The organism is Streptomyces sp. NPDC098781 (assembly GCF_044759995.1).
GTDB lineage: Bacteria > Actinomycetota > Actinomycetes > Streptomycetales > Streptomycetaceae > Streptomyces.
The window spans coordinates 1278885-1334692 of sequence record NZ_JBIWAK010000001.1 but is presented as its reverse complement, the minus strand read 5'-3'; the positions used below and the strand labels follow the sequence as shown (position 1 = coordinate 1334692).

The 55808-nt window shown below is 70.7% G+C and carries 54 protein-coding genes (2 of these 54 cut by a window edge); 26 read left to right on the top strand and 28 right to left on the bottom strand.

Annotated features, from left to right (window positions below):
• On the bottom strand, positions 1 to 570 hold the 5' portion of the coding sequence (locus tag ACIQWG_RS05780; RefSeq protein ID WP_404090631.1) for an SDR family oxidoreductase. 222 nt of this gene lie to the left of the window's left edge; 570 of the gene's 792 nt are visible here — the first part of the coding sequence; it begins with the start codon at positions 568 to 570; its stop codon lies off the left edge, out of view.
• A gap of 285 nt (positions 571 to 855) precedes the next feature.
• Here ACIQWG_RS05780 and ACIQWG_RS05775 point away from each other — a divergent pair, with 285 nt between their 5' ends.
• Entirely contained in the window at positions 856 to 1695 is an 840-nt protein-coding gene (locus tag ACIQWG_RS05775) for an alpha/beta fold hydrolase (protein WP_404090628.1), read from the top strand.
• 4 nt (positions 1696 to 1699) lie between these two features.
• Here the strand turns inward: ACIQWG_RS05775 and ACIQWG_RS05770 are convergent, their stop codons facing one another.
• The gene (locus ACIQWG_RS05770) at positions 1700 to 2065 is read right to left on the bottom strand and encodes a darcynin family protein (protein ID WP_404090625.1); all 366 of its coding nucleotides are present in this window, start codon (positions 2063 to 2065) and stop codon (positions 1700 to 1702) included.
• Positions 2055 to 2975, bottom strand: a complete 921-nt coding sequence (locus tag ACIQWG_RS05765) for an NAD(P)H-binding protein (protein ID WP_404090623.1) — start codon at positions 2973 to 2975, stop codon at positions 2055 to 2057. Before ACIQWG_RS05765 ends, ACIQWG_RS05770 begins: the two co-directional genes overlap by 11 nt.
• Positions 2976 to 3084: 109 nt before the next feature.
• On the opposite strand from ACIQWG_RS05765, the gene ACIQWG_RS05760 reads away from it, so the two are divergent.
• Positions 3085 to 4062, top strand: a complete 978-nt coding sequence (locus ACIQWG_RS05760) for a LysR family transcriptional regulator (protein ID WP_404090620.1) — start codon at positions 3085 to 3087, stop codon at positions 4060 to 4062.
• Here the strand turns inward: ACIQWG_RS05760 and ACIQWG_RS05755 are convergent.
• From ACIQWG_RS05755 to ACIQWG_RS05735, 5 genes are all read right to left on the bottom strand, one after another.
• A complete protein-coding gene (locus ACIQWG_RS05755) occupies positions 4047 to 4451 on the bottom strand; it encodes a nuclear transport factor 2 family protein (protein WP_404090617.1) in 405 nt (134 codons plus the stop codon). The genes ACIQWG_RS05760 and ACIQWG_RS05755 overlap by 16 nt on opposite strands.
• A gap of 87 nt (positions 4452 to 4538) precedes the next feature.
• Complete coding sequence (locus ACIQWG_RS05750) at positions 4539 to 4982, bottom strand: VOC family protein (protein ID WP_404090614.1); 444 nt, start codon at positions 4980 to 4982, stop codon at positions 4539 to 4541.
• Between the two features lie 87 nt (positions 4983 to 5069).
• Entirely contained in the window at positions 5070 to 6554 is a 1485-nt protein-coding gene (locus ACIQWG_RS05745; protein WP_404090611.1) for a glycoside hydrolase family 43 protein, read from the bottom strand.
• Positions 6555 to 6715: 161 nt separating this feature from the next.
• A complete protein-coding gene (locus tag ACIQWG_RS05740; protein WP_404090826.1) occupies positions 6716 to 7699 on the bottom strand; it encodes a FecCD family ABC transporter permease in 984 nt (327 codons plus the stop codon).
• A gap of 62 nt (positions 7700 to 7761) precedes the next feature.
• Entirely contained in the window at positions 7762 to 8826 is a 1065-nt protein-coding gene (locus ACIQWG_RS05735) for a FecCD family ABC transporter permease (RefSeq protein WP_404090610.1), read from the bottom strand.
• Positions 8827 to 8905: 79 nt separating this feature from the next.
• Here ACIQWG_RS05735 and fes (ACIQWG_RS05730) point away from each other — a divergent pair, with 79 nt between their 5' ends.
• The 8 genes from fes (ACIQWG_RS05730) to ACIQWG_RS05695 are packed head-to-tail and all read left to right on the top strand — an operon-like array spanning position 8906 to position 19671.
• Entirely contained in the window at positions 8906 to 10228 is a 1323-nt protein-coding gene (fes, locus tag ACIQWG_RS05730; protein WP_404090607.1) for an enterochelin esterase, read from the top strand.
• A 50-nt stretch (positions 10229 to 10278) separates the two neighbouring features.
• Positions 10279 to 11253: an ABC transporter substrate-binding protein gene (locus tag ACIQWG_RS05725; RefSeq protein WP_404090604.1), complete on the top strand. Its 975-nt coding sequence runs from the start codon at positions 10279 to 10281 to the stop codon at positions 11251 to 11253.
• Positions 11250 to 12032: a 2,3-dihydro-2,3-dihydroxybenzoate dehydrogenase gene (locus ACIQWG_RS05720; RefSeq protein ID WP_404090601.1), complete on the top strand. Its 783-nt coding sequence runs from the start codon at positions 11250 to 11252 to the stop codon at positions 12030 to 12032. Before ACIQWG_RS05725 ends, ACIQWG_RS05720 begins: the two co-directional genes overlap by 4 nt.
• 55 nt (positions 12033 to 12087) lie before the next feature.
• Positions 12088 to 13281 (top strand): isochorismate synthase, encoded by a 1194-nt coding sequence (locus ACIQWG_RS05715; protein WP_404090598.1) that lies wholly within the window; start codon positions 12088 to 12090, stop codon positions 13279 to 13281.
• Entirely contained in the window at positions 13278 to 14906 is a 1629-nt protein-coding gene (locus ACIQWG_RS05710) for a (2,3-dihydroxybenzoyl)adenylate synthase (protein ID WP_404090595.1), read from the top strand. The genes ACIQWG_RS05715 and ACIQWG_RS05710 overlap by 4 nt, the downstream gene beginning before the upstream one ends.
• 24 nt (positions 14907 to 14930) lie before the next feature.
• Positions 14931 to 15563 (top strand): isochorismatase family protein, encoded by a 633-nt coding sequence (locus tag ACIQWG_RS05705; RefSeq protein ID WP_404090592.1) that lies wholly within the window; start codon positions 14931 to 14933, stop codon positions 15561 to 15563.
• A 2-nt stretch (positions 15564 to 15565) separates the two neighbouring features.
• The gene (locus ACIQWG_RS05700) at positions 15566 to 15793 is read left to right on the top strand and encodes a phosphopantetheine-binding protein (protein ID WP_404090589.1); all 228 of its coding nucleotides are present in this window, start codon (positions 15566 to 15568) and stop codon (positions 15791 to 15793) included.
• On the top strand, positions 15790 to 19671 hold the full coding sequence (locus ACIQWG_RS05695; RefSeq protein WP_404090586.1) for an amino acid adenylation domain-containing protein: 3882 nt from the start codon (positions 15790 to 15792) through the stop codon (positions 19669 to 19671). The genes ACIQWG_RS05700 and ACIQWG_RS05695 overlap by 4 nt, the downstream gene beginning before the upstream one ends.
• 73 nt (positions 19672 to 19744) lie before the next feature.
• On the opposite strand, the gene fes (ACIQWG_RS05690) is transcribed toward ACIQWG_RS05695, so the two are convergent.
• On the bottom strand, positions 19745 to 21001 hold the full coding sequence (gene fes, locus ACIQWG_RS05690) for an enterochelin esterase (protein WP_404090583.1): 1257 nt from the start codon (positions 20999 to 21001) through the stop codon (positions 19745 to 19747).
• A gap of 119 nt (positions 21002 to 21120) precedes the next feature.
• A complete protein-coding gene (locus tag ACIQWG_RS05685; protein ID WP_404090580.1) occupies positions 21121 to 21798 on the bottom strand; it encodes an LPXTG cell wall anchor domain-containing protein in 678 nt (225 codons plus the stop codon).
• A 40-nt stretch (positions 21799 to 21838) separates the two neighbouring features.
• On the opposite strand from ACIQWG_RS05685, the gene ACIQWG_RS05680 reads away from it, so the two are divergent.
• Positions 21839 to 22168, top strand: a complete 330-nt coding sequence (locus ACIQWG_RS05680; protein WP_404090578.1) for a hypothetical protein — start codon at positions 21839 to 21841, stop codon at positions 22166 to 22168.
• A gap of 140 nt (positions 22169 to 22308) precedes the next feature.
• Here the strand turns inward: ACIQWG_RS05680 and ACIQWG_RS05675 are convergent, their stop codons facing one another.
• From ACIQWG_RS05675 to ACIQWG_RS05665, 3 genes are all read right to left on the bottom strand, one after another.
• Positions 22309 to 23454, bottom strand: a complete 1146-nt coding sequence (locus ACIQWG_RS05675) for a PQQ-dependent sugar dehydrogenase (RefSeq protein ID WP_404090575.1) — start codon at positions 23452 to 23454, stop codon at positions 22309 to 22311.
• A gap of 208 nt (positions 23455 to 23662) precedes the next feature.
• Positions 23663 to 24223, bottom strand: a complete 561-nt coding sequence (locus tag ACIQWG_RS05670) for a YceI family protein (RefSeq protein WP_404090572.1) — start codon at positions 24221 to 24223, stop codon at positions 23663 to 23665.
• 72 nt (positions 24224 to 24295) lie between these two features.
• The gene (locus ACIQWG_RS05665) at positions 24296 to 24796 is read right to left on the bottom strand and encodes a hypothetical protein (RefSeq protein WP_404090569.1); all 501 of its coding nucleotides are present in this window, start codon (positions 24794 to 24796) and stop codon (positions 24296 to 24298) included.
• A 192-nt stretch (positions 24797 to 24988) separates the two neighbouring features.
• On the opposite strand from ACIQWG_RS05665, the gene ACIQWG_RS05660 reads away from it, so the two are divergent.
• Complete coding sequence (locus tag ACIQWG_RS05660; RefSeq protein WP_404090566.1) at positions 24989 to 25441, top strand: VOC family protein; 453 nt, start codon at positions 24989 to 24991, stop codon at positions 25439 to 25441.
• A 65-nt stretch (positions 25442 to 25506) separates the two neighbouring features.
• On the opposite strand, the gene ACIQWG_RS05655 is transcribed toward ACIQWG_RS05660, so the two are convergent.
• On the bottom strand, positions 25507 to 26085 hold the full coding sequence (locus ACIQWG_RS05655; RefSeq protein WP_404090564.1) for a TetR/AcrR family transcriptional regulator: 579 nt from the start codon (positions 26083 to 26085) through the stop codon (positions 25507 to 25509).
• A gap of 121 nt (positions 26086 to 26206) precedes the next feature.
• Here ACIQWG_RS05655 and ACIQWG_RS05650 point away from each other — a divergent pair, with 121 nt between their 5' ends.
• From ACIQWG_RS05650 to ACIQWG_RS05640, 3 genes are read left to right on the top strand one after another with little or no spacing between them, the layout of a single operon-like run.
• Positions 26207 to 26587, top strand: coding sequence for an ArsR/SmtB family transcription factor (locus ACIQWG_RS05650; protein ID WP_404090561.1), 381 nt, complete (start codon positions 26207 to 26209; stop codon positions 26585 to 26587).
• A complete protein-coding gene (locus tag ACIQWG_RS05645) occupies positions 26571 to 27092 on the top strand; it encodes an SRPBCC family protein (protein WP_404090558.1) in 522 nt (173 codons plus the stop codon). The genes ACIQWG_RS05650 and ACIQWG_RS05645 overlap by 17 nt, the downstream gene beginning before the upstream one ends.
• Complete coding sequence (locus ACIQWG_RS05640; RefSeq protein WP_404090556.1) at positions 27092 to 27757, top strand: dihydrofolate reductase family protein; 666 nt, start codon at positions 27092 to 27094, stop codon at positions 27755 to 27757. Before ACIQWG_RS05645 ends, ACIQWG_RS05640 begins: the two co-directional genes overlap by 1 nt.
• A gap of 18 nt (positions 27758 to 27775) precedes the next feature.
• On the opposite strand, the gene ACIQWG_RS05635 is transcribed toward ACIQWG_RS05640, so the two are convergent.
• The 3 genes from ACIQWG_RS05635 to ACIQWG_RS05625 form a co-directional block, all read right to left on the bottom strand.
• Entirely contained in the window at positions 27776 to 28360 is a 585-nt protein-coding gene (locus ACIQWG_RS05635; protein ID WP_404090553.1) for a hypothetical protein, read from the bottom strand.
• Between the two features lie 62 nt (positions 28361 to 28422).
• On the bottom strand, positions 28423 to 29553 hold the full coding sequence (locus ACIQWG_RS05630; RefSeq protein ID WP_404090550.1) for a winged helix DNA-binding domain-containing protein: 1131 nt from the start codon (positions 29551 to 29553) through the stop codon (positions 28423 to 28425).
• Between the two features lie 107 nt (positions 29554 to 29660).
• Positions 29661 to 30083, bottom strand: coding sequence for a VOC family protein (locus tag ACIQWG_RS05625; protein ID WP_404090547.1), 423 nt, complete (start codon positions 30081 to 30083; stop codon positions 29661 to 29663).
• A gap of 152 nt (positions 30084 to 30235) precedes the next feature.
• Between ACIQWG_RS05625 and ACIQWG_RS05620 the strand changes: the two genes are divergently transcribed.
• Entirely contained in the window at positions 30236 to 31231 is a 996-nt protein-coding gene (locus ACIQWG_RS05620) for a helix-turn-helix transcriptional regulator (RefSeq protein WP_404090544.1), read from the top strand.
• 82 nt (positions 31232 to 31313) lie between these two features.
• Here the strand turns inward: ACIQWG_RS05620 and ACIQWG_RS05615 are convergent, their stop codons facing one another.
• On the bottom strand, positions 31314 to 31949 hold the full coding sequence (locus ACIQWG_RS05615; RefSeq protein WP_404090542.1) for a hypothetical protein: 636 nt from the start codon (positions 31947 to 31949) through the stop codon (positions 31314 to 31316).
• Between the two features lie 237 nt (positions 31950 to 32186).
• Positions 32187 to 32780 (bottom strand): TetR/AcrR family transcriptional regulator, encoded by a 594-nt coding sequence (locus ACIQWG_RS05610; RefSeq protein WP_404090539.1) that lies wholly within the window; start codon positions 32778 to 32780, stop codon positions 32187 to 32189.
• Between the two features lie 111 nt (positions 32781 to 32891).
• Between ACIQWG_RS05610 and ACIQWG_RS05605 the strand changes: the two genes are divergently transcribed.
• Complete coding sequence (locus ACIQWG_RS05605; protein WP_404090536.1) at positions 32892 to 33905, top strand: NADP-dependent oxidoreductase; 1014 nt, start codon at positions 32892 to 32894, stop codon at positions 33903 to 33905.
• 52 nt (positions 33906 to 33957) lie between these two features.
• On the opposite strand, the gene ACIQWG_RS05600 is transcribed toward ACIQWG_RS05605, so the two are convergent.
• From ACIQWG_RS05600 to ACIQWG_RS05590, 3 genes are all read right to left on the bottom strand, one after another.
• A complete protein-coding gene (locus ACIQWG_RS05600) occupies positions 33958 to 34791 on the bottom strand; it encodes a class I SAM-dependent methyltransferase (protein ID WP_404090533.1) in 834 nt (277 codons plus the stop codon).
• An 808-nt stretch (positions 34792 to 35599) separates the two neighbouring features.
• The gene (locus tag ACIQWG_RS05595) at positions 35600 to 35998 is read right to left on the bottom strand and encodes a YybH family protein (protein ID WP_404090530.1); all 399 of its coding nucleotides are present in this window, start codon (positions 35996 to 35998) and stop codon (positions 35600 to 35602) included.
• A 35-nt stretch (positions 35999 to 36033) separates the two neighbouring features.
• The gene (locus tag ACIQWG_RS05590) at positions 36034 to 36411 is read right to left on the bottom strand and encodes a MerR family transcriptional regulator (protein WP_404090527.1); all 378 of its coding nucleotides are present in this window, start codon (positions 36409 to 36411) and stop codon (positions 36034 to 36036) included.
• A 127-nt stretch (positions 36412 to 36538) separates the two neighbouring features.
• On the opposite strand from ACIQWG_RS05590, the gene ACIQWG_RS05585 reads away from it, so the two are divergent.
• Together ACIQWG_RS05585 and ACIQWG_RS05580 are read left to right on the top strand one after the other, a co-directional pair.
• Positions 36539 to 37612: an alkene reductase gene (locus ACIQWG_RS05585; RefSeq protein ID WP_404090524.1), complete on the top strand. Its 1074-nt coding sequence runs from the start codon at positions 36539 to 36541 to the stop codon at positions 37610 to 37612.
• Between the two features lie 242 nt (positions 37613 to 37854).
• The gene (locus tag ACIQWG_RS05580) at positions 37855 to 38928 is read left to right on the top strand and encodes an NAD(+)/NADH kinase (RefSeq protein WP_404090521.1); all 1074 of its coding nucleotides are present in this window, start codon (positions 37855 to 37857) and stop codon (positions 38926 to 38928) included.
• Between the two features lie 104 nt (positions 38929 to 39032).
• Here the strand turns inward: ACIQWG_RS05580 and ACIQWG_RS05575 are convergent, their stop codons facing one another.
• Positions 39033 to 39557 (bottom strand): MepB family protein, encoded by a 525-nt coding sequence (locus tag ACIQWG_RS05575; RefSeq protein WP_404090518.1) that lies wholly within the window; start codon positions 39555 to 39557, stop codon positions 39033 to 39035.
• Between the two features lie 58 nt (positions 39558 to 39615).
• Entirely contained in the window at positions 39616 to 42207 is a 2592-nt protein-coding gene (rph, locus tag ACIQWG_RS05570) for a rifamycin-inactivating phosphotransferase (RefSeq protein ID WP_404090515.1), read from the bottom strand.
• Positions 42208 to 42456: 249 nt separating this feature from the next.
• Between rph and ACIQWG_RS05565 the strand changes: the two genes are divergently transcribed.
• Positions 42457 to 43203 (top strand): phosphotransferase family protein, encoded by a 747-nt coding sequence (locus ACIQWG_RS05565; protein ID WP_404090512.1) that lies wholly within the window; start codon positions 42457 to 42459, stop codon positions 43201 to 43203.
• Between the two features lie 67 nt (positions 43204 to 43270).
• Here ACIQWG_RS05565 and ACIQWG_RS05560 read toward each other — a convergent pair whose 3' ends face one another.
• Positions 43271 to 43507, bottom strand: coding sequence for a hypothetical protein (locus tag ACIQWG_RS05560; RefSeq protein ID WP_404090509.1), 237 nt, complete (start codon positions 43505 to 43507; stop codon positions 43271 to 43273).
• Between the two features lie 243 nt (positions 43508 to 43750).
• On the bottom strand, positions 43751 to 44509 hold the full coding sequence (locus ACIQWG_RS05555) for a DeoR/GlpR family DNA-binding transcription regulator (protein WP_404090507.1): 759 nt from the start codon (positions 44507 to 44509) through the stop codon (positions 43751 to 43753).
• Positions 44510 to 44558: 49 nt separating this feature from the next.
• On the opposite strand from ACIQWG_RS05555, the gene ACIQWG_RS05550 reads away from it, so the two are divergent.
• Both ACIQWG_RS05550 and ACIQWG_RS05545 read left to right on the top strand, forming a co-directional pair.
• A complete protein-coding gene (locus ACIQWG_RS05550; protein ID WP_404090505.1) occupies positions 44559 to 44942 on the top strand; it encodes a DUF4406 domain-containing protein in 384 nt (127 codons plus the stop codon).
• On the top strand, positions 44939 to 45628 hold the full coding sequence (locus tag ACIQWG_RS05545) for an NUDIX domain-containing protein (RefSeq protein ID WP_404090502.1): 690 nt from the start codon (positions 44939 to 44941) through the stop codon (positions 45626 to 45628). The genes ACIQWG_RS05550 and ACIQWG_RS05545 overlap by 4 nt, the downstream gene beginning before the upstream one ends.
• Before the next feature lie 137 nt (positions 45629 to 45765).
• On the opposite strand, the gene ACIQWG_RS05540 is transcribed toward ACIQWG_RS05545, so the two are convergent.
• On the bottom strand, positions 45766 to 49071 hold the full coding sequence (locus ACIQWG_RS05540) for a S8 family peptidase (protein ID WP_404090824.1): 3306 nt from the start codon (positions 49069 to 49071) through the stop codon (positions 45766 to 45768).
• 337 nt (positions 49072 to 49408) lie between these two features.
• On the opposite strand from ACIQWG_RS05540, the gene ACIQWG_RS05535 reads away from it, so the two are divergent.
• The 4 genes from ACIQWG_RS05535 to ACIQWG_RS05520 all read left to right on the top strand — a co-directional run bounded on the left by ACIQWG_RS05535 (position 49409) and on the right by ACIQWG_RS05520 (position 55429).
• Positions 49409 to 50533: an FAD-dependent oxidoreductase gene (locus ACIQWG_RS05535; protein ID WP_404090500.1), complete on the top strand. Its 1125-nt coding sequence runs from the start codon at positions 49409 to 49411 to the stop codon at positions 50531 to 50533.
• A 319-nt stretch (positions 50534 to 50852) separates the two neighbouring features.
• Positions 50853 to 52319: an aldehyde dehydrogenase family protein gene (locus tag ACIQWG_RS05530; RefSeq protein ID WP_404090498.1), complete on the top strand. Its 1467-nt coding sequence runs from the start codon at positions 50853 to 50855 to the stop codon at positions 52317 to 52319.
• A 93-nt stretch (positions 52320 to 52412) separates the two neighbouring features.
• Positions 52413 to 53969, top strand: coding sequence for a GMC family oxidoreductase (locus ACIQWG_RS05525; RefSeq protein ID WP_404090496.1), 1557 nt, complete (start codon positions 52413 to 52415; stop codon positions 53967 to 53969).
• Positions 53966 to 55429: an APC family permease gene (locus tag ACIQWG_RS05520; protein ID WP_404090493.1), complete on the top strand. Its 1464-nt coding sequence runs from the start codon at positions 53966 to 53968 to the stop codon at positions 55427 to 55429. Before ACIQWG_RS05525 ends, ACIQWG_RS05520 begins: the two co-directional genes overlap by 4 nt.
• Before the next feature lie 42 nt (positions 55430 to 55471).
• Here the strand turns inward: ACIQWG_RS05520 and ACIQWG_RS05515 are convergent, their stop codons facing one another.
• A protein-coding gene (locus ACIQWG_RS05515) for an oxygenase MpaB family protein (RefSeq protein ID WP_404090491.1) crosses the window boundary here: on the bottom strand, positions 55472 to 55808 show its 3' end. Its footprint extends 524 nt past the window's final position; the window shows 337 of its 861 coding nt (coding positions 525-861); its start codon lies beyond the right edge, outside the window; its stop codon occupies positions 55472 to 55474.

The following is a 55808-nucleotide window of genomic DNA, read 5'->3' as shown; positions in this document are numbered from 1 at the left end:
CAGCACCTGGGCGATCTGGGCGCGGGAGATGACTCCGTCATCGGGGGTGCCGGAGCGCCGCTCGTCTCCTTGCAGGAAGACGAGCCGCTGCTCGTCGGGGCCGTTCATGTCGAACCAGCCCGGCCGCACGATCGTGTACGACAGGCCGCCGGCGCGGACAATACGCTCGGAGCGGCGCTTCCAGTCGAGGAGATGGTCGTACACGCTGCTTCGGGAGGTGACGCCGATGGCTGTCATCAGCGCGACGCGGGGTGTACGGCCGTCCAACACGGTCAGGATGTTGCGGACCCCGGCGTAGTCGACGGCCTCGGGCGAGGCGTGTCCGCTGCCGTCCGAGCCGAGTGTCAGCACGAGCGCGTCGACGTCGGCCACCGCCGGGGGCAGGGTCTCGGGCCGGGTGACGTCGGCGACGACCAGCTGTGCCTCGGCGGGGAGTTGACGTCGGGCCTTGGCCGCGTCACGCACCAGCGCGCGGGTCGTGTGCCCTCGCGCGATCGACTCGGCGACGACGAGCCGTCCGATGCTGCCGGTCGCGCCGACTACGAGCACGGTCATGGGTGTGTGCGACATGGCTTGTCTTTCCGGGGGTTCGATGCCGTCGGAGCCGGTGACCACCGACACGCTCTGCGCATCCCGCTGCGGCGGCGGCCGTCCGCCGCGCGCCACGGGAGGCTTGCCGAGTCCAGCCTGTCCGAGGGACGCGCCGGGTGACAGGCCGTGTCGTTCCGGGGAGTGAGAGGGCCTCCCAGGTACGCGGACCCGCGGCGTCCGACGCCAGGCATCCCCTTGCGCACGGCACCCGACAGCCCGCGGGACATATCTTCCTTCCAGGACCACGACTTGGAGGACCCCCAGGTGGAACGTTCGGCCGACGAGTACTGGACCGCTTCGGGAGTGAGGCTGCGCAGGGCGACCACACGTCGAGGCCCATGGAACTGGCTCTTCCTGGCCGGCGGCCCGGGACTGGGATCCGAATCGCTGGCGGGGCTGGTGCAGGTCGCCGCGGTGCCCGGCACGGCGTGGCTGCTCGACCTGCCCGGCGACGGGTCCAACCGGGGCTTCCCGGCCGTCCCCACGCACCCGTTCCGGCGATGGCCACACGTTCTCACCGAGGCCGTCGCGAGCCTGGAGGACGTGGTCATGGTCGGGCATTCCACCGGCGGCATGTTCCTGCTCTCGGTTCCGGAGCTGGAGCAGCACCTGTCCGCGCTCGTGCTCGTCAGCAGCGCTCCACACGCAGGCTGGCGCCCCGCATTCGAGCAGTGGGCCCAGGCCCACCCGCTACCCGGACTCGAGGACGCGGCTGGACGGTACGCCGCTGATCCAAGTGACGAGACCCTGCGCGCACTCACCCTCGCCGCCGCACCGTGGAACTTCACCACGGCCGGCCTGCCGCAGGGCCGAGCGCTCCTGGACGCACTTCCCTACTGCCACGAGGCGGTCGCGTGGGCGGGTACCCACTTCGACCAGCGGTACCGGGCGCTCTGGAGCCCGCAGGCACTCCCGACCCTCCTCATCAGCGGCGCCCAGGACCACGTCGTCGACCAGCAACTCTGGGAGCAAGCACGCGGGTTCGAGCAACCACATGTCCTGCGGCACACGGTCGAACAGGCCGGCCACTTCCCCTGGATCGACAACCCGGACGCTGTCCGCGCGGCCTTCACGGACCTCACCGCCCGGCTCGAATCCCAGTGACCTGTCAGGTGGTGACGGTGGCGACCGGTTCCACGCCGTAGGTGCGGGCGTAGCCGTTCTCGGTGCCCACGAGCAGGTCCACGACCTCGAAGTACCGGTCCCAGAAGGGGGTTTCCCGCAGTGCGTCGATCAACAACCGGTAGGCCTCATGGTCGTCCGCCTCCCAGACCCAGATGTCGGTGACCCGCGCCGAGTAGAACTCCGTGTCGTAGAAGCGCGATCGGACGCCGCGGGTACGGGCCTCGATCACCGGAACGACTCGGGTGGTGAAGGCCTGGACGCGCTCGGCCACCGTCATCGCCAGCCACTCGGGCGTGGTCTTGACGAGCATGAACGCGGTGACCGGCGGCTCGGTTCGGTCAGTGGGCATCGGCTGCCTCCGGTGTGGTGAGGACGGCGGGCTTGAGGGTCTGCGCGCACCACCGCGCGAATTCGGTGGCCCCCTGGCGTGCATGGGGCGAGGGGTCGAGGCCCGCGTCCAGGCCGTTGTCCTTGGCGCGCTTCATAGCGACCATGCCTTCCACGAACGCCGCGTTGAGACCGTATCCGAGCAGTGTGGATCGCAGTTCGTCGAGCGGCTGGCGCCGGTAGTGGACCGTACGGCCCAGCTCCTCGGTCATGATGCGGGCCAGGTCGTCGGGCGACAGGTTCTGCGGGCCGAGCACCGGCACACTGCCGACGCCGGTCCAGGAGCGGTCCAGCAGCAGGCCGGCCGCCGTCGCGGCGATGTCGGCGACGGCCACCATCGGGGCCGGACGGTCCGCGGCTGCCGTGTCGGTGAAGACCCCGTCGGTGCGGATCGAGTCCGCGTCCTCCAGCAGGTTCTCGAAGAAGGACGGGCAGGCCAGGGACCGGTACGCGACGCCGGAGTCGGCGATCAGGTCGTCCATGGCCAGGGACGCGGTGACCAGCCCGGCCCGGGCCGCCTGTGGTGTGCCGCGGCCGAGCGCCGAGACGCCGACGACCTGGCCGACGCCGTGGGTGGCGAACGCCCGCGCGGCCGGGCGGGTGAAGCCGCTGTAGGCCTCGTCGGGGGTGACCGAGGCGTCCGGCGGTACCAGCCAGAAGACTGCGTCGGCCCCGCTGAAGGCGCGCTCGACGGTGGAGGCGTCGCCGTGCGAGCCGGTGATCACCTCGACTCGTCCGTGCACGGACTCCGGGAGCCGGGCGGGATCGCGGACGACGACGCGCAGTTCCTCTCCGCATGCGGGCGCGGCGTCAACCAGGAGCGACAGCAGCCGTCGGCCGATGTTCCCGGTGGGAGCGGTGATGACGATCATGAAAACCTCGCGGTCTTTGTCGGATCGATATGACCCCTCCATCGTGCGAACCCGAACCACGTTGCCACAATGGGAACTTCAGCATCGAATCATTGCCTGAAACGGAATAATGCAGGTGAGCAGCCCAATCCCGAACCTCGACGCCAATCTCGCCGTCGCTCTCGACGCCCTGCTCACCGAGCAGAGCGTCACCCGTGCCGCCGCGCGGCTGCACACCTCCCCCGCGGCCATGAGCCGCACCCTGGCCCGACTGCGCCGGGTGCTCCAGGATCCGCTCCTGGTGAGGGCCGGACAGACGATGGTGCCCACACCCCGCGCCGAGACGCTGCGGGACGAGGCCGCCGCGGTGGTGCGCCGGCTGGAGGCACTGCTCACGCCGAGCGGCGGGATCGACCCCGGCGCGCTACGGCGCACCTTCACCGTCCAGGCCTCGGACCTCGTCGGCGCGGCGCTGGCGCCGGGTCTGCTCGGGCTGGCCAGGCGTCAGGCGCCGGGTGTCACGCTGCGGGTGCTCGCCGAGGAGTGGGAGGCGGGCCCGGCGCTGCGCGAGGGCCGGATCGACCTGGAGATCGGGTCCATCGACCACGTCGATCCGGAGACCCGGGTGGAAGAGCTGGTCACGCTACGCATGGCCGCCGCTGTCAGGGCCGGGCACCCGCTCGCCGAAGGTCTCCTGACGCCCGCCCGGCTGGCCGCGGCCGAGCATGTGGCGGTCAGCCGCCGGGGACGCTTCACCGGCCCGCTGGACGCGGCCTTGGCCGAGCGCGGCCTCAGCCGGCGGGTCGGCGCCGTCCTGCCCGGACATCTGGCGGCGATGGCGCTGGCGGCGGTTGGTGACGTCGTCTGCCTGGTGCCGACCTCGCTGCCGGGCGAGCCCGCTTCACCGCTCAGCAGCGCGGCGCACGCTTTGGGACTGCGCCTGTTGGACATCCCGCTGCCGCTGCCACCCTTGACGATCGGCATGGCCTGGCATCCGCGCCACAGCGCCGACGGGGCCCACCAATGGCTGCGTGGCGCGGTGCGCCGGGTACTCCGTCCGGCCGGGGCGGCGGAGGAAGCCCACCGGAACGATCAGTCGCCGAAGTAGGCCTGGGCGACGGCGTAGGTGTCCTCGTAGAGGTGATAGCGGGTGATCCGCCCGTCCCGGACCGTGGTGTGCAGGGCGAACGCGGTGTCGATGTCCCGGCCCGTCTTCTTCACCTCGGAGACCAGGCGTCCGATGAGCACGACGTCGTCGCCTTCCGAGATGACCTGGTGGAGGTCGAACTCCTTGGCCTGCACATGGGTCCGCAGCAGTTCGAAGAACGTCCGCATGCCCTGCGCCGAGTCGACCTCCGGCACCCACGGAATGCCCGGCGGGTGCGGGATGGAGAACGACACCGAGTCGGCGAACAGCGCCGCTGCCTCCGCAGTCTTCCCCTCGGCGAGCAGCGGGAACAACCGTTGCACGGTCTGAGCAGGTGACTCTGCTGTCATGCGTGCCGACATTACAGGCCGGACATACGACGCAAGGCCATCAAACGTTGAGGAACGGTCCACAGCCCCTGCGGCGGGGCGGAAGCCTCAGCCGAGTTGCTCGGCCAGTCCGACGACGATGTCCTCGGGGCCACGGACGTAGCAGAGCCGATAGACGTTCTCGTACTGCACGATTTCGCCCACGAGTTCGGCGCCGTGCCCCCGCAGCACGCGGGAGACGACGTCCTCGATGTCGTCCACGGCGAACATGATGCGACGAAGGCCGAGCGTGTTCGCCGGTGCGTCTCTCGGCTCGGGGGTGATGGCCTTCGGCCGGTGGAACTTCGCCAGCTCCACCCGCCCGTGACCATCCGGAACCCGCAGCATGGCGACGTCCTGCCGGACGTCATCGAGCCCGATGACACGCTCCGCCCCGCGCCACTCCAGTGGTCCTTTCCCCTCGAGCTCCATGCCGAGTTCGACGAAGAAGGCGATGACCGCCTCAAGGTCGTCGACGACGATGAGGACGTTGTCCATCCGCTGGATCGTCATGTGGGGCCTCCTTCGTGGCGCACGCCACGGTAGCCGCTGCCACCCCTGGCCCGGTCGCCGGACGACGCCGTCCCGGTGACAGGACCGTCAGTCGGTGTACACCTCGGCGCGGTCCACGCTCACGAACGCTGCCGCGGAGGATGGGTTGCGCTCCCCGGTGACGCGGACCTGTAGCGTGTGCGCGCCGTACGGCAGCCGTGGGCTGAGGTACTGGAGCGTCTCACCGGTGCGGATCGCTCCGTAGAAGTCGACGCGTTGTTCGGCGCCCCCGTCGACACGGATGGCCGCGATCCCGTTGCCCGTGTCCTTCACGGACAGCAACGCGATCCTGGTGCCGGTGAAACGGAACGTCGCGGTGTTGCCCGCCCGGTCACTCCAGTGATCGTCGCTCCAGAAGCACTGCGCCGCACAGCCCGTGCCCGCATTCCAGGCGCCCTGATACGTCACCGTGCCGCTGCCGCTCGAACGGCCGTCGTCGTTGATCCAGTGGTTGCCCGATCCGGGGTCGCCGGACGGCAGGTCCTGTGTCGCGCCCAGGGCGAGCGGGGTGCCGAGGTCCGGACTGCCGTCGGCACGCCAGCCGATCTTCTGGGCACGGGTCGTGCGGTTGGTGTAGGTGAACACCGACGTGGTCTTGGCGTGGTAGACGATCCAGTCCTCCGTTCCGTCAGGGGAACGGAAGAAGGCGTGGTGGCCGGGACCGAACACACCCCTGGTGTCGTTGCGCGAGAAGACAGGTCCGCTGTGCTGGGTCCAGTTGCCGGGCACCAAGGGGTCGGCGCCGTTGGGCAGGGACATCATCCACACCTGGTAGTCGGGCTTGCCCGTGTCGCACGCCGAGTACGTCATCCAGGTGCGGCCGTTGCGGTACAGGAATTCGGGACCCTCGCGGACCTCGGGGCATCCTCCGGCCCCGTCGAGCGCGATGGCGTTGCCGGAGACGGTGTAGGGGTTCGACAGGGGCGCGATGTTCAGGCCGTTGTGCTGATAGGCGTTGATGCCGCTGTAGGCGAGGTAGAGCTTGCCGTTGTGCTGGAGGATCCCGGGGTCGATCGCGAAGTCGTCGGCGTGGTTGGGCGGGGTGAGCTTCGCCTTGAAGTGGTACGGCCCCGTCGGGTCGTCGCCCTGCGATTCGAGGACGTACAGCCGGTGATGGTCGTCCACTCCGTCGTCAGCCGTGTAGTACATGTACCAACGGTTGTCGAAGCGGTAGAACTCGGCCGCCCAGATGTGCTGGTTACGTGAGGCGTCGGTGTCTCTCCACACGGTGATCGGGTCGGCGGCGAGAAGGGTGCTGAGTGAGGAGGAGCGCCACATCTTGATGCTGTCGCCCTGCGTGGTGGTGAGGTGGTAGGCGCCGTTCGCGTAGGTGACGAACGGGTCGGGACCTGTGTTGAGTGGGTTGCGGAAGGTTCCCGCCGCTGCGGCGACCGGTGCCGCTGCCGGCGTGCGGTCGCCGCCGACGCCCCTCGAAGCGGCAGAGGCAGCGGCATGGGTCTGCGGTACCCAGATCAGGCTCACGAGCAGGGCGAACAGGGCGGTCACCAAGGTGGTGACGGAACGGGCGCGCATCGGCGACTCCCCCACATCTGTCGAACCGGCGGTTGTCCATGGCACCACGGCGATTACATCGATGTAAAGAGGGTGCGGTGAGTGGTGACGCTCTGTCAGTCGACCTTCTTCACAAGTGACTTGGGTCGACCCCGCTTCGGCGCGCACGCGCGCGCACGGCCTCACACGAGCCCCGCCTTCCTCTCCCCGCGCAGCAGCCATGCCAGATACGCACCCCCGGCCACGCCCGTCACGACACCGACCGGCAGGAGTGCCGAGCCGGTGACGCGTTGGGTGGCGAGGTCGGCGGCGGTGACCAGGAGTGCGCCTGTCCACCCGGCCGGCAGGAGGTTGGGACCGGCGGCCCGGGTGATCCGGCGGGCGAGTTGGGGTGCCGCCATCGCCACGAACGGGACGGGGCCGGCGGCAGCCACCGCCATGGCCGTGAGCCCGGTCCCCGCGCACAGCAGCACCAGGCGGCTGCGTTCGGGCGGGACTCCGAGCGCGGCGGCCGTGTCGTCGCCCATTTCGAGCACGGTCAGCCGCCTGGCGTACCCAAGGACGACCGGGACCAGGGCCACCGGGCCCAGCGCGGCGATGCGGACGTCGCCCCAGTCGCGGGTGTTGAGCGATCCGATCAGCCAGCTTGCCGACTGGGCCGCCTTGCCGATGTCGGCACGGACGTACAGGAAGCTGGTTGCCGCTCCGAGCACGGCGGAAGCGCCGATGCCGACGAGGACGAGCCGGTATCCGTGCACGCCCTGCCGCCAGGCGAGCAGATACACACCGGCGGCTGTGGCGAAGCCGCCGCACACCGCGCCGATCGCGGTCTGGGCGTCGCCCGCGTCGAAGAGGATGATCGCGACCAGCGCGCCCGCCGAGGCGCCGTTGCCGAAGCCGGTGATGTCGGGGCTGCCGAGCGGGTTGCGGGTCAGCGACTGGAACACCGCACCCGCCACACCCATCCCGAATCCGACGAGGAGTGCCACGAGCGCCCGGGGCAGCCGGAGGTCCAGCACGACGAATTCGGCGCCTGGTGGGCCGTGTCCGGCGAGGGTGCGCACCACCTCCGGCGGCGACAGCTCGTAGGCACCGGTGCCTACGGCGAGGATCATCGCACCGGCGGCCGACACGGCGAGCACGGCGCAGACGAGCAGCGCGCGCATGTCGTAGCGCAGTGACCAGCGGCCGGTGCGCAGCAGACCGGGCCTGGTGGGCCGGGTAGAAGTCACAGGTGGGCCGCCTTCCGGCGCCGGACCAGATGGATGAAGACCAGTCCGCCGAGAAACGCGGTGACCGTGCCGACCTCGATCTCCGAGGGCGCGACGACCAGCCGCCCGAGCACGTCCGAGGCGAGCAGGAGTGCCGGTGCGTACAGGGCGCAGAGCGGGAAGATTTGGCGCGGGTCGGGGCCGCAGAACGCGCGGGCGGCATGAGGGATCATCAGGCCGACGAAGCCGATGGGTCCGCACACGGCGGTCGCTCCTGCGCACAGCAGCGTGACGGCGAGGACGGACAGCAGGCGGGTGCGCCGGACGTGGGTGCCGAGGGCGCGGGCGTGCTCCTCGCCGAGGGCGATCGCCCCGAGCGGGCGGGCCAGGGCGAGGGCGAGGAGTGCGCCGGCCGCGAGCAGCGGTGCCACCGTGAGCAGCAGCGAGGTGTCCCGTTTGGCGAGGGTGCCCACGGACCAGAACCGCATCTCGTCAAGGGTGTTGAGATCCCAGAGTTGGAGGCCGTTGACGTAGCCGAACAGGGCGGCGTTGACGGCGGTTCCGGCGAGGGCGAGGCGGACCGGAGTGGCGAGGCGTCCGCCGCCCAGGGCGCTGACGGCGGTGGTGGCCAGGGCGGCACCGGCGAGGGCGAACCACAGGTAGCCGGCGAACGACGTGATCCCCAGGACGCTGATGGCCGTGACGACCGCGGCGGACGCGCCGGCGTTCACGCCGAGCAGGCCCGGGTCGGCGAGCGGATTGCGGGTCAACGTCTGCATGACGGCGCCCGCGAGGCCGAGCGCCGCGCCGACGGCGACGCCGAGGAGGGTGCGGGGCAGCCTCAAGTCCCGCACGATCTCGTCGTTGCCGGTGCCCGAGGGCGACACGAGCGCCGACCACACCTGGTCGGGCGGAATCCGCTGGGTGCCCACGGCGAGCGACAGGACGGCCGCCGTGACCAGCAGGAACAGCCCGAGCAGCAGGCTTGCCGATCGTCCGGGCGATGCCCTGCCGCGGGGCGCTTCCGTGACGTCGGCCGGGGAGCGGTGCTCTCCGGCCCGGGGAGGCGTTCTCATGACCATGTGCTTAGCTTAGGCTAACCTAAATAGCGGTGTTGACGATTTCGTCGACACCACCATGTCTGTCTTGGGAAGTGGAGCCATGCCCGTCCTGCCCGCGTCACAGCGGCCGGCCTCGACCGCGGTCTCCGATGTCCGGCCGGTCCGCGTCACCGGCCCTCGCATCGCACGCCTCATCGCCGATCTGGCCACCGCCGACGCCGCTGGGCGTACGGCGTCGGTCACGGCCTTCTGGAGTGAGGCGGAGCGTCACGGCACGCCGCTCGTCGAGGAGTTGGCGGGCGACGCGGACCATCGGGCCGTCACCTTCCTGTGGCGGGGGCACCGCGCGACCCGGCAGGTGCTGCTGCTGGCCAACCGGCTCTTCGACCGCGACCGCCTCGTCGACGCCCTGCTGGACCACGTACCGGGTACGGACGTCTGGCACCTGGGTCTGCGCCTGCGGGCCGACCACCGCGGTTCCTACCGGCTCGCCGCCGACATCTCCCCCAAGGCGCCGCCCACGGACCCTGACGGCCTTCAGCAGCGGCTGCGCTCGCTGGCCGCCCACGCGGCGGGCGATCCGCTCAACCGGCTGTCGGCGCCGACCCGTTGGAGCCCAGTGCCCAATTCGGTCTTCGCACTGCCGCGGGCGCCGGCCCAACCCCTCAGCGGACGGCCCGGCAAGGTGCGTGCGGGACGGGTCGAACGCCACCGGGTGGCCTCCGCCGCACTCGGCGGGGACCGTGACACATGGATCTATCTGCCGCCGGGTCATGAACTGGTCGGCCAGCCGCCCTTGCCCGTGCTGGCGCTGTGCGACGGTGACATGTGGTTCGGCCGGCTCGGGTTCCACCACACGCTCGACGCCCTCCTGGCCGACGGGTCCCTGCCGCCGCTGGCCGTCGTCGCACCGGATGCCGTGGACCGGCACACCCGCGCCCGGGAACTCGGTGCCCGCGCGGAGTTCGTGTCCTTCCTCGCGGACGAGCTGCTGCCCTGGGCGGCGGGCCGCTGGTCCCTGTCCACCGACCCACGGCGGACCGTCGTCGCGGGACAGAGCCTGGGCGCGATGACCGCGCTGTACGCCGGGTTCCTGCGGCCCGACCGGTTCGGCAACGTGCTCGCCCAGTCGCCCTCCCTTTGGTGGCGGCCGGCGCTGCCGCCACGGACCGGACCCACCCCGCTGGTCCTCGGCGCACCCTGGCTCGTCACCCGCTTCGCCGCCGCCGAGCCGCGTCCCGTCACGGTCCATCTGGACGTCGGGCTGCACGAGGGCTCGATGGTCGAGCACACCCGTGCCCTCTACGACGTCCTGCGCTCGGCCCGCTACCGCGTCACCCGCGACGAGTTCAACGGCGGCCACGACCACGTCTGCTGGCACGGCGCGCTCGCCGACGGCCTGGTGCGCCTGCTGGGCACCTGACGCCGACGTCCACGCCACCCTTCACCCCACCTCCAAGGAGCTGTTCCTTCATGTCCTCTGCACGTCCCTCCCGCCGGGCGGTCCTGATGTCCGCCGCCGTGACCGGAGCACTGCTCGTGACCGGCTGCGGCAACGACGACGGCACCGGCGGTGCCGCCTCCTCCGGGAAGTCGAGCACCCGTCAGATCACCGATGCCACGGGCCGCGAGGTGAAGGTGCCCTCGGCGCCCCGGAAGGTCGTGGCCCTGAGCGAACCCACCCTGGACGCGGCCCTCGCGCTGGGCATCCAGCCCGTCGGCGGCACGGCGGGCCGCGGCCAGAGGAGCGTCTCCTCCTACCTGGCCGACCGGGCCGCGAAGACCGAGGTCGTGGCGACCGTCGCCGAGGCGGACATGGAGAAGCTCGCCGCGCTCCGGCCCGATCTGATCCTGCTCGACGAGACGACCGGGGCGAAGAAGGAGGTGGCCAAGCTCCAGCGGATCGCCCCGACGGTGGTCACCGCCCAGCTCAACGAGGACTGGAAGAAGGCGTTCACCGCCACGGCCGACGCGCTGAACCACAAGGACCGGGCCGAGAAGCTCCTGGCGGACTTCGACGCGGACACCGCTGCCACGAAGAAGAAGCTCGGCGAGAACGCGGGCGCGACCGTGAGCGTGGTGCGCTGGCAGAACGGGGCTCCGTCCGTCGTGGGCAAGGGCGTCGGCCACGTCGGCTCCACGCTCTCCGCGCTGGGTCTCGCCCGGCCGGCGGACCAGCGGGGCGCCAGTGCCGGGCACAGTGAGCCGGTCAGCCTGGAGAAGCTGGCCACCATTGACGGGAACTGGCTGTTCCTCGGCGCCCTCGGGGACCGGACCGCCGGTGAGAAGGCGTACGCCGAGGCGAAGAAGGTGCCGAACTTCGGCAGGCTGAAGGCCGAGAAGGAGGGCCACGTCGTCGTCATCGACGGGTCCGCCTGGAACAGCGCGGGAGGCCCCCTGGCGGCGCGGATCGTGCTCGACGACCTCACAAAGGCGCTCGCCTCATGAGCGCCGAACTCGCCGGCCGGCTCGCCCTCGTGACCGGGGCGGGCCGGGGCATCGGCGAGGCGGTGGCCGCCGCGCTCGTCGAGCAGGGCGCCCGCGTCCTCGCCACCGACCTCACAGCGGACGGCGTCAAGGCTCTCGCGGACACATACGGCGACCGGATCACGCCCCGCGCGCTCGACGTCACCGACGCCGACGCCGTCGAGGCCCTGGTCGACGACACCGAACGCACCCTCGGTCCGGTCGACATCGCTGTCAACGTCGCCGGAGTGCTGCGCGGTTCCCATGTCGTGGACCTCACCGACCAGGACTGGGCGGCCACCTTCGCGGTCAACACCGACGGCGTCTTCCACGTCTCCCGCGCGGCCGCCCGCCGCATGGCCCAGCGCGGCCACGGCAGCATCGTCACGGTCGCCTCGAACGCGGCCGGCATCCCCCGCTCCGGCATGGCCGCCTACGCCGCTTCCAAAGCCGCCGCCGTGATGTTCACCAAGTGCCTGGGGCTGGAGGTGGCCGCCAGCGGCGTCCGCTGCAACACCGTCTGCCCCGGCTCGACCCTGACCGACATGCAACGCGCCCTGTGGGCGCCCGGAGACGAGGCGGCTTCCGCCCGGCGCGTCATCGAGGGCGACCCGGCCACGTACCGCACCGGCATTCCGCTCGGCCGGATCGCCGATCCCGCCGACATCGCCGACGCGGTCGTCTTCCTGGCCTCCGACCGGGCCCGCCACATCACCCTGCACGACCTGTACGTCGACGGGGGCGCGACCCTGCGGGCCTGACCGCCCCCGCGCCCCGTCCTTCGTGCCGTCCCCCCACTGGAGCACTGGAGACCCCATGTCCATCACCGCGCACGTGCCCGCCGCCCCGCCGGTCTCCCCCGGCGCGGCGACCTCCCTCCTCGACGCCTACCGCGCCACCACGGACCGGTTCCTGGCCACGCCCCACCGCACCTTGCTGGGCCGTGGCACCAGCGCCGAAATACCCCACGACACCCGCCCGTTGGCACAGCGCGTACGGGAGGCGCTGGACGCGCTGCGCCGTCCCGGCGCCACGGCTCCGGTCGTCGTGGGCTCGCTCCCCTTCGCCCCGGACGCACCGCCCGCGCTCGCGGTCCCGGACGTGGTGCACTGGGCGCCACCGCTCCGCGAGGACCCGCTCGTCGCCCTGCCCCTCCCCCACGACGAGACCCGGCCCGACTGGCAGGTCACCCAGGTCCCGCCGCCCGAGCGGTACGGCGAGGCCGTCGCCGCCGCCGTCGAGCGCATGCGCGCCGGGGAGTTCGACAAGGTCGTGCTCGCCCGGACCCTGGAGCTGACCTCCGCGCGTGAACCCGACCTGCGGCTCATGCTGCGCCGCCTGGCCCACCGCGACCCGGCCGGCTACACCTTCGCCGTGCCCAGCGGCCCCGGCCGCACCCTGATCGGCGCCAGCCCCGAACTCCTCGTCGCCCGGCGGGCAGGCCGCCTCACCGCCAATCCGCTGGCCGGATCCGCGCCACGCAGCACCGACCTCGCCGAGGACGTGCGCCGGGCGGTGGCACTGCTGGAGTCCCCGAAGGACCTGCACGAGCACGCCGTGGTCGTCGCCGCCGTCCGCGCGGCCCTCGCCCCGTACTGCTCCCGTCTGGAGGTGCCCGAGCGGCCCACGCTGGTACGCACGGCGGCGATGTGGCACCTGTCGACCACGGTCACGGGTGAGCTCACCGACCCGGACACGACGGCCCTGGATCTGGCGTCCGCGCTGCACCCGACGCCGGCCGTGTGCGGCACCCCGACCGACGTGGCGCGAGCCGTGATCGCCGCGTGGGAACCCTTCGACCGTGGCCCGTACACGGGCATGGTCGGCTGGCAGGACGCGGACGGCGACGGCGAGTGGGTCGTGACCATCCGCTGTGCCGAAGCCGAGGGGCGCTCGCTCAGGTTGTTCGCGGGCGCCGGTGTGGTCGCCGAGTCGTCGCCGGCGGCCGAGACCGCGGAGACCGCCGCCAAGTTCCGTACGTTCCTGCACGCCGTGGGGGCCTCGCTGTGACCGTCACACCCGGGGTCGACGCGCCCACCTGGCCCGAGGAGTTCGCCGCGCGGTACCGGGCGGCCGGCTACTGGAGGGGCGAGACGTTCGGCGGCATGCTGCGCGAGCGGGCCGCCGCCCATCCCGACCGCATCGCCCTGATCGACCCTGCCCCCGTGCGCCGCACCTGGACGTACGGCGAACTCGACGAGCGCGCCGACCGGCTGGCCGCCGGATTCGCGGCGCGCGGGATCGCCAAGGGCGACCGGGTCGTCGTACAACTCCCCAACATCGGCGAGTTCGTCGAGGTCGTCTTCGCGCTGTTCCGCATCGGCGCGCTGCCCGTGTACGCCCTGCCCGCGCACCGTGAGACGGAGATCGGCCACTTCTGCGCCTTCGCGGAGGCGGTGGCGTACGTCGTCCCGGCCGTACATGCCGGCTACGACCACCGCGACCTCGCCGCGCGGGTACGCAAAGGGACGCCGAGCCTCAAGCACGTCTTCGTGGTGGGTGACCCGAGCGAGCACACTCCACTGTCCGAGGTGCCGTGCGATCAGGCCGGCCCGCTGATCGGGCCCGAGCCGCACGAGCTGGCGTTCCTGCAACTGTCGGGCGGCACGACCGGGGTGTCCAAGCTGATCCCGCGCACCCACGACGACTATCTCTACTCGCTGTGGGGCTCCGACGAGATCTGCGGCGTCGACGCCGGCACCCGGTACCTCGTCGCGCTGCCCGCCGCCCACAACTTCCCCATGAGCTCGCCCGGTTGGCTGGGCGTGCTGTATGCCGGGGGCACCGTGGTGCTGTGTCCGAAGCCCGATCCGGCGACGGCGTTCCCGCTCGTCGAGCGCGAGCGGATCACCATGACGGGGCTCGTGCCACCCCTCGCCCTGGTGTGGACCGAGGCCGGCGCGACGACACCGTACGACCTGTCCAGCCTTCGGCTGGTGCTGGTCGGCGGCGCCAAGTACAGCGAGGAGGCCGCCCGTCGGCTCGAACCGGCGCTGGGATGCCGGCTCATGCAGGTGTTCGGCATGGCCGAGGGACTCGTCAACTACACACGGCTGGACGACGACACCACGACGGTCGTCACCACCCAGGGACGGCCGATCTCCCCGGACGACGAGATCCGGATCGTGGACGACTTTGGGCGCGAGGTGCCCGAGGGCGAGGCCGGCCACCTCCTGACACGCGGCCCGTACACGATCCGCGGCTACTGGCGGGCACCGGAACACAACGCCCGGGCCTTCACCGAGGACGGCTTCTACCGCACCGGCGACCTGGTGCGCCGCACCCCCACCGGGCATCTGGTCGTCGTGGGCCGGGCCAAGGACCAGATCAACCGAGGCGGCGAGAAGATCGCGCCGGAGGAGATCGAGAACATCATCCTCGCCCACCCGTCCGTCCACGACGTGTCCGTGGTCGCGGTCCCCGACGCGTACCTCGGGGAACGCTCCCTGGCCTACGTGATCCTGCGGCCGGACGCCGAACCGCTCAAGCCGGTCGCCGTCAGACGATTCGTGCGCGAGCGCGGGGTCGCCGACCACAAGGTCCCCGACCTCGTCGAATTCGTCGACGCCTTCCCTCGGACCGGTGTCGGCAAGGTCAGCAAGAAGCAGCTGCGGTCCACCGCCGAGCAGTCCTGAAAGCCCTGAAAGGCCAGTCTTCCCATGGCACTTCCCGCCATTCCGTCCTATCCCCTCCCCAGCGCGGACGACCTGCCGGCGAACCGCGTGACATGGACCGCGGACCCGGCGCGCGCCACGCTCCTCGTCCACGACCTCCAGCACCACTTCCTGTCCGCCTTCCCGGCCGACGGCCAGCCCCTCACCGGCATGCTCGACAACACCGCCCGGCTGCTGAGGCGGGCCCGCCGGCTCGGTGTGCCCGTCGTCTACTCAGCCCAGCGCGGCGGGCAGTCACCCGAGGAACGCGGACTCCAGCTGGACTTCTGGGGGCCCGGTGTCGCCGACGACCCCGAGGCCCTCGCCATGCCCGCCGAGGTCGCGCCGCAGGCAGGCGACACCGTACTCACCAAGTGGAAGTACAGCGCGTTCGCGCGTACCGAACTCGAAGCGCTGATACGGGAGTCGGGCCGCGATCAGCTCGTGATCGCCGGCGTGTACGCGCACATCGGCGTACTGATGACCGCCGCCGACGCGTGGAGCCGGGACATCCAGGCATTCGTCGTCGCCGACGCGGTCGCCGACTTCTCCCGCGCGGACCACGACATGGCGCTGCGCTGGGCCGCGGGCCGCTGCGCGGTCGTGACCACCACCGACGCGCTCTTCAAGGAGGCCTGAGTATGCCGCTCACCCTGGACCGGATCCGCGCCGACATAGCGGACGCGCTCGGGGAGGACCCCGCCGACATCCCCGTCGACGAGAACCTCCTCGACTACGGCCTCGACTCCGTCCGTGTCATGGCGCTGCTCGAACGCTGGCGCCGCGAGCACGGCGTCCGGGCCGACTTCGCCGATCTCGCCGAGCGGCCGGCCATCGAGGCCTGGGCGTCGAAGCTGGGGGTGGCATGACCCCCGCCCTCGCCTCGGAAACCGTGTTTCCGCTGACCTCGGCCCAGTCGGGCATGTGGTACGCGCAGGCCCTCGATCCGCGCAGCCCCGCGCAGAACACCGCCGAGTGCCTGGAGATCGACGGGCCCCTCGATCCGGGCCTCTTCGCCACCGCCGTACGTCAGGTCACCGAGGAGGCGGAGGCGCTGCGCGTCGTCGTGGAGGACTCCCCAGACGGCCCTCGCCAACGCCTGTGCCCCCTGGCCGAGTCGCCGCTCGCCGTGCTGGAGCACAGCACCTCGGAATCGGCCCAGGCGTGGATGCGGGCGGATCTGGCCGAGCCGGTCGACCTGGCCAGGGGCCCGCTGTTCCGGCACGCCCTGTTCCGCATCGGTGCGGAACGCTGGCTGTGGTACCAGCGCGTGCACCACCTGGCCACGGACGGCTTCGGCTACTCGCTGCTCGTGCGGCGCACCGCCGAGGTGTACTCGGCCCTCGCCCGCGGCGAGACACCCCCGCCCCGCACCTTCGGCCGACTGACCGACCTGGTCGAGGACGACGCCGCCTATCGCGCCTCGCCCGCATTCGAGGCGGACCGGGCCCACTGGCGGGAGCGGTTCGCCGACCGTCCCGAGGCGCCCCGGCTCGCGGGCCGCGGTGCGCTGCCCTCGTGGACGTCCCTGCGCCGAACGACCCATCTGTCGCCGACGGCCACCGAGCGACTGCGCGACCTGGCCGGCCGCCTGCGCGCCACCTGGCCTGACGTGCTGATCGCGGCCCAGGCCCTGTACACCTCCCGCGCCACCCATCGGCCGGACGTGGTGCTGGGCCTGCCGATGATGGGCCGCCTGGGCTCGGCGGCGCTGCGCGTCCCGGGCATGGTCATGAACGTGCTGCCGCTGCGGCTGTCGGTCCCGGCGGACGCAACCTTCGCCGACCTCGTACGCCAAGTGGTCCTCGGCATCCGAGAGACACGCCGCCACCAGCGCTACCGCTACGAGGACATCCGCCGCGACCTCGGACTGCTCGGCGAGGCGCGCGGCCTGGTCGGTCCGCTGGTCAACGTCATGCCGTTCGACTACGCCGTCGACTTCGCGGGAGCGCCGGTCCGGGCCCGGAACCTGTCCGCCGGCCCCGTCGACGACCTGACGGTCAACATCTACGACCGCGCCGACGGCCGGGGCCTGCGCATCGACCACGACGGCAACCCCGCCCTGTACGACGAGGCCGCCCTGGCCGCGCACCAGGACCGGTACGCGCATCTGCTGGAGCGCCTCGCGCAGGCCGACCCGCACCTGCCCCTGGCCGCCCACACCATCGCCACCCCGGACGAACGAGCCCTGGTGGTCACGGAGTTCAACCGCACCGACCGCGCGCTGCCGCCGACCACCCTGATCGGCCCGATCGAGTCACGCGCCGACCGGACGCCCGAGGCACCGGCGCTGGTGTACGGGGGTACGACCCTCACCTATGCCGACCTCAACACGCGGGCCAACCGGCTCGCCCACCATCTGCGCTCGCTGGGCGCCGAACCGGGGTCGGTGGTGGCGGTCTCGGTGTCGCGATCGGCGGAGCTCGTGATCACGCTGCTGGCCGTGCTCAAGGCGGGCGCCGCCTATCTGCCCCTGGATCCGGACTATCCGGCCCAGCGGCTGGCGTACATGCTCCAGGACGCCGCGCCCGTCTGCGCGATCACCGACCATGCGGACCGCCTCCCCCGGGACACCGGGACGCCGCTGGTCGTGCTGGAGGGGCTGGACGTGTCCGGTCGCCCCTGGGTCAATCCGGGACGCGCGCTGACACCGGCTCACCCCGCCTACGTCATCTACACGTCCGGTTCCACGGGCCGGCCGAAGGGCGTGGTCGTCTCGCACGGGGCGATCGACAACCGGCTGCGCTGGATGCAGCACGAGTACCGGCTGACGCCCGGGGACCGGGTGCTCCAGAAGACGCCCTCGTCCTTCGACGTGTCGGTCTGGGAGTTCTTCTGGCCGCTGCGCGAGGGCGCGACCCTCGTGGTCGCCGAACCCGGCGGCCACAAGGACCCCGTCCACCTCGCCCGACTGATCCGTGAACAGGCCGTCACCACTTGCCACTTCGTCCCTTCGATGCTCCAGGTCTTCCTCGCCGGGCCGGACGCGGCCGGATGCGCGGACGCCCTGCGCCTGGTGTTCTGCAGCGGTGAGGCCCTGCCGCGGGAGACCGCGAACGCCTTCGCGCGCACGCTGCCCGGCGTGGAGCTGCACAACCTGTACGGGCCGACCGAGGCCGCCGTCGACGTCACGTACCACGCCTGCGTGGCGGGGGACCGCGGCCCGGTGCCCATCGGGAGGCCGGTGTGGAACACCCGGCTGTACGTCCTCGACGCGGGCCTCCAGCCCTGCCCGCCGGGGATTCCGGGTGAACTCTATTTGGCGGGGGCTCAGTTGGCCGACGGCTATCTCAACCGTCCGGAACTCACGGCGGCCCGGTTCGTGGCCGATCCGTTCGGACCGGCGGGCGGCCGGATGTACCGGACGGGCGATCTGGCCCGCTGGACGGAGCAGGGCGAGGTGGAGTACCTCGGCCGGACCGACCACCAGGTGAAACTGCGCGGACAGCGCATCGAACTCGGCGAGATCGAGGCGGCGTTGGCGGCGCGGCCGGACGTCGAGGGCGCCTGCGCGCAGGTGCTCGACGAACGGCTCGTCGGCTATGTGACGGGCGGTGCCGACCCCGCCGCTGTACGCGCAGCGCTGGCGCGCGAGCTGCCCGAGCACATGGTCCCGGCGGCGGTCGTCGCGCTCGACGCGTTCCCGCTGAGCCCCAACGGCAAGCTGGACCGCCGTGAGCTGCCCGCCCCGGTCTTCGCCGGGGCGGAGGGCGCCCGACGCCCGTCCACCGCCCGTGAGGAGGCGTTGACGCTGTTGTTCGCCCAGGTGCTCGGGGTGGACCGGGCGGGTCCCGACGACGCGTTCTTCGACCTGGGCGGCACCTCGCTGCTCGCGGTGCGGCTGGTGACGCGGGTGCGTGAGGAGTTCGGCGTCGAGCTGACCATGGGCTCGCTGTTCGAGGCGCCGACACCGGCCGCGCTGGCCGCCCGGCTGGAGGACACGGGACCGGCCTCGCGGGACGCCCTGGACGTCGTACTGCCGCTACGCGCCGAAGCCGAAGGAGACCTGCCGCCGCTGTTCGCGATCCACCCGGCGGGCGGCATCGCCTGGTGCTACGCGGGGCTGGCCGCACGCCTGGGCCCGGGTCAGCCGGTGTACGGCATCCAGGCCCGCGGGCTGACCGGTGACGAGCCGCTGCCGCACACGCTCCAGGAGGAGGCCGAGGACTACGTCCGCCAGATCCGCGAGGTCCGTCCGCACGGGCCGTACCGGCTGCTGGGCTGGTCGGTCGGCGGGGTCCTCGCGCACACCGTGGCCGTTCTGCTCCAGGAGGCCGGGGAGCGGGTGGAACTCCTGGCCCTGCTCGACGCGTTCCCGGCGGAACAGTGGCGGGAGCGGGCCGCGCCCGAGGAGGGTGACGCCCTCACGGCGGTACTGCGCATGGCCGGATTCGACCGTACGCATGAACGCACCAAGGAGGACGTGCTGGCCACCCTGCGCCGGGCTGGCAGCCCGCTGGCCGGCCTGTCCGAGCACACGCTGGCGCGGATCGTCGACATCGTGCCGAACCACGCCCGCATGATGCGCGAACATCACCATCGCCGCTTCGAGGGCGACGTGCTGTTCTTCACGGCCGCCGCCCCACGCGCCGAGCACTGGCTGACCCGGCGGGCATGGGGCCCGTACGTGAGCGGCGCGATCGAGAACCACGACCTGGACTGCACGCATCCGCAGTTGCTGCGGGACCAGTACCTCGACGCGATCGCGGGGCGTCTGGCCGCAGGGGCGGAGAAGTGCGAGGCATGAGCCCACCGGCCACGGTTCGTTGAGTCCTGGAGCCCGGGCCCGCACCTGCGTGGTGCGGGCCCGGGCGAAAGGCTCACCGGCCCAGCAACTCCACCAGGCCGTCGGCCAGTTCCGTGCGCCAGCACAGGTAGTCGTGGCCGCCGTTGAACTCCTGGTAGGAGGAGTCGTGACAGCCGAGGGCGGCGAGGGTGTCGCGCAGTCGGCGGGCCGCGGGCAGGGCCACCCATTCCTGCTCCCCGAAGGAGAGCCGGAAGCGCACGGGCAGGCGGGGCAGTTGTGCGATGGCGTGGGTGAGCCACTCCGCGTCGGGGCCGACGGGCCACCAGAAGGAGCCGGACTGCGCGAGCGCGTTGCCGAACCGGTGCGGGGCCGTCAGCGCGGCGTAGGCGGCGGTGAGTCCGCCGAGGCTCTGCCCGGCGATGACGGTGCGCTCCGGGTCGTCGGTGAGGGGCAGACGTCCGGCCGCCCAGGGCAGCAACTCGTCGGTGAGGAAGGCGACATACTCGGGCCGGCAGGTCAGCTCCGCCCAGCGGGTGGCCTCGTCCACGGCGTCCGGCAGAACCGCGGCGACCGGTGGGATGCGGCCGTCGGCGATGAGTGTGTCCAGCAGGCGGGAGAGCCCGAGTCGGGGCTGCCAGTGGTCGCCGTCGAGCAGGACCAGGACCGGCAGTTCGGCCGACTCCCCCACGGTCCCTGGCGGCCGGTACAGCCACACGCGCCGCCGGGCACCCAGCCGCTCGCTGTCCACGTGGTGCTCGGTGACGGTGCCGCGTGCGGTGTCGGGCCGGGGATCCAGGTCGGCCGCACGGGGAGCGGCCGGGAGTTCGGCGTACGAGACGGGCTCGCCGTCCCAACGGTGGGGCAGAGTGCGGCTGTTGAAGGGGTCGGCGCGACGACGGCCGCGCAGCCGTGCCCAGTACTCGGGGGTGCCCTGGTCGAGGCCGTCGCCCTCGTCGATGTGGAGCGCGTAGGTGCCGCGCCAGTCCTGGCGCAGGCGGAGCGTCCAGTGCCAGACGTCCGTGCCGGGGACGCGCTCCATGAGGTTGCCCTCGGGATCGCTCGGGTCGCCGAGCTTGTTCGGCATGATCTGCACGGCTCGCGTGCCCGGAGTGCCGCGCCACAGGAACGTCACGGCCAGGTGGTCGGCGCCGCCGTGCGGGTCCGGGCTCAGCAGCGGAGTGCCCTCGCGGCGGACATCGGCCCAGAACTTCTCGACACCGGCCGGGCCGGGCAGTGCCGACTCCGGGGTCCGTATGCGCGGGACCGGATGAGGGCGTGCCAAGCGGGGTGGGTGGTGCGGTGCTTCCCCGAGGGGAGGGGACACGAGCATGCGGACGGACTCCGTGCGTCAGGGCGGCTACTCCACTTAGGCCACCCTAACCTCCGCCAGGACATGCCCTTCCGGTGTGGCCGGCACCCGGTCCCGTGGGTGCCGGCCGGCCGATCCCGTCAGGCTGCGTCCGTGCCCGCCCTTCGGCGGCGTACGGCATACACGGCACCCGCGCCGAGCACGACGGCAGTGCCGCCGACGAGGCCGAGCACCGGGAGCGCGGAGGAGGAGCCGGTGTGGGCGAGGTCCCCGGCGGGGGCGGTCGTCGTCGGCGTTGCGGCTCCGCCGGTCTGCGGCTCGGGCTCGCTGCTGCTCGGCGGCTCGGACGCGCCTGCGTCACCGGTTCCCGTTCCCGGCTTGACGATGTTGTAGTACCAGAGCCCTCCGTACCCGCACACTCCCTCCTCGTCGAGACCGGAGACCTGGAGGCTGATGTAGCCGTTCCCGATGAACTCGGTTTCCAGCTCGGGCCAGGTGCCGTGCGGGAAGTTCGCCTCGACGCTCATACGCAGTTGGAGAGTCACGGTCTTGCGGGGCGCTATGTCGACGGGCGGGAGTCGCCCGTCCATCTCGTACTTGTCCCAGGGGATCTCCGCCCAGGTGCGGGACTGCTCGTCCCAGCGCTGGATGTTGACGTATTCCTGCTGCTCCGCGGGAGCGTCGGGCGCCATCTCGTACGCGTTCTTCACCACCCCGACGGTTATGTCCCGCAGAGCGGTGTCGGACATGTTCTCCAGCTCGATCGTGAGGCCGTGCCAGCCGCCGCCCGCGACGAAGCGTCTGGTCTCACCGGACACGTTGCCCGACAGGAACTCGTCGCCCGGCTCGCTGGGGCACGTGTGCGGAACGGTGGGCGACGCGGAGGCCGGCGACGACGGGGACGTGGACGCCGACGCAGAAGCGGTGGACGAAGCGGGCTCGGAAGCCGGAACGGAGACGGATGGGGACGGCGACGCGGTCGGGGCCGGAGACTCGGTCGTCGTAGCGGAAGCGGATGCGGACGGTGTCGGCGAGGCGGTGGCGTGCGCGGGGCTTCCGGCCAGCAGTGCCGCCGGGACCAGCGCGGCGGTGATCGCCAGAGCAGGACGCAATCTCATGGAACAGCCTTCGGGTGCGGGACCCGGGTTCTTCGACCCCCGGATGCGGATGCTGCGGACACCCGTGTGACCCCTGGGACACCGCGGTGGTTGTAGCGCAGGCGAAATCGATCGGAGGTCGCAGACCCGGGGGCGGGCCGGAGATCAGGGAGTTGATCCGGCCCGCCGTGGGTGACCGTGGCTGCCCAGCGGCTGCTTCCGGTGTGGTCGTTACGCCGGGTCGATACGGAAGACGCTGCCGCCGATGGCGAATACGTACAGTTCGCCGTTGCCGCCCTGCGCGAAGGAGATGACCTCACCGCCGTTGACGCCGAGGTCGTTGACGGCGGTCACCTTGCCGTTCTTCAGCCGCAAGGAGCGGATGGTGCCGTCGCAGTAGTCGCTGTACACGTACTGCCCCTTGAGGCTCGGGATCGCCTTGCCCCGGTAGACGTATCCGCCGGTCACCGAGCAGCCGAAGTTGGTGCGGTCGTACTCGTGGATCGGGGGCACGTGGTTCGCGGGTTCGGTGCCGCCGCGGAAGGGGTGGGTGCCCTCCATCTGGGCCCAGCCGTAGTTCTCTCCGCCCTTGCTGCCGGCCGGGGCCCAGTCGATCTCCTCCCAGTCGTTCTGGCCGACGTCACCGATCAGCAGGTCGCCCGTGCCCGAGTCGAAGGAGAAACGCCACGGGTTGCGCAGTCCGTACGCCCAGATTTCGTCCCTCGCGTTCGGGTCGGCGACGAACGGGTTGTCGGACGGGATCGCGTACGGCTTGCCGCCCCTCGGGTCGATCCTCAGGAGCTTGCCGAGCAGGGTGTCGAGGTTCTGTCCGTTGCCGTGCGGGTCGCCGCCCGCACCCCCGTCGCCTAGCCCGATGTAGAGGTAACCGTCGGGGCCGATCTTGATGTCGCCGCCGTTGTGGTTCGCGTAGGGCTGCGTCTGGGTGAGGACCGTACGCCGGGTGTGCGGCTGGATCCTGCCGTGCCGTACGGCGAACTCGTCCACGGTACTGGTGCCTTCGAGGTTGGTGAACGAGATGTAGAAGTGGGCGAACCGCTTGTCGAACGCGATGCCCAGCAGCCCGCGTTCGCCGTCGATGGTGGTCTCGGCGGAGATGTCGAGGACGGGCTCGCCGAGCCCGTCCGGGCCCAGAACCCGTACGGTGCCCGCGCGTTCGGCGATCCAGAGTCTGCCTCCGGGACCGGCGGCACCCGCCGTCGGATTCTTCGCCGTCGCCACGTTCTTGAGAGTGACCTTCGCCGCCTGCCGTGCGAGGGCCGGCTCATCGGCCGACGCCGCGGGCAGCGCGAGTGAGGCGAGCGAAGCCAGGAGACAGATCGTGCCGATGACCGCCGAGCTTCTGGTGCGAACTCTCACCGTGTTCCTCCTGGAAGCGGTGAATCAGGTCGCGCGGGGCCCAAGGCTCGTCGTTCGGTGCCGCTGGCGCCAACACGCCACCTGGTGCGGGTGGGGGGAAAGAGAACGAGGTACGAGGCCGGCTCCGGAAGAGGATACTGGGACTCGACCGCTTGGTATAGACCAGCCGCACGAGAGTCCGGCCGCGAAGCACTGTGGGCGGAGCCGCCTACCCCGCCTCAAGTACCGCCTCGATGTCGACCACGACATCGACCATGGCGCTGACGACGACCCCGCGCCGTCCGACCTCGTCGTTCCAGTTCACCTCGAAGTCATGGCGGTTGATACGAGTGGTGGCCGTGAAGCCCGCCCGTCGCCTCGGGCCGAGATCCCGGCCGTCCTCCCACCAAGGGGTGTCCCACTGCCCCAAGTAGGAGACGTCGAAGAGGACGGGACGCGTGATGCCCCGTACGGTGAGATCTCCGCCGACCTCGAATTCGGTGGTGCTGAGTTGCTGCACATGTGACGCGACGAAGGTCCACGTGGGGTGGTGCTCGACATCGAAGAAGTCGGAACTGCGCAGATGCGCGTCGCGCTGGGGCTGACCGGTGTACACCTCGGTCGCGTCGACGGTCGCCTCGACGCGGGCCTTCTCGGGCTCGTCGGGATCGACCTCCAGCCACCCCTGTACGTTCTTGAGCTGGCCGCGCACGTAGGTGACCATCATGTGCCGGGCGCGAAACTCCGCGCCGGTGTGACCCGGCTCGAAGAACCATCTGGTCGAGGCCATGCCGGCTCCCCTCGCGCCTTCACCCGCCGGGCCATCGCCTCTGACGCCATGGCCTCTGACGCCAAGGCCTGATCAGCGCCGCAGCATGCGCCGCCGAGAGCCGTGACGAGTGGGCGCGGGTCCGCTCTGCTCGGTCAGGCCGTGGACCATGAGGGAGATGCCGGCGCCCAGGAGCCAGATGTCCTTGGCCAGCGTGATTCCCTGCTCGGTGGGGCGCAGACTGCCTTCCTTACGCATGCCCGGCGTACGCACGTAGAGCCCCAGAGTGCCGCAGGCGAATGCCGTGAGCGCGGCCCCGGCGACGGCGGCCGGCACGACCGGAAGGAGGAGCGTGGCGGCAATGCCCATTTCCCCTGCTGCGAGCAGGCGGGCGAACTTCTGCGGCGGGAGCTTGCCCAGGTCGGGATAGGTGGCTGCGGCGAACTGCTGGAGCCCTTCGGCGGTGGCCTCGTCCGCCTTGAGTTTCGACAGACTGGAATCGAGGAAGAACGCACCGACACTGAGCCTGACCGGCAGTTGCCGCGCGGTGGAACGCCATGCCGAACCTGATACCACTCCGAGCCTCCCGTCCATCGGCCCCGTTTACCACCATGCCACCGGCTGGGACCGTGTCAAATGGGGAGCAAACGCCACCTGGGACCCTCCGCACCGCCACAGGCCGACGGTGCTCGACGACCATCCGACCCACCGCCGTGTTCCTCCGTGCTCCCGACCACCGATCCACCACTATGGAAGGAAAACTCCCGATTCACCTGGAGGTCTCGCATGAGCCGTGATGGTTTCCCCGCCCCGGATTCCGGGATGCTCATCACTCACTTCCTGACGGTGGCCGACGTAGCCCGATCTCGCGCCTTCTACGCCGACGTCCTCGGCGGTGAGGTGGTACTGGAGGAGAACCCCTGCACCGTCAAGCTCGCCAACGGATGGATCATCATGAACCCCGGCGGCGGCCCCACCCCGGACAAGCCGGACGTCACCCTGCGCCCGCCCACCGATCCGAGCACGGTCAGCAGCTTCCTCAACCTGCGCGTCGCCGACATCGAGGCATGTCACCGGGAGTGGAGTGCGAAGGGCGCCGAATTCCTCACGCCCCCCATCGATCGCACCGCCGAGGTGCGGTGCTACCTGCGCGACCCGGACGGCTATCTCATCGAGGTCGGACAGGCCACCGGCATGCTGCACGGCGTCTACGCCGACCCGCCCGCCGGCAAGAACTAGGAGGCCGGTCCGATCCGGCGCCATTCCACTCCAGCCTGGAGGCACGGCTTCTGAGGCCGTGTCACCTACTCCACCGCCACAATGCGCTCGACCGCGGCCGTCACCAGTTGTTCCCGCTCCGCCTCCGAGAAGACGTCCGGCAGGGTGAGCTGCTCAACGATCAGCCAGTTCAGAGTCAGCATGAGCAGTTTGACCGCGGTGGCGTCGCCGGGGAGGCCGGACGCCTCGTGATAAGCGACGTTGGCGTCGACGTCGGCTCGGACCCGCTCGGTGAGGACCTTGCGCAGCTCGGGGCGGCGGGTGGCTTCGAGGCGAAGTTCCAGCAGGGCCAGGTATCCGGTGCGGAAGGAGGCGATACGGCCCACCAGCTCGCGCATCAGCGCGGCGTAGGTCTCCCGGTCGCGGGCGGCCGCCTGCTGGCGGGCGATCGTGGCCTCGTCGGGCTGGAGTCGCTCGTAGACCCGGGCGCCGGCCTGGGTGAGCAGGTCGTCGCGGCTGGCGAAGTAGTTTGACGCCGTGCCGGCGGGAACGGCGGCTTCGGCATCCACCGCCCGGAACGTCAGGCCGCGGGCCCCTTCTCGGGCCAGCACCTCGATCGCCGCATCCACGAGGGCCGCGCGCCGCTGGTCGTTCCGCCTCACCACTGATACCACTCCAGATGTAGCACTACATTCACACCACTTCACGCAGAGTACTACAGGTGGGGGAACTCACAGGAGGAAGGGCCCGCGTTGACACATGCCTATATGGGCATACGATGGCGCCATGGCACGAGCGGCGACGACTTCGGACGCGTTCAACGCGATCGCCGAACCCCAGCGGCGGGAGATTCTGGTGCTGCTGCGAGGCGGCGAGCGGCCCGTGACCGAACTGGCGCGGGACTTGGGGATGACCCAGCCGCAGACGTCCAAGCACCTGCGGGTCCTGCGCGAGGTCGGGCTCGTGCGGGTGCGCGGGGCGGGCAAGCAGCGGCTGTACGGCCTGGACGCGCGCGGGCTGCGGCCGGTCCACGAGTGGGTGGGCGGCTTCGAACAGTTCTGGCACGAGACCTTCGACCGACTGGACGAGTACGTGCGAGATCTGCAACAGGCAAGGCAGGAGGAACCACCGAATGCAGGAGAACCACCGAATGATGGCGACCAGTAGCGACGGCAACCCTGACCGCACGGCCGCGGAGCGCGAGATCGTGGTCTCCCGGGCCATCGGCGCCCCACGGGAGCTGGTGTTCGAGGCATTCACGCAGGTCCGGCACCTGTCGCGGTGGTGGGGACCGGAAGGGTTCACGACCACGACGCGGTCCTTCGAGTTCCGCGTGGGCGGAGTCTGGGACTTCGTGATGCACGGGCCGGACGGGACCGACTACCAGGAGTGGATCACCTGGAGGGAGATCGTCCCGCCGGAGCGGATCGCACTGCTGCACGGCGAGTCCCGCGACGACCCCAACGCCTTCGAGTCGGTCCTGACCTTCGAGCCGGCCGGCGACGAGACCCGCATCGTGCTGCGCACGGTGTTCCCCACCAAGGCACTGCGCGACGAGGCGGTGGAGAAGTACCACGCGGTGGAGGGCGGCGAGCAGACCCTGCGCAACCTGGCAACCTACGTCGCCGAACTCACCTCGAACGAGACCACACCGAAGGGGGCGGAGGACTGATGGCCGGAAAAGTGTTCTTCAGCGTGACGATGTCGCTCGACGGCTTCATGGCGCCCGATGCTGTGCCCGTCGAGGACGTCTTCTCGCCCGAAGGTCAGAACGACCCAGCGGTCCGCCGCTGGTTGGCGAAGTGGTCGGAACTCCAGGCGTGGCTGTTCCCGCAGCGGTGGTTCCGGGAGAACCTCAAGCTCGGCGAGGGCGGCGAGGAAGGACTCGACAACGAGATCGCTCGGGCGACGTACGAGCGGACCGGCTCGAGCATCATGGGCAGGCGCATGTTCGACGCCGGGGAGCTGGCGTGGCCGGAGGAAGCGCCGTTCCACACCCCGGTGTTCGTCGTCACGCACGCCGAGCGTGACCCGTGGGAGCGGCCGGGCGGCACGACCTTCCACTTCGTCAACGACGGAATCGCCGACGCGCTCGACCAGGCCCGCGAGGCCGCCGGCGACCGCGACGTCCGCATCGCCGGCGGCGCCGAGACGATCCAGCAGTACCTGGACAGCGGCCTGATCGACGAGTTCTCGATCACCCTCGCGCCCGTGCTGTTCGGCACCGGCATCCGCCTGTTCGACCGCGTGGACCCGGCCCACCTCGCCCTCGACCAGACCCGTGCGGACGCGTCATCCAGGGTGACGCACCTGACCTACACCGTGGGGAAGCGGTAGCTGGCGCATCGGCGCGACTCAGGTGTTGGCGGCGCCGTACCGCAGAAGGTCCCCCTGTGGGACCAGGTACCCGATGCCCCGTGTCTGCGGCAGCTTTCCCGCCAGTGTCGAGGCGCTGGTACAACCGGAGACTTCGAAGCCAATGACCCCCAGTGCGAAGGGGGTTCTCTCGAAGACCTTGGCTCCGACGCCGGCCAGCCAGTCGTCCATCATCCTGGACCGAAAGAACGGCCGGCCGTCCCAGTAGGCAAGTCCCGCATGGGCCAGTGCACCGAGGGGAACGTAGAAGTCGAGCCAGTCGCTGCTTTCGTCACCACCGCGGATCGCCACGCAACCGCAGACGACCATGTGGCCAGTCGGCAGGCGGACTTGACCGTGAAGGTGCCCGAACTCGGTGAGGGAGTCGACCGTGCACGACACGGGGTCCTGCTCGTCAGGTTCACGGTCGCCGTACCCGAAGCACCCCTGAACGTCTGCGGCTGACCACAGGGCACTCAGGACAGCCTGGAGCCGGGCATCATCGGTTGACCCAACCTCCACGGCCAACTCGTAGTAGCCGTCCGACCAGTTGGTCCGGTCCCGGAAGGCAGCCGGATTCGTCATGACGTGATCATGTGGCACAACCCCGTCCAGCGCCACTCTCTTTCCTGCACCCGCAGCCGTGCCTACGACTGTCCGGCCCTCCTGCGGTAACGCACCTGTACCCGTGGTCCGGTGACCCCTGTCGAACGCACGTCCGCTCCGTGGAAAGCGGCGAGGGCTTGGGCTTCGGCGTGGACCTCCTCTCGTTCCCGGGCGGACAAGGGACGGAGTGGGGTGATGTCGAGTTGTTCGTCGTGCAGGGTCCAGGTGGCGGCGACGCGCCCGTCGACGAGTACCACGCGTTGGCCGGCGACGGACAGGCCGAGGTGAGCGTCGTCGATGATGCGAGCGCGGTCGTGGTAGCCGAGGATCGCGTTGTCGAACGCCGGCAGGAACCGCACGGGCGCCGGAGTGTCGGGGTGGGGGCGTGGTGCGTCGGGCAGGTCGAGTAGTTCGCGGCCTCGTTCGTCGCGGAAGCTGATGAGTTCCTCTCGGACGGCTCTCACCGCGGCGGGCAGCCCGGCGAGACCGCACCAGGCGCGGATGTCCGCTGTGCCGGCGGGCCCGTAGGCGGCGAGGTAGCGCCGTACGAGTTGCTGTCCGACCGGATCGCTCTCGTCGCGAGGGAGTTCGGCGATGTCACGTCCCAACCAGGTGGCGAGGGGCAGGTTGCGGACGCCGGCCGTGGCATGCCACAGGCCTCGGGGCGGGAGCTGGGCCATCGGGATGAGGGCTGCGACGAGCAGTTCGCCCAGGACCCGGCGCGGGGGCGTGGGCCAGCGGTCCTCGAGTCCCTGGACGAGCTCGGTCATGGTGCGTGGTTGCCGGTCGGCCATGACTGCTCTGCCCGCGGCGGCGACCTCGTCCGGGTCGACACCCGCGAGCTCGCGTCGGTAGGTGGCGATCACCCGTTGGCGCAGCATGGTGTCGTGGCGTGCCCGCCAGGCCAGGGCGTCGTCGGCGGTGACGAGGTGGACGGTGCGGCGCATGAGGTGTGTGCGCACGACCTGGCGTCCGGTCAGCGCCTCGTCCAGTTCCCGCGGCTCGAAGGCCCGCAGCCGGGACCAGAGGCCGGTGAAGGGTTCCTGGGGTTGCTGCGCCTGCATCCCGCACAGGTGCGCCACGGCGGCGGGGACTGATGCGTCCTTGCGGTCGAGCAGGTACTGACGGGCGAGAGTGGCACGGTTGAGGGCACGTGTGTCGACGACGGTCATGCTCTTCTCACGGGGTCGGCTGCGGACGGTGACCTGTCTCCGGTGCTGCTCCCAGGGTCCGCCGCCAGAACGCGGCGGACCCTGGGGCGGTGTGGTGACCTGGCCGGTCAGCCGTTGTACGGGGCGGCGACGTCGAGGACCCAGGTCACGCCGAAGCGGTCGGTGAGCATGCCGTACAGCGGCGCCCACTGCGCGGCCTCCAGGGGCCGCACCACCGTCGAGCCGTACGACAGCTTCTGCCACAGGGCGCTGATCTCGTCCGCGTCGTCGCCGCGTACGGAGACGAAGAACGGGTTGTCGCCCTGGTCCCAGGCCAGTTGGGAGGGCACGTCGTAGGCCATGATGTGGAAACCGTCGTCCGCGACGACCTCGCCCCACATCACCCAGTCCGCCTCGCTGTCGGCCTGCACGGCGCCGGCGTCCTTGTAGGTGACGGCGACGGTGCGCCCGCCGAAGACCGACTGGTAGAAGTCGAGCGCCTCGCGAGCGGCGCCCCGGAAGTTCAGGTGGGTGGTGGTCGTGACAGCCATGGGCTGCTCCTCGCCTTCGTTCGAATGTGCGCCGCGACGGAGGACATCGGCCCGGCGCAGCCGCCGTGACCTGGGGAATCTCTTTCCTCGGCGGGCTTGGACACCACTGTCACAGAGGTAGCGGACAGGATGTGTCCTGTACTCGCGGCACAATGGTCGACGTGCAGAAAACGTCCTCGCGGCTGCTCTCGCTTCTCTCGCTGCTCCAGACACGCCGAGACTGGTCCGGCGACGACCTCGCCGGGCGCCTCGACGTCACCCCGCGCACGGTGCGCCGCGACATCGACCGACTGCGGGACCTCGGCTACCCGATCCTGACCTTCAAAGGACCTGCCGGCGGTTACCGCCTCGATGCGGGCTCCCAGCTGCCTCCGCTGCTGTTCGACGACGACCAGGCCGTCGCCCTGGCCCTCGCCCTTCAGACCGCCGCCGCCACCAGCACCACGATCGGCGAGGACGCGACACGCGCCCTGACCACCATCCGTCAGGTCATGCCGCCCCGGCTGCGCCATCGGATCGACATGCTCCGTGTCACCGCCGTCCGACCGCCCGAGAAGGACGACGCCGCCCCGGTCGACTCCCAGCTCCTCATGGACCTGAGCGACGTCATCATCAGCCACGCAGAACTCCGCTTCGACTACGGTCATGAGGGCGCCGCCACCGACGGGCGTCCCCGTCGGACGCAGCCCCATCACCTGCTCATGCGGGGCGGCCACTGGTACCTCCTGGCCTGGGACCTGGACCGCGGGGACTGGCGCGTCTTCCGCGTCGACCGGATCCGCCCCCGCACACCCACCGGGCCGCGCTTCACGCCTCGCGAGATCCCCGGAGGTGACGTCTCCGCCTTCATCACCAGCCGGTTCCGCGGCAACGACGGCACCGCCACCGACTGGCCCTGCCAAGGCGAAGTCATCCTCGATCTCCCCGCAGCCGCCGTCGCTCCTTTCGCCCAGGACGGCACCGTCGAAGTACTCGGCCCCGCCCGATGCAGACTCACCCTCGGCTCCTGGTCCTGGACCGGCCTGGCCGCCGCCCTCGGCCGTTTCGACGCCGACATCGAAGTCGTCGGCCCACGCGAACTCAGTGACGCCTTCGCACGACTCGCCACCCGCTTCGCGAACGCCGCCCGCGGCACGATACGGCCCTGAGCCCGGGCAAGGATTCAGCGCCGCAGGGCGCCGCCCACGCCGACCACCTCCGTCCGTCCGGGGCCCGTTGCACGGACAGCTCTCAGCGCGACGGAGCTCGGTCCGTGACGTCGTAGCCACCCTCGATCACCTGGGAGTTGGCGGCCGGAGCCATGCACGTGCTGAGCAGTGGCTCGCCGTCCTCGGTGCCTCCGGAGAGCCCGATACGGCTGGGGCCGCCGTCGCGACCCTCACTCACGTAGAAGCTGACCCCCATGCGGACATGCCGCTTCAGGTAGTCGTCCCAGGCCCCGGCGTTGCCCCCGGTTCGGACGATGCGTCCGGTCACGGTGGCCGTAGGGCCGCCGCTGGTCAGGCAGTCGACCTCGAAGTCGCCCCAATTGACCTTGGCGGGCTCGCCGTTGGCGGCCGGCATGCGGTGGTAGATGCGGAAGGTGCCCCAGGACTTGTCGGGACGGGTCCAGCCCACACCCCTGAACGTTGCGTGCGCGTCGACGGTGACCTGGATGTCGTGACCGGCGTCCGGGTAGTCCATCCGGCCCCAGCCCTTGAGGCTGGAGACGAGGGTTCCGGAGGACGCGGAGGCCCGTGCGGCAAGGCCGGGCTCGGATGCGGGTGCTGTCGATGCGGAGGCGAACCCTGCGGTGGCCGCCACCACGGCGCTTCCCGCAAGGAACACCACGGCACGGCGGGGCAGCTCGGACCTGAATACGGGCATGGAGGAACTCCGTTCGGGGTCGTGGAACCGAGGCGCCGCAGAGGTGGGAGACCGCCGCGCCGCCACGACCGATCCTGCTCAACTCCCCTACCGCACACGTCAGTCACAGGTCGCGACCCCTTCCGCCGCGCGGACGAGCCCGCCGGTGAAGCGATCCCCCTCAAGCCGTAGGCGAAGCGGCTGGGCCTCCGATGGTGCCGAGCGCGCGGCCGAGTCCGCCGGCCGGAGCGTGGCCCTTCAGGTACGGGTCCGAGAGCGGCGTTCCCCGTCGGCACCGCCGCTCCCCTCGCTCGCAAGAATCGCGCCGGCGACAACCTCGAAGAGACGATCGGCGCGTGGCGCCAGCGAGGGCTGATCGCCGAGCCAAGCGAGCATGGCCACCATCGCGAACAGGTCGTCGCCGTCGATGTCACTGCGCGCCGCCCCTGCCTCCTGAGCCCGGGCGAGGAGCCGCGCACCGGCCGAACGAAGGGCGACGCAAGAAGCGTGGAGCGCGGATTCGGTGTCGTCGATGGCGGCCGCCATCAGCACCGTCACGCCCCGGTACTCGGTCGTCCACGCCGTGCAGTCGCGCAGCCACGACACGAGAGCATCCTCGGGCGAGTCCGACGTCCCCAGCTCGCGCGCCTTGGCCGTCAGTTCGTCGAAGCTCGTGTGGAGCAGCGCCTCCAGCAGTGACTCGCGCGTCGGGAAGTGCCGCAACAGTGTCGCGAGCCCGACATCGGCCCTGCGCGCGATGTCACGCAGGGACACCTCGACACCCTGCTCGGTGATGGCGGTGCCCGCTACTGCGAGCAGGTGGTCGCGGTTCTTCCTGGCGTCGGCCCGCATCGGTCCCTCTTGACTATCCGGATCAGTGGTCCATATATTCGGATCAGTGGTCCACTTATATGGATCGCTGATCCGAATAAGCCTATCCCGCAGCGCGGACAGGAGAAGACGATGCCGACACACACGATGAGGGCGGTCCGGATCCATGAGTACGGCGGCCCCGAGGTCCTGCGCTACGAGGAGGCGCCGATTCCCGAGCCGGGGCCGGGCGAGGTGCTCGTCCGCGTTCACGCGGTCGGCATCAATCCTCCGGACTGGTACCTGCGCGGCGGGCTGACCAAGATGCCCGGGGAGACGGAATCGACGGTCACCCTGCCGGTGATTCCCGGGACGGACGTGTCAGGCGTCGTCGAAGCCGTCGCCACGGACGTGGACGACTTCGCCGTAGGTGATGAGGTCTTCGGCCTTCTGCGCTTTCCCAGCTTCGACGGCCGTGCCTACGCCGAGTACGTGGCCGCGCCCGCCTCGGATCTCGCTCGCAAACCGGCCGGCATCGACCACGTGCACGCCGCCGGGGCGCCCATGGCCGGGCTCACGGCGTGGCAGTTCCTGATCGACCTCGGTCACGATCACCCCTCGCCCTTCCAGACGGCACGGCACCGCCCGACGGCACTCGGCGCCGGCACCACGGTGCTCGTCAACGGCGCCGCGGGCGGCGTGGGGCACATGGCCGTGCAACTGGCGAAGTGGAAGGGCGCGCGCGTCATCGCGGTGGCATCGGGCGCGCACGAATCCTTCCTTCGCGACCTCGGCGCTGACCAGTTCATCGACTACACCAAGACCCGCCCCGAGGAAGTCGTGCACGACATCGATCTCGTTCTCGACACCGTGGGCGGGCCTGACAGCCGGCGCTTCCTGCGCACGCTCAAGCGCGGCGGCTCCCACTTCCCCGTGTTCCCCGGGGACTTCGACGAGGAGGAGACCGCGAAGCTCGGCATCACGGTCTCGACCGCCCAGGTCCGCTCGAACGGCGCGCAGCTCGCCGAACTCGGACGTCTGCTCGAGAAGGGCACCGTCAGCGTCGCGATCGACAGCACTTTCGCCCTCGCGGAAGCCCGTGCGGCACACGAGCGCGCCGCCCGAGGACACATTCAGGGCAAGATCGTGCTCACCGTCGAGGACTAGAGCTCGACCGGCCACGCCCACTTCCCCACATCGGCCCCGGCACCGCGGATCGTCAGCGCAAGGATCCCTCCCCGGGTTTCCACCCCCAGGCCGTGAGCATGCCGGCGGACAACGCGGCGCAGTCGTCGGAGTCCAGATACTCGACCGCCGCGTCAACGGCGGCATCGTCGACCAGACCGGTGGCGACCATCGCCGCACGGCTCCGCTCCCAAGTGTCGCCCCAGAAGCGGCTGATGGCACTCCCAGGCATCAGCGGCGGCGCGTACATCTCAGCGGCAACCGGCACGAGCCCCGCCCCGCGCAGAAGCTGCGGATAGGACGGCACCCAGGAAACATCCGTACCGATAGTGGCCCTAAGCCCCTCCCACATCGCCCGCATCACCAGGGCATACGGCGTGCCGGGCGCCCGCTCACTCGTCAGGTCGACCGCGTCGCTCAACACCAGCACACCACCGGGCGCGACGAGTTCGGCCAATGCCGTGACAAGTCGGTCGCGCTCGGGCAGATGCATCAGCACGAAACGCGCGTGCACCAGCCTGAATTGACCGCGGACGAAATCTGGCGCAGTGACATCGGCCTCACGCACCTCCAGCCCGGGCCGCTGCGGGAGGAAGCGCACATCGCGGTCCACGGCAAGCACCGCCTCCACCCCGGCCTCATCCAGCAACCGGCCTGAGACCGTGCCCGTGCCCGCACCCACGTCGAGACAGCGCCACCCCGGACCGACACCGAGCGCCCGAAGCCTCGCCAGAGTGAAATCGTCGTAGGCGAGAGCACCAAAGTCGATGCGCTCGCCCTCCCCCACCGCTTCCGGGCGGAAGACCGCCTCACCGTAACGACCGTCGTCCGGGGTGCCGTCCGGCGTGCCGCTGTGCGAACCGGCCATCACCTCGCCACCCGCCCGACACCGCACGTGACCTCACACCTCATGCACCGCACCAGCGGGTCCTCGATGAACTTCACGGCCAGACCTCACCACGCGACGGAACGAAACCGGACGGCCCCTGACTCGAGACCGCCACCCCCACGATCCGCCACCGGCAAGGCCGCACAGCCGAGCCACGCCGCCCGTCAACCGAACGACCCACGACTCCCCGTCGCCCGACCAGATCCACCCTCACCCATGTGTCACCCCCGCACCCAGGAAAGTGACCCGCTACGAAGGCGATGCACATGAAAGAATCCCGAGATGACTCTGAGCCGAAAGGGCAATGCCGCGTAGGCGCCCGAAGACCGTCCGCGCCGAGCGGTGGCGGCCATGCCACCACATGCCGGTCCGTCGGATTCCCTGCGTGTCAGCCCGAACTCGGGCGGCGATACGACGTGTTGAGGCCGAGCACTTGTGGCCGGACGCTGTCGCCGACGCTCTCAGCCGGTTCAAGTGGGCTTTCAGACAGCCGGGACGGTATCTGGCTGGTCCCTATGAGAGTCCCGGCATCGAGATCGAAGACGCCCGAGACGACCTGGAAGTGGCGCTGACCCACCTCCCCCAAGGAGCCCGAGCCGACCTGGGGCGCCTGGTGGAGCGGATCGACTCGGAGTTCGAGCGCCGCACGCTCCCGGACCCGGGCCCGGTGAGCGATTGGGCAGCGGGGTGCTGGTGGTGGCAGCGCATTCGGGACCGGTGAGACCCGCGGCCGGAGGCGGCGAGGCCGCGGCGGACGCAGACACGGGAGCCCGCCCCGCCCGCACCTTCACCCGGTCACTGTGTCGGCATGCCGATGGGCCACCCTCCACTCGCCGTCCTCGCGGCGGTACACCTGAGTGGCCCGCAACGTATAGGTGCGCGGCTCTCCGTCGACGGAGGCGGTGGTGTGCTCCAGGCCGGCCGTGTAGGCCATGTCGCCGGAGACGTCGTACGCGTGCAGTTCGAACACGTAGGACGTGCAGTCGGAGAAGCTCCTGCCGAGGGTGGCGAAGAGCTCGGCGAGTTCCTGCTGGCCGTGGGCGTTGCGCCAGGCTCCCATCACGCTCACGGGCTCGTTGCGCGACCAGAGGGCACGGCGAGGGGCCGTGTCGCCGTTGTGCAGCGCGAACTCCGCCTCGTACAGGGCGGTCCTGACCCACGCCAGGAAGTCTTCCCGATCGGTCATGCCTTCATCATGCGCCTGCTGACGTGGCAGGCGGCTCAGCGGAAGACCACCGACTTCAGACGCTCGCGATGGGCCCGGTTGGTGGCCATCAGGGCGTCGAGCGCTTCCCGGGTGCGGATGAGCTCTTCGATGTGTGCGGAGAGTCGGTCCCGCTCCTCGGCCATCCGTTCCAGCGCGGCATCCGACGTGGTCTCGCTGGGCGAGTCGACACAGGGCAGGAGTTCGGCGATGGTCCGGCTGGACAGGCCCGCGGCGTACATGCGCTGAAGGAACGTCACCCGCTCGACATGGTGCTCCGTGTAGTGCCGCTGCCCGCTGGTGCTGCGGGTGCTCGTGAGCAGGCCCTGCTCCTCGTAGTAGCGCAGGGACCGGACGCTCACTCCTGCCCGTGCGGCGAGCTCGCCGATGCGCATGCCGACCTCCCTGCTGTGATCCGAGGCACAACACTTGCCTCTGACGTCAATGTCAGGTTCTAGCGTAACCGTCGTGCCCGGGATCCGGGCACGAGGCAGCACGCGGGACAGCTGAAGGAGACATGACGTGACGACCCTTTTCACCGGCTACCAGCTCGGCGACCTGGCACTTCCCAACCGGGTGGTGATGGCCCCGATGACCCGGGTCCGCGCCGCGGCGGGCGGTCTGGCGACGCCCTCGATGGCCCGCTACTACGCCCAGCGGGCCACGGCCGGCCTGATCGTCAGCGAAGGGGTGCAGCCGAGCCTGATCGGCCAGTCCAACCCGGGAACTCCGGGCCTGCACACCGACGATCAGGTGACGGCCTGGCGCACGGTGACCGATGCCGTGCACACCAACGGCGGCCGGATCTTCGCCCAGATCATGCACGGCGGGCGGGTGTCCCATCCCGACACCACCGGGATGCGGCCCGTCGGTCCTTCGGCCCTGCCCGCCGTCGGCGAGGTGTTCACCCCCACCGGCCCACAGCCGGCGCCGACTCCGCGTGCCCTGGACACGGCCGAGGTTCCCGAGCACGTCCAGTCGTACGCGGACGCCGCCCGCCGGGCCGTGGACGCCGGCTTCGACGGTGTGGAACTCCACGGCGCCAACGGCTATCTGATCTCGCAGTTCCTCTCCTCCAACGCCAACCTGCGCACGGACCGCTACGGCGGCTCCATCGCCAACCGGATCCGGTTCGCCGTCGAGGCGGCCACGGCGACCGCCGAGGCCGTCGGCGCGGAGCGGACCGGTATCCGCCTCTCCCCCGGTGGTCCCTTCTGGGGCGTCGAGGAGACGGAGATCGCCGAGCTCTACGCCGCCCTCCTGACCGAACTGTCCCGGCTCGGTCTGGCCTACATCCACCTCGAAGCCACCATCGACGAGGAGACCCTGGTCGGTCTGCGCCGGATCTGGCCCGGCACCCTCGTGATGAACCCGGTGCTCCCGATGGGCGCCAAGCAGACCGGCCGCGCCGACGCGGACCACTGGCTGGACCTGGGAGCGGACCTCATCAGCTTCGGTCGCGCCTTCCTCGCCAACCCCGATCTGGTCGAGCGTCTGCGCACCGGCCTCCCGATCGCTCCCGCCGACGAGGCCACGTACTTCCAGGGTGGCGACAACGGCTATCTCACCTACTCGGCGTACCAGCACTCCGCATGACAGCAGGTCGTCCGTCGGACGGCTGACAGGGGGCGGCGGCGACGCTCGTCCCCTCCGTCCGCCCCTCCGTTCGGACCACCGCTGACGACATTTCCGGTGATTTGCAGCGGACTCGCGCAGGTCGCACGAGTTGGGGCGGGTGGGCGACTGCAACAATCACGGCTGGTTCCGGACCGGGGTTCCACCGGTGATGTCCGCTCGCTCCCTCGACACGACCTGGTGACCTGGATGCAGGAGGGAATGTGGCAGTGAACCGGTTGGGTCTGGTGGTGCACGGCGGGCGCGCGGAGGCAGTGGACGCGGCCGGGGCGGTGCGGGCGTGGTGCGAGGAGCACGCCGTACGGTGCACGGACATCGACGTGTGGCACGACGGCGCCCGGCACAGCGCACACGAGGAGGTCGAAGCAGCCGGCGATCCCGACCTCATCGTCACCCTGGGTGGGGACGGCACCTTCCTGCGGGGTGCCAGGCTGGCCACGGACAACGATGCCCTCGTCCTCGGAGTGGACCTGGGCCGGGTGGGATTCCTGACGGAGGCTTCGGCAGCCGGGCTGCGGTCCGCGCTGGACGCGGTGCGGGAGGACCGCTTCCATGTCGACAGCCGCATGCTTCTTGCCCTGCGTGCCTCGCGTCGCCTGGAGGTGCCGCCGGGGATGGAGGCCCTCATGGAGTACGGTCGCGGCCCCCTGCTGCCTCCCCCGCAGGTCCGCTCCGACTGCCGTATCGACGTCGATTGGGGTGTGCCGCTGGACGTGACCGCGCTCAACGACGTGGTGCTGGAGAAACTGGCCAGAGATCGCCAGGTCTCGGTCGGGGTCTACGTCTCCGGCAGACTCCTGGCCTCCTACTCCGCCGACGCGTTGCTGGTCGCCACGCCCACGGGTTCGACCGCGTACAGCTTCGCCGCCGGTGGGCCCGTCGTCTCGCCGCGCGCGGAGGCTCTCGTCTTCACACCGGTCGCTCCGCACATGGCGTTCGACAGATCGGTCGTCACCGCGCCCGACGAACCTGTCGGGCTGCGCATCCTGGAACGGTCCGGGCAGGCCGCTGTGAGCATCGACGGACAGCTGCGCGGCGTCCTGGGGCCCGGGGACTGGATCGGCGTGTACGCCGCACGTCGCCGGCTGAGGGCCGTACGGCTGGGGCCGATGGATTTCTACGGCCGCCTGCGTGACCGGATGAACCTCACCGACGCGCCCGCGGCGATCGCCGACGGATCACCCGCGCCTCTGTGGTCGGTGACGACTCCTCCACCTGATGACCTCGCGCATCTGGCCTTGTTGACGACGCCGGAAGGCTCTTCGCCGCTTCGGTGAAATCTCTCCCTGCCGGGAGATGGTCGTGCCGACTGGGCTCTCCCGTCATTCCTCCAGCGAAATTCGCACAACTCCCTGTCCCACGGCCGCGTCCGGATGCCCCACTACGGGTGGTACAGGGCTCGGGCGCGTCTCGCGTCGACCGGCTCCGTCTCCCCGAGGGGCAGGAAGTGGTTCGCCTGCCACGCCTGAGAGCTGCGGGCCTGGCGATTGGTCGTGGTCACCCAGGGCGGATAGACGCGGAACCCTCGCTTGCCGCCGGTGCCGTCACGGGACACGATGCCGTGACGGCACAACACCTCGCGCGGGAACACGAACTGTCCGAAGTGGCCGCTGTCGCGGCTGCTGATGACGAAGAGATCAATTCCGTCCTCGACGTCGAAGGGCCGGATCGGGCCCTCCGTGGATCGCTGCCACACCGTGACGAACTGGCCAACCTTCGTCGGGGTCGTCTTCGCCACGCGGAACCTGACCGACAGCCCGTCGAGCGTGAAGCCGTGAGCCGAGTACTCGGCACTCTCCGGTTCGGGTACCGGCTGGGAGCAGGCGAAGCCATAAGGGTCGTACAGCAGTGTCTTCGCCGCGAGCAGGTCATGGTGGAGCCCTGCCCAGGACTGGTTCGCCAACATTTCTCCCATCCTGCCATCACGCCCGGCGCCTTCCGCCATCGGAGGCGCGGTCCGTCCGTCAGGACAGGATCTCCACGTAACCCTCGGTTCCGTGGACGCGGATCCGCTGCCCGTCACGGATCAGCCGGGTGGCCTGCTCCACGCCGACGACCGCCGGCAGACCGTACTCCCGGGCGATCACGGCGCCATGCGTCATCAGGCCGCCCACCTCCGTGACCAGGCCCGCGATTCCGACGAACAACGGCGACCAGCTGGGGTCGGTGAAGGCGGTGACGAGGATGTCGCCCGCTGCGAGGTCGGCATCCGCCATGTCGAGGATGACGCGGGCTCTTCCCTCGATGGTCCCGGCTGACACCGGTACGCCGATCAAGGCGCCGGCCGGTACGTCGTCACGCCGGTACACCCCGGTCACGGCCTCGCCGTCCGAGGTGAGGACCCGGGGTGGTGTGAGCGCGTGGTACGACCGGAACGCGTCCTTGCGCTCCTGGATGAGCTGGGCGTCGACCTGGTGCGAGCGCACGACGTCGTGGAGTTCGTGGAAGGTGAGGTAGCAGATGTCCTCCCGGTCACGCAGCACTTCGGCCTGCACGAGACGTTCGGCCTCCGCCCACAGGGCCTGCTTGTAGACGAAGTAGCGGCTGACGATGCCGTACTTCGGGTACTCCCGGTACCCGATGAAGGTTCTGACCCTGTCGATCATCCGTTTGGTCTCGTCGGCTTTCCGGTCCCCGTCCGGCAGGTCCCGCAGGCGTGACAGCACCTCTTGTTCCTTCAGCTGTGCCTTCTGACGCCCTTGCTCGAAGCGCCGCTCGGCGGCGCCCGGCTCGAAGTGCCTGATGTGGTCGAGGATCACGGGCACGAGGGTGCTCGGTCGTTCACGCCAGCGTGGCCTCGTGATGTCGATCTCACCGACACAGCGCATGCCGTAGCGGTCCAGGTAGGCCTCAATGGCGTCGCGTGCCTCGGTGCCGCCCGCGAGCTTCGGCAGCTCGTCCAAGAAGTCCTCGCCGCTGACGTTCTGAAGGAACGTCACGACCTCCGGATGAGGGCGGATCACGTCCGCGACATCGAGCAACGCCAGGCCCATCTCCGAGGTGACGTTGTCGGGTGCGGAGAGTGTGAGGGTGTCCGCCGCGTTCTTCTCGCCCAGCCACTCGCGCAGCTTGTCGTTGAGCCACCAGGTGGCCTCCATGCCCGCCATGATCGCGCGCATGCTGAGCGGATCACCGAGGACTCGTTTGTGCTCCTGGAACGCCTCCAGCAGGAAGTCGAACAGCGCCGGTCCTGACGTGGTCCGGATGTCGCGCTCCAGGGCGGCGATGGACGCCTTGCTGCGCTCGATCAGCTCCGCGACGACGGCCGGATCCGTCTCGATGGGGGCGGGCGCACCGCCGCCGGTCGGCGGCCCGCCCGGGCCCGCGTCCGGGAGCGTCGGGACGAAGTCCTCGCGGAGGACGGTCTCCAGCGCGTCCCTGATCAGCGGATCGCCCTTCCCCATGACGTCCAGGAGGCCGGCGCGCGTCGCGGGCGAGGCCAGGCGCGGGGTCACGTCGACGAACAGCCGTCCGCCGGCCTCGTGCATCGGCACCATGGCCGTGAGCCGCCACATGGAGAGCCCGAGCGGCTTCATGGGGTCGGTCATCATCTGCCCGTGACCGACGGAGACGTAGACGTGATTCTCCCGGTCGTCGGTCTCGGGGATGGGGAACAGCGTCGTGATCGGCCGGCTTTGGACGATCTGGAAGCCGTCGTCGACCAGGCACCATTCGATGTCCTGCGGCCGGCCGAAGTGCGCTTCGATCCGGCGCCCGAGCTCAACGAGCCGGACGACCTGCTCATCCGTCAGCGTCGGCTGCTCCTGCCGTGGCGAGTCGATCTCCACCTCCCGCGTGCCGCCCGTCGGCAGAGGCTCAACGGCCCGCTGTTTGGCGGCGATCGACTTGGCGACGACTTCGCCGTGGCGCACCTTGAAGACGTCCGGGTTCACCAGGCCGGAGACCAGGGCCTCACCGAGCCCGTAGCCGGCGTCCACCGTGGCGACCTTCCGGTTGCCCGTGACGGGGTCGGCTGTGAACAGGATGCCGGAGGCGTCCGCGAAGACCATCCGCTGTACGACCACGGCCATGTGGACCGTGCGGTGGTCGATGCCGTTCCGCAGGCGGTAGGTCACGGCCCGCTCGGTGAACAGCGAGGCCCAGCACCGGCTGATGTGCTGGAGGATCGCCGTCGGTCCCACGACGTTCAGGTACGTGTCCTGCTGGCCTGCGAAGGAGGCCGTCGGCAGGTCCTCTGCCGTCGCGCTGGATCGGACGGCGTAGGCGACCTGCTCGCCGTTCTGGGCGAGCGCTCGGGTGATCGCCGCCACGAGGTCACCCGGGATGGGGGTGGCCTCGATGGCATGCCGGAGTTGCGCGCTGAGGGTGCGGATCGCCTCCCGGTCGTCCGGCGTCAAGCGCGCCAACCTGTCGAGCCGGTCGTCGATCGACGGCACCTCGGCCATGACCCGCCGGAACGCGTCCGTCGTCACGCAGAAGCCCTCCGGCACACGGATGCCTTCGATCCGCCACAGGGCGCCCAGGTGCGCGGCCTTGCCGCCGACGATGTCGACCTGCCTCTCGTCGATCTCGTGGAGTTCCACCAGCACACGCACGCCGTGCCCTCATTTCCGCAGGTTGTGGCTTCGGCCGACGATTCTGCGCCCTTACCGGGGCCTTGCGGCAAGCCCCCCACCGCGCTATAAGTTGAGAGTGGCAAGGAGAGTCTTCTCCTTGCCTTTGCTATTTCTCGGGTACGAGGCCGCCGCCTGGCGGGGGACGGCCAACCGTGCGACCGCACGACCGCACGACCGCACGAGAAAAACCCGGCGACGTCCACGATCATCCCGGGATACTGGTCGCCCATGGACGAGGTCAAAGTCGTCGTCGCCCATTCCGAGCGCGCGACCCTGCGCGTCGGCGACACGTTCCTGAAGGTGGATGCCGATCAGACGCGCATCGACATCGAGGTCGAGGCGATGGCCCTGGCGCCGGTGCCGACCCCGAGGATCCTGTGGCGTGAGCCGCCCGTGCTCGCCATCGCGGCTGTCCCGGGGAAGGTGCTCGGCCGGCTCGGCGAACCGTCGACCGCGTCGCCCGCGCGGTGGGCCGCGGCGGGTGCCGCGATCCGGAAGTTGCACGATGGCCCGTTGCCGACCTGGCCCGGCCGGGCGGGCCGGGAGCCGGACGAGTGGGTGACGGCCCTCGACGGCGAGTGCGAGTGGCTCGTGACGAACGGTGTCCTGCCCGCCGACCTGGTCACCCGCAACCGCCAGGTGGCCGAGGCCGCGCTCCGGCCGTGGACTCCGGCGTTCACGCACGGCGACCTACAGATCGCCCATGTGTTCGGCGACGGCGACGAGATCACCGGCATCATCGACTGGTCCGAGGCGGGCCGGGGTGATGCCCTGTACGACCTCGCCACCTTCACGCTCGGGCACGAGGAGCACCTCGCCGACGTCGTCGCCGGCTATGGCGACGACGTCGACCTCGACGTGATCCGCGCGTGGTGGTCGTTGCGCAGCCTGCTGGCAGTTCGCTGGCTGGTCGAGCACGGCTTCGACCCGTTCGCGCCGGGCTGTGAGGTCGATGTGCTGAGGTCCCGGATGTGAGGGCGCGGTTGAGCGTGATGCCGCGCGCGAACCGACCGCCACTGTCGCTACTGAGGCCGCTCGCTGCCTAGTCGTCCACACACTTGGGGTACTTCGACCCCCGGTTGCAGTCGTGGTAGTCGTACTTGCTCACCCGGAACTTCTGCTCGGCGCCTGCCTTGTTCGGATCGACGACGAGATAGAACTTCTTCCCGTCCTTGATCTTGTCGGTGACCTTCCCCTCGGGACCCCGGTCGAAGTTCTGCGCGCACCCGGCAAGGACGAGGGTGCTGACTGCCATGAGGGCGGCGGCAAGGCGACGCATGTCGTGCTCCGATCAACTTGATGTCGGGCACAGCCTAGAGTGATCGACTGACCGCCCCCCAGGCGGGGGTCGCACTAGCGAACGTTGTCCCGGGCGCCCATCAGGAGTCGACCTTCGACCCAACTCCCCAGAGAAACCTCGCCAAACAGCCACGGATGCTTTACATCCGACGCGCGATGTACGCACCTGTGAATTTGCCAAAGGGACGAAACGCGCTGGCGATCTCCTGCTCGAGCGGGCACGTCATGCAGCCGCCAGGACCTCCACACCGAGCTTCCTGAGTTGCCCAACCATGGCGTCGCGAGGGTCGGCGTCGGTGATCAGTCCGCTGACCTTCTCCCAGGGCAGCACGCGGAACTGCGAGGCCGTGCCGATCTTTTCGGAGGAGGCAAGGATGTACGTGTCCGCCGCGCGTGCGGCGAGGGCACGTTTCATCGCCGCCTCCTCGGCGTCCCCGGTGGTCAGTCCGGCCTCCGGGTGCACTCCGGTGACGCCCAGCAGGCACAGGTCGGCCGAGACGTTCTGCGCCGCCTCGACCGCGGTGGCGCCGCAGGCCACCGCCGAGTGTTTGAAGATACGGCCGCCGACCAGGAAGAGTTCCGCCTGAGGGTGGTCGATGAGCGCCGCGACGATCGTCGGGCTGTGCGTGATCACGGTGCAGGCCAGATCGCGCGGGAGTGCGTGGGCCACGGCCAGGGCTGTCGTTCCGCCGTCGAGAATCAGCGAGCCGCCCGGCCGGACCAGCCCGGCGGCCACCGCGGCGACCTTCCGCTTGCCGTCCGGGGCGACGCTCTGCCGGGCCGCGTAGTCCACCACCGCCGGTGAGACGGGCAGCGCACCGCCGTACACCCGTTGGCACAGCCCCTCGGCGGCGAGGTCGCGCAGATCGCGCCGCACGCTGTCCTCGGAGATTCCCAGTTCGGCCGCGACTTGCTTGGCCACGATCTTGCCCTCGCGGGCGAGCAGGCCGAGCAGATGGTCGCGTCGTTCAGCAGCCAGCATGCACACTCTCTCCTGTTCTTGCACGTTTCTGCGTGTATCGTAGCGCGCCATGACCGAGAAGCCGATGCTCATCCTGATCGCGGGGCCGTATCGCTCCGGTACCGACGGCGACCCACAGGCCATGGCGGCCAACCTCGCCCGCCTCGAAGCCGCCGCCTGGCCGGTCTTCGCCGCCGGCCACATCCCCGTGATCGGGGAATGGATCGCCCTGCCTGTTCTGCGCTCCGCGGGCGCGGGCCCGTCCGACCCCCTCGCTGACCAAGTGCTCTACCCGACCGCGGACCGCCTGCTGGCCCATTGCGACGCCGTTCTCCGCCTGCCCGGCGCATCCACCGGCGCCGACCAGGACGTCGCCACCGCCCGCCGACGCGGCCTGCCCGTCTACCACGACGTCGCCGAGATCCCCCATCGCAGCCGGCAGGTCAACGCGTGACGGGCCGTCCCGGCATCGACGCCCTCGACCACCGCGGACGCACCGGACTCGACCGGGCAGGGCGGGACCTGGACCGCAACCCCGATGTCGTCGTCCGCGACGTCGAGCTCACCTCCCAGGGCTGGCACGTCCTGCGCCGCACCACCTTCGAGTACCGGCGCCGCGACGGACGCTGGGAAACACAGCAGCGCGAGACCTACGACCGCGGCAACGGCGCCGTCGTCCTGCCCTACGACACCGAGCGTGCCCGCGTCCTGCTCACCCGTCAGTTCCGCTACCCCGCCTACGTCAACGACCACCCGGACGGCATGCTCATCGAAGCGGCCGCCGGGCTACTCGACGCCGACGACCCGCCCTCCGCCGTCCGACGCGAGAGCGCCGAGGAACTCGGTGTCACCCTCGGCCCGCTCACCCACGTCCTCGACGCCTACATGAGCCCCGGGTCCGTCACCGAACGTCTCCACTTCTTCGCCGCGCCCTACACCCCGGCCGACCGGACCGGGCCCGGTGGCGGCCTTGAGGAAGACGGCGAGGACATCGAGGTCCTGGAGCTGCCTTTCGCCGAGGCCCTCGCCATGACCGGCGACGGCCGCATCACCGACGGCAAGACCATCCTTCTGCTGCAATGGGCGGCGCTGCACGGTCCCTTCGCCCCTGTTGCGGGTGGTGCCGTGGCCTCCCGGTGATGCCGCGGCCTGCCGGTGATGCCGTGGCCGAGGTGCCAGGTGCGTCACCCGACGCCGTACCGGCCTGGCCCCACAAGTGCGGGACCAGGCCGGAGAGTTCACCGGGGCCGGGCGAGGGTCACCGTCGTACCGTCAGGTCACGGAGCCAGCCGGTAGGCGTTCGTGATCGTCTCGCGCACGGTGTTGCCGCCCTTGTCCTTCAGGTCCACCCGGAAGGACACGGCCTTCGCGGTCGCCGGGTGCTTCACGCTCACCGAGCGGGCGCCCTGCGCGTCGGTCGTCACCGTGAGCGGCTTCCAGGTCCGGCCGCCGTCGTAGGAGACGTTCACGGTCAGGGCGGCCACCTGTCCGGCCGCGGCGGCCGCACCGCTCAGTTTCAGCGGCACCGTGAGCGTGCCGCCCGCCGGAGCCGTTCCGCGCAGGCTCAGCTTCGGCGTGAGGCGCACCGTGGACAGCGGCAGCCTGACCGTGCCGTCCGACGCCGGTCGGGCCGACGTGAACGTCCACACCCCGGCCACCTTCGTGCTGGTGGAGGTGTCCTCGGCGGAGCGGCTCGCCTCGACCGTGAGGCGGTACGCGGCGGAGGTGGCGGGAACTTCGGCGCCCACCCAGTCCGTTGCCGAGCCCTCGGCGAGGATGCGCCCGCCGGATTCCAGCCGGGCGAAGCCGCCGGTCACCTCCGAGGATCCCGGGTTTCCGCTGCCGTCGTTGAACAGCGGGACCCTGGCGCTGATGTAGTCGCCGGTCCGCTCGGCGCCCTGCTGTTCGGGGCTGCCGGCCGCGAGATCGGGGCCCACCACACCGGTGTTGAACTTCAAGGTGTGGCTGGAGCCGGGCCGGTAGGTCACCCAGTCCTTCGTGTACAGCATCCGCACCTCGCCACCGGCGTTGAGCTGCGCGGCCGTCCAGGACCAGTGCACGCCGGCCGTGCTGAGGTAGTGCGTGGTGGCCTGCGGCAGGTTCTGGGCCGGTGGTTCCTGTATGCCGACGCTGATGCCGCGGTCGTCCATGGGCGTGATGTGGACCTGGCCCTTGGCCCCGGTGACGGAGGCGCCGAAGCCGAGTTTCACCTCCGCGACCTCGGCCCGGGTGACGGTGCGGTTCAGGCCGGTGAAGAAGCTGCCCTTGCGGTTGAAGGCGAGTCGGTGGTCGACGTTCTTGCCGGCCGCGCCGGGGTTCTTCCACACCCCGTTGAACTGAGCCCGCATCGAGTCGGAGGCCGGGCCGAGGGCGGCTGTGCGCATCGGTGGCACGCCGTTGCTGGACCAGGAGTTGGACACACCCGCCGCCTCGTCGTCGTAGCCGACGATGGAGGTGACGAGCTTCGCGGCCGGGTCCGGGGCCTTCACGGCGAACGGCTTGGCCTTGCGGGAGTCGAGGGTGACGGCCACGTTCCCCGTCACCTTCAGGACCGGCTGGACGAAGAAGCCCAGTTCGTTGCCCTTGCCGAAGACGAGGCTCTCCAACTGGTAGGAGCCCTTGGGCAGCCGCTGGACCACCGTGCCGTTCTCGCGGTACGGAAGCTCCACCCGCTCGCCGCCCCCGCCGACCTGGGTGATCGTCGTCGCATACGTGGAGGGCGTCGCCCCGGCGGCGTCGATGTGCCGCACCGTGACGTCGTACGACTCCACCTCCCGGTCGACGAAGAGACCGGTACGCACCTGCTGGCCGTCGCCCGACGCCAGCACCGTGCCGCCGAAGGCGCCGTCGACGGTGCCCTCGCGGGTGTCCGCGGTGACGGTGGTGCTCGCGCTGCCGCCGGCCGGGACCGTGAGCTGGGCGTCCTTGACGGTGAACATGCCGGCCGGTGCGGGGCCGCCCGACGCATCGGTGCCGGACGTGCTGAGCTTCAGGGTGACGGGCTGGGTGCCGTAATTGCGGTAGGTCAGGGTCTTGGAGAGCGGCTTGTCGTCGGCGTGCGGCCAGGCCTGCGTGCCGAAGCCGAGGGAGCCGGGCTCGGAGACGACCACGGCCGTGGCCGCTCGCGCCAAGTCCACCCGGCCCGCGCCCTGTTGATGGGCGTTCAGCAGCGGGTTGGGCTTCGCCGAACCGGTCAGCAGGGCCTTCAATCGTGCTCCGCTCCAGTCCGGGTGCTGCTGGAGCACCAGGGCGGCGGCGCCGGCGACATGCGGAGTGGCCATGGACGTGCCGCTCATGGAGACGTAGTCGTCGCTCGGGGGCTCGGCGCCCTGCGTGGTCAGCGCGGCGGTGATGTCCACGCCGGGGGCGGTGATGTCCGGCTTGGACACGCCGTCGACGTTCGGGCCACGGCTGGAGAACTCGGCGATCCCGTCCTGCTTGTCCACGGCACCGACGGTGAGGGCCGCGGGGGCGCTGCCGGGCGACCAGATCGTGCGGGGCTGGTCACCGGAGTTGCCGGCGGCCACCACGAACAGGGCCTTGCCGGAGAGCCGGGCGACGGCCGCCTCCTTCGCGTCCACCCCCGCGGTGTCGAGGCTTCCCAGGCTCATGCTGACGATTTTCGCGCCCTGGTCGACGGCCCACTGCATGCCGCTGATGATCTCCGAGTCGCTGCCGAGCGAGTTGTCGTCGAGCACCTTGCCGTCCAGCAGTTGGACGCCGGGCGCCACGCCCGTGTAGCGGCCGCCGGACTTCGTGCCCTTCCCGGCGATGATGGAGGCCACGTGCGTTCCGTGTCCGGCGCGGTCCTTGCTGTCGGGGGCCGTCGAGAAGTTCTTCTGCGCGATCTCGACGCCCTGGAGGTCCGGGTGGGTTTCGTCCACACCCGTGTCGAGTACGGCGACCTTGACGCCCTTGCCGGTGTAGCCCGCGTCCCACATCGCGGGCGCACCGATCTGCGGCACGCTCTCGGCCAGGGTGGCCCTGACCTTGGCGTCCAGCCAGACATGGGCGACGGGCCGAGCGGACGTGGCCCTGCCGCCCGCGGTGCGGTCGGTGAGGGTCGCCCACAGCGCCGGGGCACCGGACTTGGACGCTTCGAAGGCCTCGCCGTCGACCGCGGGCAGCGCACGGCGATCCCGTACGGGCACGCCCGCGAACGGGTCGCGGGCGGCGGCGAGGGAACCTCGTCCGGCTCCGTCCTGCCGGTAGCCGACGATCAGCGGCAGCGTGGTGCGATGCGCGTCGTCGTACCCGTCCCTGACCAGTTGCGCGACGTCGAAGAGGCGCCGGTCGAGCACGCCGTCGGCGACCGGGCGCAGGGCGTCCTGCGGAACGACGTACGTGTGCCCCGCCTCGCGCCGCACCGAGAAGCCGATCCGCTCGCGGCCCTTGCCGCGCTCGAGCCGAACCACCTTGCCGTCTTCGCCGACGGCCACGCGGTCGCCGGTGATCAGCGTGACGGTGGTCGACGGCTTCGCCGTCGCCGGGCCCTTCGTCCCGTCCTGTGCGGCGGAGCCGGCTGCCTGCGCCGGCGGGCCCCCGGCCGCTACCGCCCCTGTTACCAGCGCTCCGGCTAACACCGCGGCCAATGCCGCCGTTCTCGCGCGTGCTGTCGATCCCACTCGTGTTCCCCCGCCTCGTGTGCATGCCAACGTGGTCACCGGTATCACGCGCACGGGACTCGTTCGGTTCTCGGCGGCGCTCGCAGACCGGTGGAGGGGAGGCGTATCGGAGGGCCATGACTGACGTGTGGTCAGCCAGGGGTGTGCCGCTCGGCGAAGTGGCCGCGCCGGACGTATCGGTCGGCTGTAAGCGCTGTCGGTGCGATGTCAGAGCTTTGTCGGCAGTGCTCCGGAGCCTTGCTGGAGATCCTGCCGGGTGCCCGTCCGGCAGCCGTACGACAAGCAAGGAGTCAGCATGACCACTGACGTCACGATCATCGGTGCCGGACTCGGCGGCCTCACGCTCGCCCGGGTCCTGCATGTGAACGGCATCCCCGCCACCGTCTACGAGGCGGAGCCCTCACCGACGGCCCGAGCGCAGGGCGGCATGCTCGACATCCACGACTACAACGGCCAACTGGCCGTCCAGGCGGCCGGCTTGATGGACGAGTTCCGCGGCATCGTCCTGGAGGGCCGACAGGCTACCCGGGTGCTCGACCGGGACGGGAACGTCCTTTTCGACGAACCCGACGACGGTACGGGCGGACGCCCCGAGGTGCAGCGCGGCGACCTGCGCCAGATACTCCTCGACTCGCTCCCGGACGGCACCGTCCGGTGGGGCCACAAGGTCAGCGGAGTGCGCCGCCTCGGTGAGGGCCGTCATGAGGTGACCTTCGGCGACGGCGGCACCGTCGTCACGACCCTGCTGGTCGGCGCGGACGGCGCCTGGTCACGGGTCCGGCCGTCGGTCTCCGACGACGTTCCCGAGTACACGGGCACGGCGTTCGTCGAGACCTACCTGTTCGACGCCGACACGCGGCATCCCGCCGTGGCGAAGGCGGTCGGCGCCGGGTCGACGTTCGCACTCGAACCGGGAAAGAGGCAGATCGCAGCTCACCGGGAGAAGGGCGGCACGCTGCACGCCTATGTGATGCTGACCAAGCCTCAGGACTGGTTCGCCGACATGGACTTCACCGACTCTTCCGCGGCTCTCGCCAGGGTCGCGAAGGAGTTCGACGGCTGGGCCCCGGAGCTCACCGCTCTGATCACCGACAGCGACACCGCCCCGGTCCTGCGGCCCCTGTACACGCTGCCGGTCGGGCACCGCTGGGATCCGGTGCCGGGGGTGACCCTGGTCGGCGACGCCGCCCACCTCATGCCCCCGAACGGCGAAGGCGCCAACCTGGCCATGCTGGACGGCGCCGAACTCGCCCAGGCCCTCGCCGCGCATCCCGACGACAGCAGTGCCGCCCTCGCCGAGTACGAGCGGGCGATGTTCCCCCGCAGTACCGCTGTGGGCGAGGCCGAAGCGGAGGTCCCGGACAACCCCGCACTGGAGGAAGTGATCAACTTCTTCAGCCGGGCCCAGGAGACCTCATGAGCGCCTCGTCGAGGCGGGACTGAGCGGCGCCGCCCCTCCCCCTGCACGTCAGGCATACGGCCCCGGCCGGCATCCCGCCGGCCGGGGCCTCGCACCACCCGGCCGAACCGGGTCGCGGCCGGGACAGAGGTACCCCCTCGGCACAAGACCACCACCTACCTGGCCGAACCCCGCCGGCGACGTCCCTAGCCCACCTGGGTCCTCTGGGCCACCCGGACGCAACCTCGGCGGTGCGTCCCGCGGCCGCCGACCGTTCGATGGGCCATGTTGCTCAACGTCGAACCGATCGGCACCGGCCGGACGCGAAGGAGGCCCCGCGGTGGGTGAGCTGTACATCGACGGTGAGTGGACACAGGCAACGGCCGGTGCGCGGCGGGAGGTGGTCAACCCGTACGACGCCTCCGTCGTCACCACGGTCGACGAGGCCGACGCCACCGACGTGGACCGCGCCGTACGCGCCGCCCGGCGGGCCTTCGACAAAGGGGACTGGGCGAACGCCCCCTCCCGTGACCGGGCCGACCTCCTGCTGCGCGTCCGCGATCTGCTGCTGCGGGACAAGGAGGACATCGCCCGCACCGAGACCCTGGACACCGGCAAGACGCTGACCGAGGGCCGGATCGACGTGGAGGACGTGGCGAACGCCTTCCGCTACTTCGCCGAACTCGTGGGCAAGGACGGCGGCCGGGTCGTGGACGTGGGCCCGGACGTCCTCAGCCGGGTCGTCTATCAGCCGGTCGGGGTGTGCGCGCTGATCGCCCCCTGGAACTACCCGCTGCTCCAGGCCTCCTGGAAGGTGGCCCCGGCGCTGGCCGCCGGCAACACCTTCGTCCTCAAGCCCAGCGAGATCACACCGCTCACCACGATCGCCATGGTCCGGCTCATCGAGGAGGCCGGCGCACCGCCGGGCGTCGCCAATCTGGTGCTGGGGTCCGGGACCACCGTCGGCGCCGCGCTCACCAGTCACCCCGAGGTCGACCTGGTGTCCTTCACCGGCGGCCTGTCGACCGGACGGTCCATCATGGCTAGCGCCGCCCAGGGGCCCAGGAACATCGCGCTGGAGCTGGGCGGCAAGAACCCGAACATCGTGTTCGCTGACGCCGACTTCGACGCCGCCGTGGACTACGCGCTGGACGCCGCCTTCCTGCACTCCGGGCAGGTCTGCTCGGCCGGATCGCGGCTGATGGTCGAGGACTCGCTGCACGACCGGTTCGTCGAGGCCTACGCCGACCGCGCGCGGGCGATCAGGCTGGGCAACGGCCTGGAGGAGGGCACCGAGAGCGGCCCGCTCAGCTCCGCCCAGCACCGCGAGAAGGTCGAGAGCTACATCGCCCTGGGCCAGAAGGAGGGCGCTCGGCTCGTCACCGGCGGCACCCGCCCTGACGATCCCGCCCTGAGCCGCGGCTACTTCGTGCTGCCGACGATCTTCGCGGACTGCGACCGGTCCATGCGCATCGTGCAGGAGGAGGTGTTCGGACCGGTGGTCACCGTGGAGCGCTTCCGCACCGAGGACGAGGCGGTGGCACTGGCCAACGACACCCGATACGGCCTGGCCGGGGGCGTGTGGACCTCGGACGCGAGCCGCGCCCAGCGGGTCGCCCAGCGGCTGCGGCACGGCACCGTCTGGATCAACGACTTCCATCCCTATCTGCCGCAGGCCGAGTGGGGCGGCTTCGGCCGCTCCGGCGTCGGGCGCGAGCTGGGCCCCACCGGGCTTCGCGAGTACCAGGAGGCCAAGCACATCTACCAGAACCTCGCCCCCGCGCGCTCCGGCTGGTTCAAAGGCTGACCTTCGGGCAACTCGGCGCCCGTCCGTGGCGCGACGACCACCACCGACCGGCCGTACGCCCGTTGCGCAACGGCCCAGGAAGAAGGGCACCGCATGGCCCCCACCACCGCGTACGGCGCCGAGTCCGCCTACGACTACGTCATCGTCGGCGGCGGCACCGCCGGCTGTGTGCTCGCCGCCCGTCTGAGCGAGGACCCCGACTGCCGCGTCTGCGTCGTCGAGGGCGGCCCGAGCGACGTCGGCGACGAGCGCATCCTGCGCCTGCGCAACTGGATCAACCTGCTCGGCTCGGAGTTCGACTACGGCTACACGACCGTCGAGCAGCCGCGCGGCAACTCCCACATCCTGCACTCGCGTGCCCGGGTGCTCGGCGGCTGCTCCTCCCACAACACGCTGATCAGCTTCCTGCCGCTGCCGCAGGACCTCGACGACTGGGTCAGCCGGGGCTGTTCGGGCTGGGACCCGGCGACGATCCTCCCCTACCGCGACCAGCTGCTCACCGAGATCGTCCCGGTGGCCGAGGCCGACCGCAATCCCATCGCCAAGGACTTCGTCACCGCGGCCTCCCGCGCCCTGGGCGTCCCCGTCGTCGACGACTTCAACGCCGAACCCTTCGCCGACGGAACCGGCTTCTTCTCGCTGGCCTACCAGCCGGAGGGCAATCTGCGCTCCTCCGCGTCCGTCGCCTACCTCCACCCGGTCCTGGACCGGCCCAACCTCACGGTCCTGCTGGAGACCTGGGCCCACCAGTTGCTCACCGACGAGTCCGGGCGGCTGACCCGCGTGGCCGTCCGCGGCGCCGACGGCGAGCCGGCCACCGTACGCGCCGAGCGTGAACTCCTGCTGTGCGCCGGGGCCATCGACACCCCGCGCCTGCTGATGCTGTCCGGTATCGGCCCGGCCGACGACCTGCGTGCCCTGGGAATCGACGTACGGGCCGACCTGCCCGGCGTGGGGGAGAACCTGCTGGACCACCCCGAGTCGGTGATCGTCTGGGAGACCGACGGCCCGCTGCCGCCCAACTCCGCGATGGACTCCGACGCCGGGCTGTTCCTGCGCCGCGACAAGAGCCAGCCGCGTCCCGACCTGATGTTCCACTTCTACCAGGTGCCGTTCACCGTCAACACCGAACGGCTGGGCTACCCCGCGCCGCAGTACGGAGTGTGCATGACGCCGAACGTGCCGCGGGCCCGCTCCGTCGGGCGCATGTGGCTGCGCAGCGCCGACCCCGCCGAGCATCCGGCGCTGGACTTCCGGTACTTCACCGACCCGGAGGGCCATGACGAGCGCACCATCGTGGACGGCCTGAGGATCGCCCGCGAGGTCGCCGCCTCCGACCCGCTGCGCGAGTGGCTCGTCCGCGAGGTCGCGCCCGGACCGGACGTCGTCTCCGACGCCGATCTCTCGGAGTACGGCCGCCGCGCGGCCCACACCGTCTACCACCCGGCCGGCACCTGCCGCATGGGTGCCCCGGACGACCCGATGGCCGTCTGCGACCCGGAGTTGCGACTGCGCGGCTTCGAGGGCGTCCGGATCGTCGATGCGTCGGTGTTCCCGTCGATGCCGACCATCAACCCCATGGTGACCGTCCTGCTCGTCGCCGAGCGCGCCGCCGACCTGATCTCCGCGGGACGGGGGGCGCGGCCATGACCGGTACCCAGCCTCCCGCTGCCGCGTCCGGAGTCCCCGGAGGGGAACCCGGCTCGGAGTTCCGCAAGGACATGGGCCCCTGGGCCAACTTCGCCCTGGGTTTCACCTACCTCTCCCCCGTGGTGAGCACGTACACCCTGTTCGGCACGGCGATCGTCGACGGCGGTCCGCCGATGGTCTGGGCGTTCCTGATCGCCGGCTGCGGTCAGTTCCTGGTCGCGCTGATCTTCGGCGAGATCGTCGCCCAGTACCCCATCGCGGGCGGCGTCTACCCCTGGGCCCGTCGGCTGTGGGGCAAGCGCTGGGCGTGGATGACCGGCTGGGTGTACATGTGGGCGCTGCTGGTGACCATCACCTCGGTCGCGTACGGCGCCGGCCCCTACATCGCCATCCTGTTCGGCTTCGACGCCACCGTGCACACGACCGTGCTGTGCACCGCCGTGCTCATCGTCGTCGCCATCCTCATCAACTACCTGGGCACCAAGGCACTGTCGGCGGCGGCCATCATCGGTTTCGGCGGCGAGCTCATCGGCGCCCTGGTCGTCGGCATCTACCTGCTGTCCACCCACCGTCACCACGGGCTCGGCGTCATCTTCGACACCTACGGCATCAAGGACAACGGCTCCTACCTGCCCGCGTTCCTCGCCGCCGCCATCATCGGCCTCTACCAGTACTACGGCTTCGAGGCGTGCGGCGACACCGCCGAGGAGGTCGCCCACCCCGGGCGGGTCATCCCCCGCGCGATGCGGCGCACCATCTACATCGGCGGCGCCGCGGCCACGTTCACCTGCATGTCGCTGCTGCTGTCGGTCACGGACTTCAACGCGATCATCTCGGGCGAGCAGACCGACCCGGTGGTGGACGTGCTGTTCGACGCCATGGGTGAGACCGGGGCCCGGCTAGTGATGGCTGTGGTCCTGATCTCCTTCCTGTCGTGCACCATCAGCCTCCAGGCCGCCGCCGGACGGCTCATCTACTCCTACGCCCGGGACGAGATGATCGTCGGGCACCAGTACCTGCGGCGGTTCTCCCACGCCCGCGCGGTACCCGGCTACGCGCTGTTCGTGTCCGCCGCGGTGCCGCTGCTCATCGCCTTCGCCTCACTGCTGTCCGAGGACGCCCTCACCAACATCGTCTCGTTCGCGATCCTCGGCATCTACGGCTCGTTCCAGATGGTGGTCCTGGCCGCGCTGCGCGCCCGGCTCAAGGGCTGGCGCCCGGCGGGAGAGTTCACCCTGGGCCGCTGGGGCCTCGCGGTGAACGTCGCGGCGCTGGTCTACGGCGTCCTCGCCATCATCAACATCTCCTGGGCGCGCAGCCCGGAGAAGTCCTGGTGGGAGAACTGGATCGTGCTGCTGTGCGGCGCGGTCGTCCTGGGCACCGGCCTGCTGTACATGTTCACCACGCATCACTACGGCCGCGGGGACGCCCCCGCCGGTGACGCCGTCCCGGACAGCTGATCGCATGGGCCTCGGAAGGCATCCCCTCGGCGCCGGCCAGGCTCAGGTCGGGCGGGACTGCCGTACGGGGGTCATGGCCCAGCGGATGGTCCGGGTCAGGGCCCGGCCGGTGGGGCGCACGGCGAGGTCCTCGACGACCGGCACCCGGGGCAGCCACAGCATGCCGCGGGCCCAGGGCGGGAGCAGCGCGACGGCGTTCGCGGCCAGCCCGCCGTAGAAGGGCCGTACGACGAGCGGCAGGGGAGGCTGGAACAGCAGGAACCGGGCGGCGGCCCTGGCCTGGTGTGTGGCCCGCAGTTCGGGTCGGTAGGCGGTCAGTCGCTCGGACAGCTCGCGGCGGTCGCGTGGTGGGTCGATCACCCCCAGTGCCTCGGCGACA

Excerpts from the sequence above, each read along its gene's own strand:
- ACIQWG_RS05770 (WP_404090625.1), bottom strand. The coding sequence starts at position 2,065 with ATGCCCACTGACCGAACCGAGCCGCCGGTCACCGCGTTCATGCTCGTC.
- ACIQWG_RS05765 (WP_404090623.1), bottom strand. The coding sequence starts at position 2,975 with ATGATCGTCATCACCGCTCCCACCGGGAACATCGGCCGACGGCTGCTG.
- ACIQWG_RS05760 (WP_404090620.1), top strand. The coding sequence starts at position 3,085 with ATGCAGGTGAGCAGCCCAATCCCGAACCTCGACGCCAATCTCGCCGTC.
- ACIQWG_RS05755 (WP_404090617.1), bottom strand. The coding sequence starts at position 4,451 with ATGACAGCAGAGTCACCTGCTCAGACCGTGCAACGGTTGTTCCCGCTG.
- ACIQWG_RS05750 (WP_404090614.1), bottom strand. The coding sequence starts at position 4,982 with ATGACGATCCAGCGGATGGACAACGTCCTCATCGTCGTCGACGACCTT.
- ACIQWG_RS05745 (WP_404090611.1), bottom strand. The coding sequence starts at position 6,554 with ATGCGCGCCCGTTCCGTCACCACCTTGGTGACCGCCCTGTTCGCCCTG.
- ACIQWG_RS05740 (WP_404090826.1), bottom strand. The coding sequence starts at position 7,699 with ATGCGCGCGCTGCTCGTCTGCGCCGTGCTCGCCGTGTCGGCCGCCGGT.
- ACIQWG_RS05735 (WP_404090610.1), bottom strand. The coding sequence starts at position 8,826 with ATGGTCATGAGAACGCCTCCCCGGGCCGGAGAGCACCGCTCCCCGGCC.
- fes (WP_404090607.1), top strand. The coding sequence starts at position 8,906 with ATGCCCGTCCTGCCCGCGTCACAGCGGCCGGCCTCGACCGCGGTCTCC.
- ACIQWG_RS05725 (WP_404090604.1), top strand. The coding sequence starts at position 10,279 with ATGTCCTCTGCACGTCCCTCCCGCCGGGCGGTCCTGATGTCCGCCGCC.
- ACIQWG_RS05720 (WP_404090601.1), top strand. The coding sequence starts at position 11,250 with ATGAGCGCCGAACTCGCCGGCCGGCTCGCCCTCGTGACCGGGGCGGGC.
- ACIQWG_RS05715 (WP_404090598.1), top strand. The coding sequence starts at position 12,088 with ATGTCCATCACCGCGCACGTGCCCGCCGCCCCGCCGGTCTCCCCCGGC.
- ACIQWG_RS05705 (WP_404090592.1), top strand. The coding sequence starts at position 14,931 with ATGGCACTTCCCGCCATTCCGTCCTATCCCCTCCCCAGCGCGGACGAC.
- ACIQWG_RS05700 (WP_404090589.1), top strand. The coding sequence starts at position 15,566 with ATGCCGCTCACCCTGGACCGGATCCGCGCCGACATAGCGGACGCGCTC.
- ACIQWG_RS05695 (WP_404090586.1), top strand. The coding sequence starts at position 15,790 with ATGACCCCCGCCCTCGCCTCGGAAACCGTGTTTCCGCTGACCTCGGCC.
- fes (WP_404090583.1), bottom strand. The coding sequence starts at position 21,001 with ATGCTCGTGTCCCCTCCCCTCGGGGAAGCACCGCACCACCCACCCCGC.
- ACIQWG_RS05670 (WP_404090572.1), bottom strand. The coding sequence starts at position 24,223 with ATGGCCTCGACCAGATGGTTCTTCGAGCCGGGTCACACCGGCGCGGAG.
- ACIQWG_RS05665 (WP_404090569.1), bottom strand. The coding sequence starts at position 24,796 with ATGGACGGGAGGCTCGGAGTGGTATCAGGTTCGGCATGGCGTTCCACC.
- ACIQWG_RS05660 (WP_404090566.1), top strand. The coding sequence starts at position 24,989 with ATGAGCCGTGATGGTTTCCCCGCCCCGGATTCCGGGATGCTCATCACT.
- ACIQWG_RS05650 (WP_404090561.1), top strand. The coding sequence starts at position 26,207 with ATGGCACGAGCGGCGACGACTTCGGACGCGTTCAACGCGATCGCCGAA.
- ACIQWG_RS05645 (WP_404090558.1), top strand. The coding sequence starts at position 26,571 with ATGATGGCGACCAGTAGCGACGGCAACCCTGACCGCACGGCCGCGGAG.
- ACIQWG_RS05640 (WP_404090556.1), top strand. The coding sequence starts at position 27,092 with ATGGCCGGAAAAGTGTTCTTCAGCGTGACGATGTCGCTCGACGGCTTC.
- ACIQWG_RS05635 (WP_404090553.1), bottom strand. The coding sequence starts at position 28,360 with ATGACGAATCCGGCTGCCTTCCGGGACCGGACCAACTGGTCGGACGGC.
- ACIQWG_RS05630 (WP_404090550.1), bottom strand. The coding sequence starts at position 29,553 with ATGACCGTCGTCGACACACGTGCCCTCAACCGTGCCACTCTCGCCCGT.
- ACIQWG_RS05625 (WP_404090547.1), bottom strand. The coding sequence starts at position 30,083 with ATGGCTGTCACGACCACCACCCACCTGAACTTCCGGGGCGCCGCTCGC.
- ACIQWG_RS05620 (WP_404090544.1), top strand. The coding sequence starts at position 30,236 with ATGGTCGACGTGCAGAAAACGTCCTCGCGGCTGCTCTCGCTTCTCTCG.
- ACIQWG_RS05615 (WP_404090542.1), bottom strand. The coding sequence starts at position 31,949 with ATGCCCGTATTCAGGTCCGAGCTGCCCCGCCGTGCCGTGGTGTTCCTT.
- ACIQWG_RS05610 (WP_404090539.1), bottom strand. The coding sequence starts at position 32,780 with ATGCGGGCCGACGCCAGGAAGAACCGCGACCACCTGCTCGCAGTAGCG.
- ACIQWG_RS05605 (WP_404090536.1), top strand. The coding sequence starts at position 32,892 with ATGCCGACACACACGATGAGGGCGGTCCGGATCCATGAGTACGGCGGC.
- ACIQWG_RS05600 (WP_404090533.1), bottom strand. The coding sequence starts at position 34,791 with ATGGCCGGTTCGCACAGCGGCACGCCGGACGGCACCCCGGACGACGGT.
- ACIQWG_RS05595 (WP_404090530.1), bottom strand. The coding sequence starts at position 35,998 with ATGACCGATCGGGAAGACTTCCTGGCGTGGGTCAGGACCGCCCTGTAC.
- ACIQWG_RS05590 (WP_404090527.1), bottom strand. The coding sequence starts at position 36,411 with ATGCGCATCGGCGAGCTCGCCGCACGGGCAGGAGTGAGCGTCCGGTCC.
- ACIQWG_RS05575 (WP_404090518.1), bottom strand. The coding sequence starts at position 39,557 with ATGTTGGCGAACCAGTCCTGGGCAGGGCTCCACCATGACCTGCTCGCG.
- ACIQWG_RS05565 (WP_404090512.1), top strand. The coding sequence starts at position 42,457 with ATGGACGAGGTCAAAGTCGTCGTCGCCCATTCCGAGCGCGCGACCCTG.
- ACIQWG_RS05560 (WP_404090509.1), bottom strand. The coding sequence starts at position 43,507 with ATGCGTCGCCTTGCCGCCGCCCTCATGGCAGTCAGCACCCTCGTCCTT.
- ACIQWG_RS05555 (WP_404090507.1), bottom strand. The coding sequence starts at position 44,509 with ATGCTGGCTGCTGAACGACGCGACCATCTGCTCGGCCTGCTCGCCCGC.
- ACIQWG_RS05550 (WP_404090505.1), top strand. The coding sequence starts at position 44,559 with ATGACCGAGAAGCCGATGCTCATCCTGATCGCGGGGCCGTATCGCTCC.
- ACIQWG_RS05535 (WP_404090500.1), top strand. The coding sequence starts at position 49,409 with ATGACCACTGACGTCACGATCATCGGTGCCGGACTCGGCGGCCTCACG.
- ACIQWG_RS05525 (WP_404090496.1), top strand. The coding sequence starts at position 52,413 with ATGGCCCCCACCACCGCGTACGGCGCCGAGTCCGCCTACGACTACGTC.
- ACIQWG_RS05520 (WP_404090493.1), top strand. The coding sequence starts at position 53,966 with ATGACCGGTACCCAGCCTCCCGCTGCCGCGTCCGGAGTCCCCGGAGGG.